General features: G+C 63.4%; 55 protein-coding genes, 1 tRNA gene and 2 pseudogenes (2 of these 58 only partly in view). 30 read left to right on the forward strand and 28 right to left on the reverse strand.

All coding sequences use genetic code 11. From position 1 onward, the window contains the following. The 3 genes in view from HMUK_RS06695 to HMUK_RS06705 are tightly spaced (each overlapping or abutting the next) and all read right to left on the reverse strand, a layout consistent with a single transcriptional unit that may run on beyond the window. Positions 1–142 carry the start of an ABC transporter ATP-binding protein gene (locus HMUK_RS06695; RefSeq protein WP_015762371.1) on the reverse strand. 929 nt of this gene lie to the left of the window's left edge, so the window shows 142 of its 1,071 coding nt (coding positions 1–142); it begins with the start codon at positions 140–142; its stop codon lies off the left edge, out of view. Continuing rightward, positions 139–945: an ABC transporter permease gene (locus tag HMUK_RS06700; protein ID WP_015762372.1), complete on the reverse strand. Its 807-nt coding sequence runs from the start codon at positions 943–945 to the stop codon at positions 139–141. Before HMUK_RS06700 ends, HMUK_RS06695 begins: the two co-directional genes overlap by 4 nt. Next, complete coding sequence (locus HMUK_RS06705) at positions 942–1,886, reverse strand: extracellular solute-binding protein (protein ID WP_015762373.1); 945 nt, start codon at positions 1,884–1,886, stop codon at positions 942–944. Before HMUK_RS06705 ends, HMUK_RS06700 begins: the two co-directional genes overlap by 4 nt. Before the next feature lie 79 nt (positions 1,887–1,965). Between HMUK_RS06705 and HMUK_RS06710 the strand changes: the two genes are divergently transcribed. The 3 genes from HMUK_RS06710 to HMUK_RS06720 all read left to right on the forward strand — a co-directional run bounded on the left by HMUK_RS06710 (position 1,966) and on the right by HMUK_RS06720 (position 3,465). Then, entirely contained in the window at positions 1,966–2,679 is a 714-nt protein-coding gene (locus tag HMUK_RS06710; protein ID WP_015762374.1) for a molybdenum-dependent transcriptional regulator, read from the forward strand. Positions 2,680–2,771: 92 nt separating this feature from the next. Continuing rightward, positions 2,772–3,002, forward strand: a complete 231-nt coding sequence (locus tag HMUK_RS06715) for an Lrp/AsnC family transcriptional regulator (protein ID WP_015762375.1) — start codon at positions 2,772–2,774, stop codon at positions 3,000–3,002. 139 nt (positions 3,003–3,141) lie between these two features. Then, positions 3,142–3,465 (forward strand): hypothetical protein, encoded by a 324-nt coding sequence (locus tag HMUK_RS06720; protein WP_015762376.1) that lies wholly within the window; start codon positions 3,142–3,144, stop codon positions 3,463–3,465. 74 nt (positions 3,466–3,539) lie between these two features. On the opposite strand, the gene HMUK_RS06725 is transcribed toward HMUK_RS06720, so the two are convergent. Further along, positions 3,540–4,460, reverse strand: coding sequence for a complex I NDUFA9 subunit family protein (locus HMUK_RS06725; RefSeq protein ID WP_015762377.1), 921 nt, complete (start codon positions 4,458–4,460; stop codon positions 3,540–3,542). Between the two features lie 155 nt (positions 4,461–4,615). Between HMUK_RS06725 and tmk the strand changes: the two genes are divergently transcribed. From tmk to cofG, 5 genes are all read left to right on the forward strand, one after another. Continuing rightward, entirely contained in the window at positions 4,616–5,212 is a 597-nt protein-coding gene (gene tmk, locus HMUK_RS06730; RefSeq protein ID WP_015762378.1) for a dTMP kinase, read from the forward strand. Between the two features lie 144 nt (positions 5,213–5,356). After that, on the forward strand, positions 5,357–6,541 hold the full coding sequence (locus HMUK_RS06735; protein WP_015762379.1) for a tubulin/FtsZ family protein: 1,185 nt from the start codon (positions 5,357–5,359) through the stop codon (positions 6,539–6,541). Continuing rightward, on the forward strand, positions 6,519–7,298 hold the full coding sequence (locus HMUK_RS06740; RefSeq protein WP_049940876.1) for a hypothetical protein: 780 nt from the start codon (positions 6,519–6,521) through the stop codon (positions 7,296–7,298). Before HMUK_RS06735 ends, HMUK_RS06740 begins: the two co-directional genes overlap by 23 nt. Continuing rightward, complete coding sequence (gene cofC / locus HMUK_RS06745; RefSeq protein WP_015762381.1) at positions 7,299–7,910, forward strand: 2-phospho-L-lactate guanylyltransferase; 612 nt, start codon at positions 7,299–7,301, stop codon at positions 7,908–7,910. Positions 7,911–7,954: 44 nt separating this feature from the next. After that, on the forward strand, positions 7,955–9,073 hold the full coding sequence (gene cofG, locus HMUK_RS06750) for a 7,8-didemethyl-8-hydroxy-5-deazariboflavin synthase subunit CofG (protein WP_015762382.1): 1,119 nt from the start codon (positions 7,955–7,957) through the stop codon (positions 9,071–9,073). Positions 9,074–9,088: 15 nt separating this feature from the next. On the opposite strand, the gene HMUK_RS06755 is transcribed toward cofG, so the two are convergent. Beyond that, positions 9,089–9,751, reverse strand: a complete 663-nt coding sequence (locus tag HMUK_RS06755) for a helix-turn-helix domain-containing protein (RefSeq protein ID WP_015762383.1) — start codon at positions 9,749–9,751, stop codon at positions 9,089–9,091. A gap of 85 nt (positions 9,752–9,836) precedes the next feature. On the opposite strand from HMUK_RS06755, the gene HMUK_RS06760 reads away from it, so the two are divergent. Beyond that, on the forward strand, positions 9,837–11,156 hold the full coding sequence (locus HMUK_RS06760) for a cytochrome P450 (protein WP_015762384.1): 1,320 nt from the start codon (positions 9,837–9,839) through the stop codon (positions 11,154–11,156). Between the two features lie 19 nt (positions 11,157–11,175). On the opposite strand, the gene cofH is transcribed toward HMUK_RS06760, so the two are convergent. Further along, on the reverse strand, positions 11,176–12,531 hold the full coding sequence (cofH, locus tag HMUK_RS06765; RefSeq protein WP_015762385.1) for a 7,8-didemethyl-8-hydroxy-5-deazariboflavin synthase subunit CofH: 1,356 nt from the start codon (positions 12,529–12,531) through the stop codon (positions 11,176–11,178). Positions 12,532–12,744: 213 nt separating this feature from the next. Next, on the reverse strand, positions 12,745–13,764 hold the full coding sequence (locus HMUK_RS06770) for a sodium:calcium antiporter (protein WP_015762386.1): 1,020 nt from the start codon (positions 13,762–13,764) through the stop codon (positions 12,745–12,747). Between the two features lie 106 nt (positions 13,765–13,870). On the opposite strand from HMUK_RS06770, the gene HMUK_RS06775 reads away from it, so the two are divergent. Further along, positions 13,871–14,899 (forward strand): phosphoribosylaminoimidazolesuccinocarboxamide synthase, encoded by a 1,029-nt coding sequence (locus HMUK_RS06775; protein ID WP_015762387.1) that lies wholly within the window; start codon positions 13,871–13,873, stop codon positions 14,897–14,899. 171 nt (positions 14,900–15,070) lie between these two features. Here HMUK_RS06775 and HMUK_RS06780 read toward each other — a convergent pair whose 3' ends face one another. Then, positions 15,071–16,045: a formyltetrahydrofolate deformylase gene (locus tag HMUK_RS06780; protein ID WP_015762388.1), complete on the reverse strand. Its 975-nt coding sequence runs from the start codon at positions 16,043–16,045 to the stop codon at positions 15,071–15,073. A 183-nt stretch (positions 16,046–16,228) separates the two neighbouring features. Between HMUK_RS06780 and HMUK_RS17875 the strand changes: the two are divergent. The 6 genes and pseudogenes from HMUK_RS17875 to purQ all read left to right on the forward strand — a co-directional run. Continuing rightward, positions 16,229–16,516 (forward strand): annotated as a pseudogene (locus tag HMUK_RS17875) (PKD domain-containing protein); the annotation flags it as partial. A gap of 9 nt (positions 16,517–16,525) precedes the next feature. After that, positions 16,526–17,431: a PKD domain-containing protein gene (locus tag HMUK_RS06785; RefSeq protein WP_240532189.1), complete on the forward strand. Its 906-nt coding sequence runs from the start codon at positions 16,526–16,528 to the stop codon at positions 17,429–17,431. A gap of 62 nt (positions 17,432–17,493) precedes the next feature. Then, complete coding sequence (locus HMUK_RS17120; RefSeq protein WP_015762390.1) at positions 17,494–18,381, forward strand: hypothetical protein; 888 nt, start codon at positions 17,494–17,496, stop codon at positions 18,379–18,381. A gap of 220 nt (positions 18,382–18,601) precedes the next feature. Beyond that, positions 18,602–19,255: a DUF7504 family protein gene (locus HMUK_RS06790; protein ID WP_015762391.1), complete on the forward strand. Its 654-nt coding sequence runs from the start codon at positions 18,602–18,604 to the stop codon at positions 19,253–19,255. Between the two features lie 77 nt (positions 19,256–19,332). Next, complete coding sequence (gene purS / locus HMUK_RS06795; protein WP_015762392.1) at positions 19,333–19,590, forward strand: phosphoribosylformylglycinamidine synthase subunit PurS; 258 nt, start codon at positions 19,333–19,335, stop codon at positions 19,588–19,590. Next, positions 19,587–20,267, forward strand: a complete 681-nt coding sequence (gene purQ / locus HMUK_RS06800) for a phosphoribosylformylglycinamidine synthase I (protein WP_015762393.1) — start codon at positions 19,587–19,589, stop codon at positions 20,265–20,267. Before purS ends, purQ begins: the two co-directional genes overlap by 4 nt. 48 nt (positions 20,268–20,315) lie before the next feature. On the opposite strand, the gene HMUK_RS06805 is transcribed toward purQ, so the two are convergent. The 4 genes from HMUK_RS06805 to aglM form a co-directional block, all read right to left on the reverse strand. Beyond that, complete coding sequence (locus HMUK_RS06805) at positions 20,316–21,053, reverse strand: DUF4013 domain-containing protein (RefSeq protein ID WP_015762394.1); 738 nt, start codon at positions 21,051–21,053, stop codon at positions 20,316–20,318. Positions 21,054–21,683: 630 nt separating this feature from the next. Next, entirely contained in the window at positions 21,684–22,760 is a 1,077-nt protein-coding gene (locus HMUK_RS06810) for an archaeosine biosynthesis radical SAM protein RaSEA (RefSeq protein ID WP_015762395.1), read from the reverse strand. Positions 22,761–22,797: 37 nt separating this feature from the next. Next, positions 22,798–23,238 (reverse strand): VanZ family protein, encoded by a 441-nt coding sequence (locus tag HMUK_RS06815; protein WP_049940762.1) that lies wholly within the window; start codon positions 23,236–23,238, stop codon positions 22,798–22,800. 43 nt (positions 23,239–23,281) lie between these two features. Beyond that, positions 23,282–24,577: a UDP-glucose 6-dehydrogenase AglM gene (gene aglM, locus HMUK_RS06820; protein WP_015762397.1), complete on the reverse strand. Its 1,296-nt coding sequence runs from the start codon at positions 24,575–24,577 to the stop codon at positions 23,282–23,284. 82 nt (positions 24,578–24,659) lie between these two features. Between aglM and aglF the strand changes: the two genes are divergently transcribed. Continuing rightward, positions 24,660–25,421 (forward strand): UTP--glucose-1-phosphate uridylyltransferase AglF, encoded by a 762-nt coding sequence (gene aglF, locus HMUK_RS06825; RefSeq protein WP_015762398.1) that lies wholly within the window; start codon positions 24,660–24,662, stop codon positions 25,419–25,421. A 41-nt stretch (positions 25,422–25,462) separates the two neighbouring features. Further along, positions 25,463–26,449, forward strand: a complete 987-nt coding sequence (locus HMUK_RS06830) for an SDR family oxidoreductase (protein ID WP_015762399.1) — start codon at positions 25,463–25,465, stop codon at positions 26,447–26,449. Positions 26,450–26,463: 14 nt separating this feature from the next. Here HMUK_RS06830 and arcS read toward each other — a convergent pair whose 3' ends face one another. Both arcS and tgtA read right to left on the reverse strand, forming a co-directional pair. Then, positions 26,464–28,236 (reverse strand): archaeosine synthase subunit alpha, encoded by a 1,773-nt coding sequence (gene arcS, locus HMUK_RS06835; RefSeq protein WP_015762400.1) that lies wholly within the window; start codon positions 28,234–28,236, stop codon positions 26,464–26,466. A 92-nt stretch (positions 28,237–28,328) separates the two neighbouring features. Beyond that, entirely contained in the window at positions 28,329–29,798 is a 1,470-nt protein-coding gene (tgtA, locus tag HMUK_RS06840) for a tRNA guanosine(15) transglycosylase TgtA (protein WP_015762401.1), read from the reverse strand. Between the two features lie 147 nt (positions 29,799–29,945). Between tgtA and HMUK_RS06845 the strand changes: the two genes are divergently transcribed. Further along, positions 29,946–31,079 (forward strand): glycosyltransferase family 4 protein, encoded by a 1,134-nt coding sequence (locus HMUK_RS06845; protein WP_015762402.1) that lies wholly within the window; start codon positions 29,946–29,948, stop codon positions 31,077–31,079. A gap of 12 nt (positions 31,080–31,091) precedes the next feature. Here HMUK_RS06845 and HMUK_RS06850 read toward each other — a convergent pair whose 3' ends face one another. From HMUK_RS06850 to HMUK_RS06865, 4 genes are all read right to left on the reverse strand, one after another. Next, positions 31,092–32,537, reverse strand: coding sequence for a sulfatase (locus HMUK_RS06850; RefSeq protein ID WP_015762403.1), 1,446 nt, complete (start codon positions 32,535–32,537; stop codon positions 31,092–31,094). A 395-nt stretch (positions 32,538–32,932) separates the two neighbouring features. Further along, a complete protein-coding gene (locus HMUK_RS06855) occupies positions 32,933–33,487 on the reverse strand; it encodes a PAS domain-containing protein (protein ID WP_015762404.1) in 555 nt (184 codons plus the stop codon). Positions 33,488–33,530: 43 nt separating this feature from the next. Continuing rightward, complete coding sequence (locus HMUK_RS06860; protein WP_015762405.1) at positions 33,531–33,773, reverse strand: DUF7861 family protein; 243 nt, start codon at positions 33,771–33,773, stop codon at positions 33,531–33,533. Further along, positions 33,770–34,081 (reverse strand): hypothetical protein, encoded by a 312-nt coding sequence (locus tag HMUK_RS06865; protein WP_015762406.1) that lies wholly within the window; start codon positions 34,079–34,081, stop codon positions 33,770–33,772. Before HMUK_RS06865 ends, HMUK_RS06860 begins: the two co-directional genes overlap by 4 nt. Before the next feature lie 101 nt (positions 34,082–34,182). On the opposite strand from HMUK_RS06865, the gene HMUK_RS06870 reads away from it, so the two are divergent. After that, positions 34,183–35,979 (forward strand): L-aspartate oxidase, encoded by a 1,797-nt coding sequence (locus tag HMUK_RS06870; RefSeq protein WP_015762407.1) that lies wholly within the window; start codon positions 34,183–34,185, stop codon positions 35,977–35,979. Between the two features lie 49 nt (positions 35,980–36,028). Here HMUK_RS06870 and HMUK_RS06875 read toward each other — a convergent pair whose 3' ends face one another. The 7 genes from HMUK_RS06875 to trmY all read right to left on the reverse strand — a co-directional run bounded on the left by HMUK_RS06875 (position 36,029) and on the right by trmY (position 41,656). Continuing rightward, on the reverse strand, positions 36,029–36,292 hold the full coding sequence (locus tag HMUK_RS06875; protein ID WP_015762408.1) for a hypothetical protein: 264 nt from the start codon (positions 36,290–36,292) through the stop codon (positions 36,029–36,031). After that, on the reverse strand, positions 36,289–36,516 hold the full coding sequence (locus HMUK_RS06880) for a hypothetical protein (RefSeq protein WP_015762409.1): 228 nt from the start codon (positions 36,514–36,516) through the stop codon (positions 36,289–36,291). The genes HMUK_RS06875 and HMUK_RS06880 overlap by 4 nt, the downstream gene beginning before the upstream one ends. A 130-nt stretch (positions 36,517–36,646) precedes the next feature. Then, the gene (locus HMUK_RS06885; RefSeq protein WP_049940764.1) at positions 36,647–36,877 is read right to left on the reverse strand and encodes a hypothetical protein; all 231 of its coding nucleotides are present in this window, start codon (positions 36,875–36,877) and stop codon (positions 36,647–36,649) included. Positions 36,878–37,026: 149 nt separating this feature from the next. Next, entirely contained in the window at positions 37,027–37,572 is a 546-nt protein-coding gene (locus tag HMUK_RS06890; RefSeq protein WP_015762411.1) for an NUDIX hydrolase, read from the reverse strand. A 57-nt stretch (positions 37,573–37,629) separates the two neighbouring features. Next, positions 37,630–39,684, reverse strand: a complete 2,055-nt coding sequence (locus tag HMUK_RS06895; RefSeq protein ID WP_015762412.1) for a hypothetical protein — start codon at positions 39,682–39,684, stop codon at positions 37,630–37,632. Positions 39,685–39,754: 70 nt separating this feature from the next. Further along, positions 39,755–40,993 carry an outer membrane protein assembly factor BamB family protein gene (locus tag HMUK_RS06900; protein WP_015762413.1) on the reverse strand — a complete coding sequence of 413 codons (1,239 nt, stop codon included), beginning with the start codon at positions 40,991–40,993 and terminating at the stop codon, positions 39,755–39,757. A gap of 63 nt (positions 40,994–41,056) precedes the next feature. Further along, positions 41,057–41,656 carry a tRNA (pseudouridine(54)-N(1))-methyltransferase TrmY gene (trmY, locus tag HMUK_RS06905; protein WP_015762414.1) on the reverse strand — a complete coding sequence of 200 codons (600 nt, stop codon included), beginning with the start codon at positions 41,654–41,656 and terminating at the stop codon, positions 41,057–41,059. A gap of 294 nt (positions 41,657–41,950) precedes the next feature. Between trmY and HMUK_RS06910 the strand changes: the two genes are divergently transcribed. After that, positions 41,951–42,883: a VOC family protein gene (locus HMUK_RS06910; protein WP_015762415.1), complete on the forward strand. Its 933-nt coding sequence runs from the start codon at positions 41,951–41,953 to the stop codon at positions 42,881–42,883. Then, the gene (locus tag HMUK_RS06915; protein WP_015762416.1) at positions 42,880–43,554 is read left to right on the forward strand and encodes an alpha/beta hydrolase; all 675 of its coding nucleotides are present in this window, start codon (positions 42,880–42,882) and stop codon (positions 43,552–43,554) included. The genes HMUK_RS06910 and HMUK_RS06915 overlap by 4 nt, the downstream gene beginning before the upstream one ends. 31 nt (positions 43,555–43,585) lie before the next feature. On the opposite strand, the gene HMUK_RS06920 is transcribed toward HMUK_RS06915, so the two are convergent. Beyond that, positions 43,586–43,658, reverse strand: a tRNA-Pro gene (locus HMUK_RS06920). A gap of 187 nt (positions 43,659–43,845) precedes the next feature. On the opposite strand from HMUK_RS06920, the gene HMUK_RS06925 reads away from it, so the two are divergent. Both HMUK_RS06925 and HMUK_RS16685 read left to right on the forward strand, forming a co-directional pair. Continuing rightward, positions 43,846–45,294 (forward strand): sugar transferase, encoded by a 1,449-nt coding sequence (locus HMUK_RS06925; RefSeq protein ID WP_015762417.1) that lies wholly within the window; start codon positions 43,846–43,848, stop codon positions 45,292–45,294. 1,048 nt (positions 45,295–46,342) lie between these two features. Then, a pseudogene (locus HMUK_RS16685) lies at positions 46,343–47,169 on the forward strand (IS5 family transposase). Between the two features lie 286 nt (positions 47,170–47,455). Here HMUK_RS16685 and HMUK_RS16690 read toward each other — a convergent pair. Continuing rightward, the gene (locus tag HMUK_RS16690; protein WP_015762418.1) at positions 47,456–48,808 is read right to left on the reverse strand and encodes a sulfatase; all 1,353 of its coding nucleotides are present in this window, start codon (positions 48,806–48,808) and stop codon (positions 47,456–47,458) included. Positions 48,809–49,093: 285 nt separating this feature from the next. On the opposite strand from HMUK_RS16690, the gene HMUK_RS06940 reads away from it, so the two are divergent. From HMUK_RS06940 to HMUK_RS06955, 4 genes are all read left to right on the forward strand, one after another. Then, complete coding sequence (locus tag HMUK_RS06940) at positions 49,094–50,896, forward strand: ABC transporter ATP-binding protein (protein ID WP_015762419.1); 1,803 nt, start codon at positions 49,094–49,096, stop codon at positions 50,894–50,896. A 128-nt stretch (positions 50,897–51,024) separates the two neighbouring features. Next, positions 51,025–51,873, forward strand: a complete 849-nt coding sequence (locus HMUK_RS16695) for a glycosyltransferase (RefSeq protein ID WP_015762420.1) — start codon at positions 51,025–51,027, stop codon at positions 51,871–51,873. Positions 51,874–52,490: 617 nt separating this feature from the next. Beyond that, complete coding sequence (gene neuB, locus HMUK_RS06950; RefSeq protein WP_015762421.1) at positions 52,491–53,555, forward strand: N-acetylneuraminate synthase; 1,065 nt, start codon at positions 52,491–52,493, stop codon at positions 53,553–53,555. Next, the gene (locus HMUK_RS06955) at positions 53,548–54,219 is read left to right on the forward strand and encodes a PIG-L deacetylase family protein (protein ID WP_015762422.1); all 672 of its coding nucleotides are present in this window, start codon (positions 53,548–53,550) and stop codon (positions 54,217–54,219) included. The genes neuB and HMUK_RS06955 overlap by 8 nt, the downstream gene beginning before the upstream one ends. 5 nt (positions 54,220–54,224) lie before the next feature. Here HMUK_RS06955 and HMUK_RS06960 read toward each other — a convergent pair whose 3' ends face one another. After that, positions 54,225–54,842, reverse strand: coding sequence for a NeuD/PglB/VioB family sugar acetyltransferase (locus HMUK_RS06960; protein WP_015762423.1), 618 nt, complete (start codon positions 54,840–54,842; stop codon positions 54,225–54,227). Positions 54,843–54,923: 81 nt separating this feature from the next. Between HMUK_RS06960 and HMUK_RS06965 the strand changes: the two genes are divergently transcribed. Both HMUK_RS06965 and HMUK_RS06970 read left to right on the forward strand, forming a co-directional pair. After that, positions 54,924–55,676: a class I SAM-dependent methyltransferase gene (locus tag HMUK_RS06965; protein ID WP_015762424.1), complete on the forward strand. Its 753-nt coding sequence runs from the start codon at positions 54,924–54,926 to the stop codon at positions 55,674–55,676. A 75-nt stretch (positions 55,677–55,751) separates the two neighbouring features. Continuing rightward, positions 55,752–56,205, forward strand: the 5' portion of a protein-coding gene (locus HMUK_RS06970) for an ISH3 family transposase (protein ID WP_015762425.1). The gene runs 716 nt beyond the window's last position; the window shows 454 of its 1,170 coding nt (coding positions 1–454); its start codon is at positions 55,752–55,754; the stop codon falls past the right edge of the window.

Genomic DNA, 56,205 nt, shown 5'->3' on the forward strand with positions numbered 1-56,205 from the left:
TCGCCTGGACGATCGTCGTCTTGCCACAGCCACTCGGCCCGAGCAGCCCGACGATCTCACCGTCTGCCAGCGAGAACGACACGTCCTCGACGGCCGTCTTCGACCCGTAGCGATGCGTGAGGCCGCTGACTTCGAGAGTCATCCGTCGACCACCGTCGGAACGTATCCGAGCCGCTGGACCGTGGTGACGACGACGACCGTGATGGCGAGCAACGCCAGCGCGAGCGGCACGATCGCGTCGATCCCCCCGGCGATGAACTCGACCCAGATCCGCGTCGGGATCGTCCGGGGGTTGTACGCGACCATCATCGTGGCACCGAACTCTCCGACCGCCCGCGCGAACGTGAGGACGACGCCCGCGACGATCGCGCCCCGTGCCAGCGGGAGCGAGACGTTCCAGAACGTCGCCAGCGGTCCGTACCCCAGCGAGCGCGACGCCTGTTCCAGTCGCTCGTCGACGGCACCGAAGCCGGCCCGCGCCGTGACGACGACGAAGGGGCCGGCGACGAACGTCTGGGCGAGGATCACGCCTGCGAGGCTGTCGGTCAGCGGGAGGCCCGCTGCCAGCGCCGCGCGGCCAAGCGGCGTGAAGCGCCCCACTGCCGTCAGGAGCATCGCGCCGCCGACCACCGGCGGCACGACCAGTGGCAGGACGACGACCCCCTCTATCAGGCGCTTCCCGCGGACGGACGTTCGGGCGAGCGCGTACGCCAGCGGGACGCCGAACAGCGTCGAAAACAGGGTCGCGACCGGGGCCGTCAGCAGCGAGTTCCGGATCGCGCTCCGCGCTGGCGGGGCCGACAGCCCGGCGACGACGTTCGACGTGCCAGTCTGTGAGAGGAAGGCCGCGAACGGCACGACGAAGTGGACGAGCAGGACACCGCCCAGTAGCGCCGGTACGAACCGTGTCGGCGTCCGAAGTCGTCGCGGGTCGAAGGCCCTCACACGTTCACCTCCGGGGGGACCGAGCCGTGCTCCCCCGGCAGTTGCTCGCCCACACGCAAGCCGGCGGCCGTCAGCACGGACGGATTCTCACAGAGGTACTGGACGAGTGCCCGCCCGCCGGCCGGATCGTCGGCGTCGTCACAGACGGTCGCACTGTAGAGGATCGGCCGACCCGTCGCGGTGTAGCCGTCGTCGGTCGTGTACGAGGCCGTCGCGTAGTGGTCGGCCAGCGCCGCGTTCGAAAAGTTGTAGCGGTCCGGAAACTCGACGAAGGGCAGCCCGCGGTCGGCGGCCATGTTCTGGTAGACGACTGCGCCCGCACGAGACCCCGTTTCGACGCCCGCGAGCAGCTGTGGCTCGTCGGGCTCGGTGTACAGCCGCGGGACCACCCGCTCGCGAAAGCCGTCGAGGTCGTGTGCCCGCTGTGCGAGTTCGAACGCCTGGAGCGCGCGATAGCCCAGCGGATCCAGCTCCGGATCGCCGATCGCGATGGCACCGTCGTCGGCGCCACCGACGACCTCGTACCACGGGGTGCCGGCCGCAAGCTGTTCGCCCGGCTCCGTCGCCTCGTCGTAGCACAGCCCCAGGCTGTTCGCCGCGAAGGTCACGTCCCAGTCCGTGGCCACCCCGTACAGTCGGTCCCGGAGGAGCGTCGCGTCGGCGCTGACGACGGCGTCGGGGCGCTCGACGCCCTCCTGAACCATCCGCATCACGGCGTTGGACCCGTGGTACTCGCCGTGGATCGCCCGCCCCGTCTGCTCTCTGAACGCCGGGCCGACGTGTCGCTCGACGGTGCGGGCGAGGCTGCCGGCACACAGCAGGCTGACTGGGCCGCTTTCCGTTCCCGTGACGCCGGTACACCCCGCGAGCGCCCCGACGCCGACGGTCCCGATCGCGGTCAGGAACCCCCGACGGGTGACTGCAGCCCTGGTGTGTCCCATCGTTATATCACTCCCAACATAACGGGGTTGTGCTGAGTACAACATAACGGTTTTGCTCGCTCCGTCCGTCGGCGTGCGTATGGACACGGACGTGGCCGTCTCGCTGACTGCCGATGGGGTGACCGTCGACGCGTCGGACGCGGCGCTGTTGCGGGCCGTCGACAGCGAGGGATCGCTGAACGCGGCCGCCACTGCGCTCGGCCGTTCGTACTCTCGGGCCCACAAGCGCCTGACAGTCCTGGAAGAGACGCTGGGCTCGCTCGTCGAGCGCGAACGCGGGGGAGAGGGCGGCGGTGGGAGCGTCCTCACCGACCGGGGCCGCGAACTGCTGACGCAGTTCGCCCGCGTCCACACCGTGGTTTCGGGAACGGCCGCCGCGGACGTGATCGCGCTCTCTGGCACCGTTCGCGAGCGATCGGGACGGCTGGTGACCGCCGAGAGTCCGGCGGGCGAGTTGCACGCGATCGTCGTCGGCGGGGACCGGGACCCGTCGGTCGACACCGGCGACGACGTGACGGTGACGCTGACCGCCGACGCCGTGACACTCCAGGAGCCAGACGCCACTCTCTCGGCCACCCGGACGAGTGCCCGCAACCGACTGCGCGGAACGGTGACGGCCGTCGACGAGCGCGACGGCGTCGCGACGATCACCGTCGACGTCGGAGCGGCGACGCCCATCCCGGTACTGGTCACGGCGGCGAGTCGAGCACGCCTCGATCTGGAACCGGGCGATCCCGTCGTGGCGACGTTCAAAGCGACGGCCGCCAGAGTGACGCGGCTCTCCGAGGAGTGAGCCTGCCGGCCGTCACCGTTCTCGCCGTCGGCGTCTCGCGAACCACGCGACCGACCTGAATCTTTTTCATGTCACAAGTTCACACAGTACACATGGTCAGTGCATTCATCATGATCAAGAGTTCGGCCGGCAAGTCCGAGGGGCTGCTCTCGGAGATTCGCGGTCACGACGGCGTCGGCGAGGCCCACATCGTCGCCGGCAACTACGACATCATCGCCGAAGCGGCCGGCGAGGAAGTGTACGACGTGATGCACACCGTCGCGACGCGGATCCGGGACCTCGACGGCGTCGTCGACACGCGGACCTACATCTGCATGGAGTGATACGGACAGTTGTAGGTCTTTACCAGATCGACCGCACGCCGTCGTGCGATCGACTGGGTAAACGCCTACAACCGTCCGTATGACGCCGCGTCTCGCGGCGTCCCGATACTGCAAAGCGTCTCGACTCCCTAGCCCGACCATGGTCGCCGTCATCGATCTCGTCGGACTGCTGGTGATCGTGCTGGTCAACAGCGCCGTCACGGCGTTGATGACCCGGTTCTTCCGCGTGCGACTCGACACGCGCTGGGGGAGTGTCATCTACTCGCTACTGTTGTGTCCGGTCGCGCTGTTCGTCCTCCTGCTGGTGCTGTCGGGCGTGTTCAAGCTCGGCGGGAATCTCGGCAGCCGCGCGCTCGTGGTGTTGGCGACGATCTTCTTCCCGCTGGGGCTGGGACTCACCTTCGATTACGTCTGGATGCCGGCCCCCGACGAGGTAGAGCTCCCGGAGACGATGCGACAGTAGTGTTCTGGGCGGTCGCGGCGTTCGCTCGTTCGTCGGGACCGATCACGCCGCCCGGTCGAGGAGATGCCGCCGGATCAGTTCGCGGCCTCGGCGGCGATGCCGAGGTACTCGCCAAGCGTCGTCAGCTCGCTCTCCTCGACGCCGAACCGCTCGACGTCGTTGTCGTCGGTCGTGTTGTCGAAGTTCAGTGATCGGTACTGATCGCCGCCCATGGGGAAGCCGGGGACGAAGCCGAGCGTCTTCAGCCCGATCCCGGCAAGCGCCATCGGGAGCCCGACGATGGTGACCGAGCCGTCCGCGGCTTCGTAGACCTGTTCGGTCACTTCTCGCAGCGTCAGGACCTCGGGGCCACCGAGTTCGTAGACCTCGCCGACGTATTCGGCCTCCGTGAGCGCGTCGGCCAGCATCGGCACGAGGTCGCCGACCCAGATTGGCTGGAACCGCGTCTGCTTGCCGCCGCCGGGCAGCGGGTAGATCGGGACGCCGGGCGCGAACATCCCCTTGAGCCGCTTGGTGAACTGGACGAACTCGCCGCCGTCACCGAACACGACGGAGGGACGGACGATCACCCAGTCGAGCGACGAGTCGCGGACGATCTCTTCGGCCCGGCCCTTCGAACGGATGTAGTGTGTCGCACCGTCGGCGTCGGCCCCGAGTGCGCTCATCTGGACGAACCGCTCGACGCCGTGTTCCTCGGCTGCGCGCACGCAGTGTTCCGTCCCACCGCGGTGGACGCGGTCGTGCATCTCGTTGCCCCCGGACGGCTTGAACAGCGGCGACAGCGCCACGAGGTTGATCGCGGCGTCCTGTCCCTCGAACGCGCCCTCGATGCTGTCGTAGTCGGTCACGTCGCCCGCGACGGTCGTCGCCTGTGTGGGTAGGTCGGCGGCGTCGGGTGAGCGTGCCAGCACCGTCACGTCGTGGCCGCGATCCACCAGCGCCGTACAGAGATTCGTCCCGATGAAGCCACTCCCGCCGACGAGCAGTACGTTCATACCAGGTATATGACCGGGGACTGATGTAAAGCTAGTGCGCACCCAGTTAGGACGCGCCGGCAGTGTCCTGACAGCCTGTCGAGTGGTCTCGGTGGCTCTGCCGAGGGCTCCGACCAGTCGGGGCGTTTACGTACGGGCGCGGCGACGGCCCGGGTATGCTGCTCACGCTCGAAGGACTGGACGGCAGCGGGAAGACGACCGCGTGGGAGACGCTCCAGCGCCACGCCGCCGTGCCCGACGACGCCGTCTTCACGCGCGAGCCGACGGAGTCGTGGTACGGCGAGGCCGTCCAGCGATCGATCGACGACGACGAGGCGGATTCGCTGGCGGAGCTGTTCCTCTATACGGCCGACCACGCCGACCACCTCGCGAACACGATCGAGCCGGCACTCGACGCCGGACGGCTCGTCGTCTCTGATCGGTACTCGGATTCGCGCTACGCCTACCAGGGGGCGACTCTGAGCGACCGCCTCGACGACGCGCTCGGGTACGTCCGGGACGTACACGCGCCCTGGACCCGACCGCCGGACGCGACGATCTACCTCGACGTGGACGCCGAGACCGCCGCCGAGCGCAGCGGCGCGACCAACAAGTTCGAGACCGCCGACTACCTCGCGGACGTACGCGAGAACTACGAGCGCCTGATCGCGGCCGAGCCCGAGCGGTTCGTCCGCATCGACGCCACCCGGCCCGAGCGGGCCGTCCGGGCGGCCATCGAGGAGGCCGTCGACGAACTCCTGTCCGGAGCGTGACGCCTCTCCAGTGGCTCGACCAGTCGCCGTCGCGTGGTGTCGCCACGAACTGTCGATAGAACAACTATATCGTATTCGATATCCTGGCAAAAGGCTTATGCCTGCTTTCCTACTTTCCCTCTTCAAGCGGAGTCTCACCAAGCAATGAAACTCGCGATGATCGGCTTCGGGCAGGCCGGCGGTAAAATCGTCGACAAGTTCCTCGAATACGACGAACGGACCAACTCCGGTATCGTCCGTTCGGCGGTCGCGGTGAACACGGCGAAAGCGGACCTGCTCGGCCTCGAGAACATATCACAGGAGAATCGAGTCCTGATCGGACAGGCGCGCGTCAAGGGACACGGCGTCGGTGCCGACAACGAACTCGGCGCGGAGATCGCCGAGGAGGACATCGACGAGATCCAGGGCGCGATCGACAGCATCCCGGTCCACGAGATCGACGGCTTCCTCGTCGTCTCCGGACTCGGCGGTGGCACCGGCTCGGGCGGCTCGCCGGTCATCGCGAAACACCTCAAGCGCATCTACACCGAACCCGTCTACGGGCTCGGCGTGTTGCCGGGCAGCGACGAGGGGGGTATCTACACCCTCAACGCCGCCCGATCGTTCCAGACGTTCGTCCGTGAGGTGGACAACCTGCTCGTCTTCGACAACGACGCCTGGCGCAAGACCGGCGAGTCCGTCGAGGGTGGCTACGACCACATCAACGAGGAGATCGTCAGACGCTTCGGCGTCCTCTTCGGTGCGGGCGAGATCGGCGACGGCGACAACGTCGCAGAGAGCGTCGTCGACTCCTCGGAGATCATCAACACGCTTTCGGGCGGTGGCGTCTCGACGGTCGGGTACGCCTCCGAGGACGTGGAGATGTCGTCAAGCAGCGGTGGCGGCCTGCTGTCGCGGTTCTCCAGTGGCAGCGACGATAGCAACGACATGGACACCGCCAACACGACCAACCGGATCACCTCCCTGGTCCGGAAGGCGGCGCTCGGTCGGCTGACACTGCCCTGCGAGATCGACGGTGCCGAGCGTGCGCTGCTCGTGATGGCCGGCCCCTCTGCCCACCTCAACCGGAAAGGCATCGAGCGCGGGCGCAAGTGGCTCGAGGAGCAGACCGGCAGCATGGAGGTCCGTGGCGGGGACTACCCGACCAACGAGCCCCGCGTCGCCGCCGCGGTGCTTCTGTCGGGCGTCCACAACGTGCCCCGCATCAAGGAGCTCCAGCAGGTGGCAATCGAGGCACAGGACAACATCGACGACATCCGCCAGGAGAGCGAAGATAACTTAGATCAGTTGGTCGAAGACGACGATGATGAACTTGACCCGCTGTTCTAAGACTGCGGCTGCGCTGCTTTGCGTCGCGCTGCTGGTGACCGCGACGGGGACAGCCGCCGCTCTCACTCTCTCTTCGGATGGAGTGCCAAGCGAGGCACAGGTCGGTGAAGAGGTGTCGATGACCTACACGATCGACGATCCCTTCACCGACACGGCCAACGACTGGACGCTCGTCGCCGACACCGAACTCCAGAACGTCCGCTGGACCGTCACCGTCCTCAGGGCCGGCACGCCGGTCGAGGACGGGGAGACGACCTACGGCGAACGGTCGTTCGAACAGGACCTGAGCGTCGACAACAACGGCGACGAGATCCAGATCGAACTGGTCGGTGAGGCACCGGCGGTCGAAAACTACAGCTACGACCCCGAACAGACGTTCACCGTCGCCGCGCTCGACCAGCGGACCGGCAGCAACACCGACGAGCTGGTCAACGACTCCGCCCACCACTACACGAGCGAGAGCCAAGCCGCTCGCGAGGCCATCGACGACGCCCAGAGCGCCATCGACGCCGCGGGTGGTCACCAGGAAGCCGAGGACCTGCTCGACAGTGCGATCTCGTCGTACGAGAACGAGAACTTCGAGAACGCACAGGAGCTTGCGACACAGTCTCAGAACGCCGCCGACTCCGCCCGGCAGTCCCAGCAGACGACCCAGATGATCCTGATGGGTGCCGGTGTGCTCGTCGTCTTGCTCCTGCTCGGCGGGGGCGTCTACTACTGGCAGTCCCAGCAGGGCGACGACTTCTCGAAGCTGTAGATGCGCGTCGTCGTCCCGTTTTCGGCGACCGAGCCCAAGACGCGACTTGCGCCCGTTCTCGACGCCGACGAGCGTCGCGCGTTCGCCCGCGTGATGCTCGCGGACGTGCTCGACGCGCTCGATACGGTCGGCGTCGACCCCACGGTCCTCGCGACTGAAGCGATCGATCTCGACCGGCCGGTGACCGTCGACGACCGGCCGCTCGATGCGGCGATCAACGGTCTGCTCGCCGCGAGTGACGAGCCCGTCGCGGTCGTGATGGCCGACCTCGCCCTGGCGACCCCCGACGCGCTCGACCGGCTCTTCGCGGCCGAGGGAGACGTCGTCCTCGCTCCGGGCCGTGGCGGCGGGACGAACGCGTTCGTCGCACGCCACCCCGACTTCCGTGTCGACTACCACGACGCGTCGATCCGCGACCACCGCCGGATCGCCCGCGACGCCGGTGGGACGGTGACCGAGATCGACTCCTATCGCCTGAGTACCGACGTAGACGAGCCGGCCGATCTCGCGGAGGTCCTGCTCCACGGCGAGGGGCGAGCGGCCGACTGGCTGCGAGGGGCGGGCGTCCAGCTGACCGTCGCCGACGGGCGGACCACTGTCGAGCGACCCTGACCCGTCCGGAAGGACTTTTGCCCTCGCAGTTCCGAGACGGTGACGTGATTCCCGGCGCGAGCGACTACGACCTGTCGCTGTCCATCGACGAGGAGGCGATCGAGCAGTTGTTGCAGACGACGCCGGCCGACGTGTCGGCCGCGCCGTCGCTGTCGTTCGCGCGCAACGTCTTCCTGCCGCTGACGACGGCCTGTCGGTACACCTGTACCTACTGTACCTACTACGATCCGCCGGGCCAGGCCGAGCTCATGACCACCGAGGAGATCAGAGAGACCTGCCGGCGCGGGGCCGACGCCGGCTGTACGGAGGCTCTGTTTACCTTCGGCGACGACCCGGACGACCGCTACACCGCGGTCCACGACCAGCTCGCCGAGTGGGGATACGAGTCGATCCACACGTACCTCCGGCGGGCCTGCGAAATCGCTCTGGAGGAGGGACTGCTCCCACACAGCAACCCCGGCGACCAGACGCGCGAGCAGATGGCGACGGTGGCCGACCGCAACGCATCGATGGGCGTGATGCTCGAAACCACCGCAGACGTGCAGGCCCACGGCGGCCCCAGGGCCAAGAACCCCGGCCAGCGGCTCAACACGCTGCGGGTGGCCGGCGAGCTCGGCGTTCCCTTCACGACCGGGATTCTGGTCGGCATCGGCGAGGACTGGACCGACCGGGCCGAGAGCATTCTGGCCATCGCCGCGATGCACGAGCGGTACGGCCACGTCCAGGAAGTGATCGTCCAGCCCGTCGTGGACAACGAGCGGTGGGACGGCGGGTCCCCGGACCTGGCGACGCTGCGTCGCGCGACGGCGATGGCCCGGGCCGGTCTGCCAGCAGACGTGTCCGTCCAGGTCCCACCGAATCTCGCGCCGGCCCGCGAACTCGTCGACTGTGGCATCGACGATCTCGGCGGGGTGTCGCCGGTGACCGTCGATCACGTCAACCCGGCCTACGAGTGGCCGGCGCTCCAGGAGCTGCGTGCCGTGGCAGACCACGCCGACGTACCGCTCCGGGAGCGGCTGCCGGTGTACGAGCGGTTCCTCGGGGACGAGGCGTGGCTCTCCGAGCGGGTCCGCGCCGCCATCGAGCGCGACGGCGTCCACGGCGAGCGGTTCCGTGCCGTGCGGGATCGGGGCGAGAATCCGGCCGGCGTCGGCGGCCGGTAGCCGCCCACCGCGTTCTCACGAGTCCGGATCGACGAACTGCGAGAACACCCGGTGCTCGATCTTCCGGAGGTGTTCGCCGACGGTTCCGGCGGTCGCGTCGACGGCGTCGGCGATCTCCGCCTGGGTGGCCTCTCGAGGATTCTCGTAGTACCCCAGCTCGATCGCCGTTTCGAGGATCGTCTGCTGGCGGTCGGTCAGACAGGCAAAGAGGTCCTCGCCGCGAGGCGGGCGCTGGCCGGTCTCCAGCAGTTCGATCTCGAACGCCTCCCCTTCCGACGGCACCGCCTCGCTGAAGGCTCCCTCGTCGCCGACGAAGGTGATCTCCATCGCGCCGGTGGGGTGGACCTCGATGGGCATCTCCATCATCACGGTCGACTCCTGGCGGTGCTGGAGCATCCGGTAGTTGGCCTCGTTGGGGTCGAACTGACAGTAGGCGTACCAGCGCCCCTCCGTCCCGGTGACGGCGTACTGACAGACGTAGTCGCTGTCGTCGAGGATCGCCTCGTAGTGGTCGCGGTTGCCCCGCGCCTCCGCGAGCATCACGCCGCTGCCGTCGTCGAGCAACTCGACGCGGTGGATCGCCTCGCGGGTGATGTCCTCGGCGTCGGACAGCGCCTGCCCGAGCGGGTGGAAGGCGGTGCCCTCACGCGGCTCGACGCGAACGGTGACGTACCGCATATCCGCAGTTTCTCCGGGCGCTACTTAAATCGACCTCGTCGGCGAGGCGACAGGCCGAGGCGGCTCCCGGCCGTCTCTGTACACGATGACGACCACAGACGCCCCCGGCCCGCGTGGACTGCCCGTGATCGGAAACTCCCATCAGTGGGCCCGCGATCCCTGTGCCTTCCGCGAGCGCTGTGCCGCGGAGTACGGCCCCGTCGTCAACTACGAGATGCTGGGATGGGACACCTACATGCTGACCGATCCCGCCGACGTCAAGCGCGTCCTCGAAGATCCCGACACCTTCCCGAAACACGAACCGAGCAACGCCCAGCTGGAGGCGTTCGTGGGGAACGGCCTGCTGACGAGCGGCGGCGATCTCTGGGAGCGCCAGCGGGAGGCGATTCAACCGGCCTTCTACATGGATCACATCCGCAACTACGCCGAGCGGATGGTCGCTCAGGCCGCCGCGACCGCCGACCGCTGGACGGCCGGCGAGTCTGTCGACGTTCGGCGCGCGATGACGCGCTGTACGCTGGACATCCTCGTCGACTGTCTGTTCGGCCAGGAGATCGATCCGGCAGAACGCGGACTGTACGAGGCCGTCGAGGCGTTTCAGGCCCCACTGGAGCCCAGCAAGCAGCCGATCACGTTCTTCGCGCCCGACTGGGCCCCGGTCCCGTTCCTGCGTCGGGCCGACCGGGCGCTCTCTCACATCGACGACCAGATCTACGACATCGTCGAAACCCGCCGCGCGGACGAGGCGGACCGCGACGACCTGGTGGCGATGTTGATCGCTGCCGACACCGCGATGGACGACGAGCAGATCCGCGACGAGCTGGTCACCTTCCTCTTTGCCGGCCACGAGACGACTGCGCTGTCGATGACGTACGTCTGGGACCTGCTCTCGCGCAATCCCACGGCCCAGCGGCGACTCCACGAGGAACTGGACGCGCTGCTCGACGGGCGACCGACCATCGAAGACGTGTTCGACTTCGAGTACACCGGAGCCGTCATCGAGGAGGCGATGCGGCTGTATCCCCCCGCCCACGACATCCGCCGCTCGCCCGCCACGACGGTCGAGATCGGCGGCTACACGATCCCCGAGGGGAGTCTCGTCACGCTCCCGACGTGGGTGTTGCACCGCGACGAGCGCTTCTGGGACGACCCCGAGCAGTTCCGCCCCGGGCGGTTCCTCGACGGCGGCCGATCGGACCGTCCGGAGTACGCCTACTTCCCTTTCGGCGGCGGCCCGCGGCGCTGTATCGGCCAGCAGTTCGCGATGACGGAGGCCCAACTGATCCTGGCGACGATCGCCAGCGAGTGGACGCTCGAACGCGAGTACGGCGACCTCGAACTGTCGGCCGCAGTCACGCTCCAGCCGAGTCACGACGTGGCGATGACGCCGCACAGGCGAGACTGATCGAGGGGCGAGGGAACCCCTACTCGAGCATCGGAGTGCCGTCCGCCTTCGGCCCGAGTTCGGGACCGAACGGCGGGTCGTCGGGGTCGATCCGGCGACGCTGGCGGTAGTCGGTCGACCGCTCGACGGGCACGCGGCCGACGGCGGTGATCATGTCGACGTACTCCCGGAACGTGCGCATCTCGCCGTAGTCGCCGCCGGCTCGCTTGGTGATCTCTTCCGAGAGGATCGTCCCCATGAAGTCGTCGGCCCCGCAGGTCAGCATCTTCAGGCCCTTGGCGTCGCCGTACTTGACCCACGAGGTCTGGATGTGTTCGACGTTGTCGAGGAACAGTCGCGAGACGGCGATCAGGAGCTCGTCCTCGTCGTCTGTCGCGCCGCCAGAGACCAGCCCTTCCTCGTACAGCGGCGTCTCCTCGTGGACGAAAGAGAGCGGAACGAACTCCGTGATCGCGCCCGTGCGGTCCTGCAGATCGCGGATCCGTTCGAGGTGGAGCGCCCGGTGGGCCTCGTTGTCGACGTGGCCGTACATCACCGTCGCAGTCACGTCCAGCCCGACGCTCGTGGCCGCCTCCATGGCCGCCATCCACTCGCCGCTGTCGATCTTGCCGGGACAGATCACGTCCCGGACCTCGTCGACGAGGATCTCGGCGGCCGTTCCGGGGACGCTGTCGAGGCCGGCATCGGCCAGTCGTCCGTAGACCTCCTCGTAGTCCCAGTCGGTGCCCCGCCGGGCGTGGTAGGCCTCTTCGGGCGTCATCGAGTGGAGGTGGACGCCGCCGACGCTCATCGCCTCGATCTGCTCGCAGTAGGTGCCCGGATCGGTGTCGTACTCGCCGGCCGGCCGATAGTTCAGGTCGCCGCGGTCGCTGGCCGCGAGGATCTCGCGGTGTTCCTCGTCGAGCGCGAAGGCGGGGTGCAGTCCCGAGACGGAGGTCACCTCGTAGATCCCCATCTCCAGGGCGTCGGCGACGATCTCGCGGGACTGTGCGGGCGTCTTGGTGAACCCGCCGTGATCGTCCTGATAGGACGTGCGGAACTGCTCGGATCGGTCCTTGAAGTTACAGAACTGACAGCCCGTGTTACAGGCCGTCGTCACGTTGTTGTTGAGGTTCGCGACGAAGGTGACTTCCTCGCCGACGACCTCGGCGCGGCGACGATCCGCGGCTTCCAGGACGAGTTCCTTGCGTCGCGGGTCGATCCCCGAGCGGTCGGTGCCCGTCGTCAGGAGCTCGATCGCGTCCTCGACGGACAGTCGCGTCCCGTTGCGGGCCTTCGCCAGCGCGTTCTCGAAGGCCTGGTCCGTCTCGGGGCGGTGGGAGAAGTCGAACTCTCCCCGCGGGACGTTCGCCGCTGTGTCGAAGGCGTCCGGCATCGTCTACCGATAGGCACAGGCAAGCAAAAACGTGGCGGGACCGGGGGATCTGGCCAGTTGTTACTCGTCCGGTCGACGAGACGAGGGGCTACCCCAACTACACGAGAGGTCGGCTCGCGCTGTCGACGGCATCATACGGAAAGTTGTAGTTGCTTACCGGTGAGCGTCGCAACGGGGTAGACGCTCACCGGTAAATTCCTACAACCGTCCGTATCAGTTCGGGATGATGCCGACGATCACACCCGCCGTCTCCAGGACGACCCACACGACGAACGCGGCGTAGGCGACGAGCAAGGCGTATGCTTCGGCGGTCGTCATCTCCATATCCGTCCGGAGGCTGGTAAAGAGCAACAGCGTCGCCAGCGTGAGAATGCCGAACATCGGGACGGCCATCTCGAAGTCGATCGTCGCCTCGCCGACGATGAGGACGCCGACGGGAATGGCGACGAGTAGATCGAACGTGTTCGATCCGAGCACGTTGCCGAGCGAGGCGACGGCCTTGTCGTCTCTCGCAGAGCGGACGCTGACGAGCGAGTCCGGCAGGCTCGTCGCTCCCGCGATGATCGTCACGCCCATGATGAAATCCGGAACCCCCAGTGCTGCGCCGATGACGCCGACGGAGTGGACGAGGTAGTGGACGGCGACGAGGATCACCAGCAGGCCGGCCAGCAGGAATCCCCACTGGCGACCCGCGTCGATCCCCGCTGCCTCGCTCGGGTCGGCCTCGTGGTCGTTCGTGTCTTGCACCTGGATGAAGACGTAGAGCCCGTACATTCCGATGGGAATCAGCGCCAGCGGTCGGGTGACGTTGCCAAGCAGCGTCTCGCCGTCGACCGGATAGTAGATCACGGCCATCGCGAAGGTGATCACGAGCACCGACACCGCGAGCATGTAAAACTGGGCCTCTTTGTACACCAGCGCCCGGTTGGACTCCATCTCGCCGTCTTTGGCGATGGCAGACACCGCGGGGATCACGAGGATGTTGAAGATCGCCGAACCGACGATCGCACCGACACCGAGCGACAGCGACCCCTGCAACGCCGCGGCGACGACGCTCGCCAGTTCCGGGAAGCTGGAGCCGATCGCGGCGATGACTGCACCCTGCACGACGAGGGGCAGGCCGTAGTAGGTCGCGAGTTCGTCGCTGGCCGCTTCGAGCCAGCCGCTGCCCTTCCAGATCGCGACCGTCGCCGCCAGAATGATACCGATGTCGATCAGCAAAACCCCAGTCATCGAGTGACGGTCCTGCCGGGCCGGAGTTAGGTGTTTGGTTGCCCGCCCGAGCCCCGACGGTACGAAGTGCAAACGCCTTTGTCCGGGCACGCCGACGCTGGCAGTAATGACGAGCGTCAAGGAGTTCCGTGTCGACGAACCGGCCACCGCCGATCAGCTGGGCCGTGGCTCGTTCGTGTTCACCGACGACTACTCCGTGTTCGACTGGGGCAAGATGCCCGACGAGATTCCCGACAAGGGGGCGTCGCTGTGTACGATGGGTGCGTTCAACTTCGAACTCCTAGAGGAGAACCACGTGCCAACCCACTACGAGGGCGTCGTCGTCGACGGCGAGGTCGTCGAACTCGGCGACGCGCTCGCGGCCGGTGTCGCTCCCGACGAGATGTCGATCTCGCTGACCCAGGTCCCCGACCTGCCCTTCGACGGAGGCAGCTACGACTACGACGCGTACCACGCCGAGGCCGGCCAGAACTACCTCGTTCCACTGGAGATCGTCTTCCGCAATCGCGTGCCGGTCGGCTCCTCGCTCCGGAGCCGGACCGATCCCAGCGATCACGGGCTCGACCTCGACAGTTGGCCCGACGAGGTGGTCGAACTCGACGAGCCGATCGTCGAGTACTCGACGAAATACGAGGAGCAGGACCGCTATCTCGATCCCGCCGACGCCGACGAGATCGCCGGCCGCGCCGACATCGACCGTCTCGACGAACTCGCCCGCGCGGTCAACCACGTCGTCACCGAACAGGCCGCAGACGCCGGGCTCGTCCACGAGGACGGCAAGATCGAGTGTCTCTACTACGAGGGCGAGATCCGGGTCGCAGACGTGGTCGGCACCTTCGACGAGAACCGCTTTTCCTACGACGACCAGCAGGTCTCCAAGGAGGTCGTCCGCCAGTACCACAAGCGAACCCAGTCCGAGTGGGTCGCGGCCGTCGGCGACGCCAAAGACCGCGCGGACGAGGAGGGCGTCGCCGACTGGAAGTCGCTGTGTGATCGCCAGCCCGAACCGCTCGACGAGGACGTCCTCGGCGTCGCTCGGGACCTCTACTGTGCCGGGACCAACGCCTACGTAGCGGCCGACGTGTTCGACGCCCCGTCGCTTGACGCTGCGGTCGCCGCCGCTCGCGACCTGTAACGCGCGCCGTCGTTTCACACTATCGGGGCCGTGTGTCCGGTCGACCGCAGGCAGTCGTTGGGTCGATCTACCGGTCGACGATAATCCGTATCATACTGCCGGCTGTAACTTCGTGAAGATCTTCGCCACCCCGGGGTGGCGAAATCGTTCGCAGATTTACAGCCGGTAGTATCAGTCGTCGGCCTCGATCTCGTCGTCTTCGCCGGCAACGAACTCGCCAAGTCCGTCGATGGGCCGATCCGGATTCTGTTCGTCGAGCTCTCGTGGTGCGCCCAGTTGGGCGTCGACCTCGTCGGCGTTCCGGAGTTTCGTCCGGCCGCGGTGGACCGTCACCTCGTCTTCGAGGTGGAGTCTGATGGCCTCCAGCAGCGCCTCGGCTTCGAGTGGCTGACCGATCTGCTGGAGTTGCTCTTCGGTCGCGTCGTCGGGGACGTTGAACGCCCGCTGGGTGATGATCGGTCCCTGGTCGAGATCCGTCGTCACGTAGTGGGCCGTGACGCCGGCAATCCGGACGCCCTCCTCGATCGCTTGCATGTACGCCGACGCGCCGGGGAACGCAGGCAGCAGCGACGGGTGGACGTTGATGATCCGACTCTCGTAGCGGAAGACCACGTCGGGGCTGAGAATGCGCATGTACCGTGCGAGAACGATCAGATCGGCGTTGTACTCCGAGAGGAGGTCCAGGAGCTCTCCCTCGTCGGGAGTCCCCTTCTCGTCGCCGATGTCGTGGAAGGGAACGTCGTACTTCTCGGCGAGGGGCCGGAGGTCCGGATGGTTCCCGATCACGACATCGATGTCGGCTCCGAGGTTGCCGCTGGCCCACGCCTCGAACAGCGCTTCGAGACAGTGGCTCTCCTTGGTGACCAGGACGGCGATCGACTGCGTCTCTCGGTCGGCCGGGAATCGGACCTGCACGTCGACGCCGAGTTCGTCTCCCAGATCGTGGAGGTCGTTTCGCAGCGTCGCCTCCGTACAGACCATCTCGCCGGTGTCGACGTGCATCGTCATGCGGAACACGCCTTCTCGGACCGCCTGGTCCAGGTCTTCGATGTTGATGCTGCGCTCGAACAGGAGACTGGTGACCTCGGCGATCAGGCCCGTGTCGTCGTCGCCGACGACCGTGATCTCCGTCAGATCGTGCGTCACGCCCACCACCTCGTGACGATCGTGCTCATCATTGCCCGTTCGTCGGGCGTGCCACTCCAAAAGCCTTCGTGTTGGCCGCCAACCCTGGCCAACGCCACCCAATCTTTCCACCAGATGGGACAAACATTCTTTACCCGGATAGACGAAATTATAAATGCGGAGACGAAACCATGCCCCACCTAGATGCGACGACTCCCCTCTCTCGTGGTACTCTTGGTACTCCTCGCGGCGCTCACGATTCCCGTATCAGCGGCCGGCAACGCTTCGCCGACCGCCGCTGCGGGACTCGATCAAACGGTCACGAGCGGGACGACGGTGTACCTCGACGGCGCCAACTCCCGCGATCCCGACGGGCGTATCCAGTCCGTCGAGTGGTCGATCCGGGACCCGAACGGCGCGACCGTCTCCCCGTCGTGTCGGAACTGCCTCCAGCCGACCTTCACGCCCACCGTAACCGGGCGCTGGTCGGTCACTCTGACGGTGACCGACGACGACGGCGCAACGGCCACCGACACGCTGTACGTCACCGTCGAGGAGGCACGTGGCCCGACGCTCACGCTCGATGCACCCAATAGAGTCGTTCCAGACGAATCGACGCCCTTCGTCGTCGAAGCGACCAGCGACGGTGCCCCCCTTCGCTCCGTGTCGCTCTATCACGACGACACTCGCGTCAACAGCACGACGGTCGACGGCACCACGACGCTGACGACGCTCACCCACACGTTCTCCGAAACCGGGTCGACAGAACTGCTCGCCGCCGTGACGGACGAGGCGGGCTACGTCAACACGACGACGATCACCGTCGATCCCACGACTGCCAGTGCCGCCAGGGTGGGCGACCGCTGTGACGAGGGCGAACGCCGGGTATACATGGGTGGAAGCATCGGAAGCATGTGCTCTTCGACGGCGCTGATCTACGAGACTCCCACTGACGTGACGATGGTCGTTCCGACGGGCGGCGCATCTCAGGACGGTATTCAACTCTACAACAGTGAACAGGGCGAGATCGTGACAGTAGCGACGGGCGAGCAGGTCCAAGAACTACGACGTGAAAACGAAGATGGAGTGATCACGCTGGAAGATACGCGTGCGACTTATGAAGAAAATAAGCGTGAGGGGCGCTACGATGATCCGACGAGTACTGTTCAAACTGATTCTGATGATACATCTACAGAACCGGAAGAGAGCTCCTCTGAAAGCCCAGATAGTGTCTCATCTAGGTCGCCGTATCGTACGGGAAATGGCTATCACGGATCTGGTACTCAAGAAGAGGAGTCGGACGAAAGTACTGGCTCGGACACGGAATCTCAGTCGAGTTCCGGTGGATGTCGCTCCGTGAATGGGCATGCTCCTACGTCAGCCAGACACAATCTGTTGAGTTGCTGATGTAAGAACACCGGATCTGCAGGAAAATATTTTTATTATATGCCAATGGAACAAAGACTGAGATGGACATGGTTTCGAATCCGGCTGTTCGGCTTCTTGCTCTCGCCGTTTTTCCAATCACAGTCCCTATTGCTGTATGGACGAACGCTGGAGGGTACGCCGACAAGTTCGCCTCGATGCCTGGTATACAAAAAGGGGGAGGTGCCATCAGCGGACTGATCGCTCTTTTTTACATCGCGTTCTTGCTTTCGCTTGTCGGGGGAGTTGGTGCTCTCACGTCTACGGTCGATATCGACAACACCCTCAATGCGTCTGGGGGGAGTGACGAGCAACAGGCTGAGACATCCACGCCACAGCCCGAACCCATAACTCCAAACCAGTCGGAAGCACCGACTCGGACTTCCACTCCAACAGCAACGAGAACTCCGACACAGACTCCGGAAGACACTCCTGTGAAGACCGAAACGACATCGACCGATGATCAGGAAGACTCTACGAACGAAACTGAACTTCGTCGCTTCCGATACGACCAATTCATGGATGCCTACGAAAACATTACGCATATTGATGGATTCACTGGCACCCGCTACACGGTCAACGCTAGCAACGAGTCAGCCACGTTCTACTGGGTAACAAACCCAAAAAATATGACTAGATGGATGTCAGAAAATAAAAATGCCATGGTTCACTATGCTGGACTTAGTGAATCCCTTCGTGAGTCAGACAGACATCCAGTCAGTCAAATCCCAAAACACCTGAAGTTCGTCGTACTCACACCGGAGGGTGAAGTCTACCAGACCAGTTATGTCGAGTACATGTCGGCGTGGAGATTTACCAAAGATGTTATGGGTGGCTTTAGCTACCACGCTATCTTCTACGAGCACGCAAAACCTGGCCCAGCACACCCGAATTACGAAGCGAACCAGACGGCGACTGCGACCGGAGGCTAGTGACTCGCCTCGGTATCAGTAATCGATTCGTGGCGATAAAGCCTAACACGGAGGGATGACGAGAAGAGTACGTGAGCGGTCGAACCACGTCGGCAGCCGGTCCCAGCAACCACCGAACAGTGCGGTGTGAGCCACTCGACAGCCCAGAGTGCGGTGCGGTCGAGTCGAGTCGCCGACGGGGAACGGACCAGGAGCGACGCGCGAGTCGCTGGAGATCGACATGAGTCAGGTGAAGGCGCGATACGGGTTCGAGGGAGTGCCACTGGAGCCGGTTCCAGCCGGGACGAACCTGCTGGTGACAGGGCCGTCGCTCGGTGGCCTGCGGCAGCTTTCGCTGAGTCTCCTGTCTGGGCCGGCCGACGAGGGAGTCTTGCTCGTGACTGCGGACGTGAGCGCCAGTGAGGTCGTCGCCGACTTCGAGGCGGTCGGTGGTGACGCGGACCCTGGGAAGATGTGTCTCGTCGACTGTACACACGAGAGCGACGGGACAGAGAGCGACCGCGTTCACGGTGTCGCGACGCCGGCCGACCTGACGGGGATCGGTATGTCGCTCTCCGCGCTGTACGAGCAACTGTACGACGACGGACTGCAGAGAGTCCGGGTGGGTGTGTACACGCTGGGTCCGTTGCTCGTGTACGCCGACGACGTACGTCCAGTGTATCGGTTTTTGCACACCGTCGCCGGGCGTGTCAGAGCGGCGGACGGACTGGGTGTCTGTGCCGTCGATCCCGCAGCACACGACGAACGGACGATTCGGAGCGTCGCGCAGGCGTTCGACGGGAGAGTCGAGCTCCGCGAGGGCGACGCCGGGCACCAGCTTCGTGTTCGGGGCCTGTCCGGCCAGCCCGGCGGCTGGCTGGACGTGACCCTGTAGGGATCTGTCGAAGTCTGGCTGCGCCGGCACGGGCGAGAACACAAGCGTTTTGCCCGGTCCCCACCGTCGGTTCACCAATGACTGACTACACCGCGACCGTGACGGTCAGGCTCAAGCGGGGCGTCCTCGACCCCGAAGCCGAGACGACCAAGCGAGCGCTCGAACGGCTGGGGTTCGAACTCGACGCGCTCCGATCGACGGACCGCTACGAGCTCGATCTGGTCGCCGAGAGCGAGGACGAGGCTGCCGAACGGGCCGGTGAGATGGCAGAGCGGCTGCTGGCGAACCCGACCATCCACGACTACGAGGTGGCGGTCGAGCGGGCCGAGGCATGACCGTCGCCGTCGTCCGCTTTGGCGGTTCGAACTGCGACCGCGACTCCGTGCAGGCGCTGTCTCATCTGGGGATCGACGCCGAACTCGTGTGGCACGAGGACGGACTCCCGGAGGATGTCGAGGGCGTCATGCTCCCCGGTGGGTTCTCATACGGCGATTACCTGCGAGCGGGTGCGATGGCGGCACGGTCGCCGATCATGCAAGAGGTCCGCGAGGTCGCGGCCGAGGGGGTCCCGGTACTGGGCGTCTGCAACGGTGCGCAGATCGGCTGTGAGTCGTCGCTCACGCCCGGTGCGTTCACGACGAATCGGAGCGCACGCTTCCAGTGTGAGCACGTCCACCTCCGCGTCGAGAACGCCGACACGCCGTGGACGGCCGCCTACGACGAAGGTCAGGTCGTCGAGTTCCCGATCGCTCACGGCGAAGGCCGTTTCGAGATCGACGACGACCGACTCGAAGCACTCGAAGCCAACGACCGAATTCTGTTCAAATACTGCGACGAGAGCGGCGCGGTCCACGACGGTGCGAACCCGAACGGGTCGAAGCACAACGTCGCCGGCATCACGGGCGAGGACGACACGGTCGCCGTCATGATGCCCCACCCCGAGCGCGTCTCGCTGCCCGACATCGGTGCCGTCGAGGGCCAAGGCGTCCTTCGCGGATTCGCGGAGGCGTAGGCCGGCGAACCGCCGTGGGGACGGTTGCTATCGAGCAGGCGACCGCGCTCAGAACGTCCCTTCTGCGGGTGCGCTGGGGTCTCCGGAACTCACGTCGGTGCCGCGATCGAGGGGCGGTTCGCCGTACTCCTCTTCGTACGCGTCGGCAAAGCCGCTGCCCCAGACGTAGAAGATCGCCGACTGGAAGACGAACTGCACCCACGGGACCGCCAGCAAGCCGATGATCGTGAAGCCGAGGGCACTCCCGACGGCCGAGGCGATGATGTTGACGGCAAAGGCGAGCAACACGGCAACCAGCATCGTCCGGTTGGTCACGAGCGTCCTGAGGACGTCGAGATCGAAGGCCGCTGAGACGCTGTCCTTACGGACGAAGTTCGCCGTCGCGACCGGCACGGCGACGGCAACTGCAATCAGGCCCAGGAAGTAGCACAGCACGGCGATCAACACTGCGAGGAAGAACAGTCCCTCGTTTCCGGAGGCCACACCCAGGACGGCGACGATCGCAGCGGGAATCATCGCGACGAGCAGCGCACCGATCGTGTACGGGAGCACGACGAGGAGGTATCGGAGGCCGTCGACCGTCGCCTCGACCAGATCGAGTTCGTCCCACTCGGGAGGCGTCGCCGTGTCGCCGCCGAGTACTCGGCGCATGACTTCGAGCATGTACCCCTGGAAGGTAAACAGCGGTACGACGAAGATACCGAGAATCACGACCAGCCCACCGATCCCGACACGCTTGAGCCAATCGTCTCCCTGCAACTGATACTTGATCGAATCTTCCAACATAGATGATTGGGGGTCCTATGGAGGCGGTATATAAGTTGTGCATGTACGCACGGTAGTGTTCAGATAAGCCGCTGCATCTTCTGAGTTGTAGACACCGAAAGCCCTCGGCACGCTCCGGGGTTCTGTGGCGGATATCCTCACTGCGTTCGGATAGTGCCGCCGCAGAACCGCCCACCGCGCCTCGCCCTTTCATCCCCCAGGATTCGGCTGTTTACCGGTCTAAACCCTGGCGGATGAAAGGGCGAGTGCAGTTGCGGGAACCCCGACGACGCAAGCACGCGAAGCGCGCGCAGCGAGTCGCGGGACCGCAACTGCACGAGGGCTTTCGGTGCTTCAGACTGCCTGCACCGATCTCTTATCTGAACACCGCCGTACGCACCCGAACGCTCGCTCCTCACGAGCCGATCGCCACACTCTCGGCTGGACGCGTATCGTCTCGGAGGATGGGAACGAGGGGCCATGGAGCGTGTGACAAGATCCTGACCCCTAACCGTCGATACGAGATCCAGGAATAAAAAGACGGGGTTACCGGAGTGAAAGTGAAAACGGGTGTAAGGAGATATCTACTGGGACTCTCTACAGCCCAGCGAGCCAGCGACTCTCACAGTTTCTGGCAGGGACCGGGTACGGCTATCGGGCCAGGGGGAGCGAGTAACTCGCTTCGCGCTCGACGACGGCGTCCCAGGTCGCCTCGCAGTCACAGGTGACTTGCTCGAAGACGCTCGGGTCCTGGCGGAGGTCGAAGTCTTTGATGGCGCGCTGGGCGCGGTCGTCGCACTCTCCGCAGTTGTGCGGGCCGCGGTCGCTCCCGTGGCCGACGGGGTCCGAGACGACGATCACGTCCTCGTCGGCGGTCGACTCCAGCACCTCGCACACCGACCAGAGCCACGGCGGCCGGTATCCTTGGTCGTGAAACAGCTCTTCGACCATCGTGTAGCGCTGGACGTTACAGGGGTTCATCGAGACGGTGTGACACCCCTCGACGTCGGCGCACTTGCGCACGGAGCGCTGCATGTCTTCGATCGCCTCCGACTCCGTGAGGAAGGGCGGTTTCATCAGGAGATACGCCTTGACGCCGCCACCGGCGGCCTGTGCCTGTGCGGCCGCGTCCTCGAAATCCGAAAAGTCGAAGTACTTGTTCACGCAGTCCCGGCGGACGCGGTCTGTCGCCGTTTCGAGGCCGACCGCGATGTCGGTCTCCAGTCCTGCGTCGACGAACTCGGCGACCTTCTCGCGGTCGACGAAGTCGGGCAGGGACTCGACGACGATTCGGTCGCGGTCGGCGAACGTCTCGGCGATCGCTCGGCGCGTCTCGGCTCCGACCTCCCGCTCGTCGAGAAATGAGCCGGAGGTGTAGATCTTGATCAGCCCGGCCTTCTCGTCGGCCTCTTCGTCCTCGTGATCGAGACAGTACTGGATCTGGGCCATCAGGTCCTCGTGGGCGACGCTGCCGCCGTCGACGCTCTCGGCGACGTAGCCACACATCGTACAGCCGCCGGCGCGGGCCCACCGGCAGCCGCCGGTGTTGAGGATGATCGTCAGGCTCTGGTAGACGCCGTCGGGCGTGTTGTCCTCGTCGAGCCAGACGCGGGTCGGTTCGCGGGGGTCGTAGGACGCGTCGTTGCGCGAGCGGACCTCGCGCATCACCTTGTTGTGGGCGTCCATGCCCTTCCCCTGTTCGTAGACTTCGGGCGTGGGCGTGCTCATTGTCGGGCAAAACGGGGCTGTGCGTAAAGCGGCTTCGCTACGGGTCGCCGTCTGACGGGAATCCAGTCGCCTCGGCCGTGATCCGTTCGAAGCGCAGTCGGGCCGCGACGACGCCCCAGCTCGCGGCGATCACGGACGCACCGACGGCGTTTGCGAGCAGGTCGAGACGACTGAACTGCCGGTACGCCAGTGGCAACTGGACGAGTTCGACCACGAAGCCAAAGGCCACCGCGAGGACGAACACTGCAACACCGGCCCTCCGTGGCTCCCACTCTGCCAGCGCGTAGGCAAGCACCGTCGCGAGGCCGCCGTATGCCAGGACATGGAGGTACTTGTCGATCCCGAACACGCCGAGGGGACCCGTTATCCGGCTGGCTGAGCCTGGACGAAGCACCGAGACGATCAGGATCACGGCTGCGACGCACCCGACGATCAGCCAGCGCACCCAGTTGGGGACGAGTGGGAGGCGACGTGACACACCGACGACTGGCCGGCGACGCGCAAAAGGTCTTGCTGTGCTCTCACCACGTCAGTCCTTCGTAGGTGATGCCGTCGCGGCGCTCGACGACGTGGCGGCCGTCGACGACGACCGGTGTCGCCATCTCGTCGAACTCGTCGTCGAGCGCGGCGAACTCGTCCCAGTCCGTGACGACCACGGCACCGTGAGCGCCCGTCAGAGCGTCCGCCGCGGAATCGGCGGCGACGAAATCGACATCGGGCGCGTACTCGCGGAAGCTCTCGACGGCGACGGGATCGTAGGCGACCACGTCGGCACCTCGCTCGTGGAGTCCCTCGATGACCGGGATCGCACGCGTCCCGCGAACGTCGTCCGTGCCGGGTTTGAAGGACAGTCCCAGCACGGCTACCTGTTTGCCCGCCACGTCGACGTGGTCGTCGAGCAGGGAGAGCAAGCGTTCTGGCTGGCGGTCGTTGACGTTGACGCCGGCCTTCAGCAACTCGGGGTCGTAGTCGGCGTCCTCGGCGGCGGCGATGAGCGCGGCCACGTCTTTCGGAAAGCAGCTTCCTCCCCATCCCAGTCCCGACCGGAGGAATCGCTCGCCGATGCGGTCGTCGAGTCCGATCGCGTCGGCGACCTCGTAGGCGTCGACGCCGTACTCCTTGCAGATGTTCCCGAGTTCGTTGATGAGGCTCACCTTCGTCGCGAGGAAGGAGTTGTTGGCGTACTTGATCATCTCGGCCTCACGGAGGCCGGTGCGGACGACCGGGGCTCCGGTCTCCTCGACCAGTGGCTCGTAGAGCCGATCGAGCGTCTCGTAGGCCCGCTCGTCGGTCGCGCCGAAGACGATCTTGTCCGGGTCCATGAAGTCCGCGACGGCGGTCCCCATCCGGAGGAACTCGGGGTTCATCGCGATCCGGAAGTCTTCGCCGACCGCGAGGTCGCCGGCTTCCTCGATGGCCGGTGTGACGACCGCTTCGGTGCTGCCCGGGATCACCGTGCTCTTGACGATCACGAGGTGGTCGCCGTCGGACGGCAGCACCTCGCCCAGCGAGCGCGCGCCCGCCTCCATGATCGAGAGGTCGTTGCTCCCGTCGTCGTTGGCGGGCGTCGGCAGCGCCAGGAACGTCGCGTCGGTCTCGCGGACGGCCGCGTAGTCGGTCGTCGCCCGCAGGCGGTCGCCCGCGTGGCGCTCGATGCGCTCTGCAAGACCGGGTTCGTGGATCGGCGCGTCGCCGTCGTTGATCGCGGCGACGGTCGATTCGTCGATGTCGACGTTGACCACGTCGTGTCCGAGGTCGGCCAGGCAGGCCGCGAGCGTCGTCCCAACGTACCCGCTGCCGACGATGCTGACGTTCATTGGCCGCCAGTTGTCCGGGACTGGACTTGAGGATTCTGTTCGACCGATAGCCTTTAGCTGACTGACTGGTGAATGGGAACGTATGAAAGCTGTCGTCCTCGCCGCCGGGGAAGGCACCCGGCTCCGCCCGCTGACCGAAGACAAGCCCAAAGGAATGGTCGAAGTCGCCGGCAAGCCGATTCTCACTCACTGCTTCGAGCAACTGATCGAGCTCGGTGCCGACGAACTGCTCGTCGTCGTCGGCTACAAGAAACAGGTCATCATCAACCACTTCGAGGACGAGTTCGAGGGCGTCCCGATCACGTACGCCCACCAGCGCGACCAGAAGGGGCTGGCCCACGCCCTGCTGACCGTCGAGGAGCACATCGACGACGACTTCATGCTGATGCTCGGCGACAACATCTTCCAGGCGAACCTCCGGGACGTGATCAACCGCCAGCGAGAGGAGCGGGCAGACGCCGCCTTCCTCGTCGAGGAAGTGCCGTGGGAGGAGGCCTCTCGCTACGGGGTCTGTGACACCAACAAGTACGGCGAGATCGAGGAGGTCGTCGAGAAGCCCGACGATCCGCCGTCGAACCTCGTGATGACCGGGTTCTACACGTTCACACCGGCGATCTTCCACGCGTGTCACCTCGTCCAGCCCTCCAACCGCGACGAGTACGAGATCAGCGACGCGATCGACCTCCTGTTGCACTCCGGGCGGACCATCGACGCCATCCGGATGGACGGCTGGCGCACCGACATCGGCTATCCGGAGGACAGAGACGCCGCCGAGAAACGACTCACGGGCGGTGCCGAAGTCGACGACGATGAGGCCGTGCAGGCAGTCGACGGCGCGGAGTAGTCCCGACGGATTTTTACTGACAGCCCGTCCCGACTCTGACAATGAAGATTCTCGTCACCGGCGGTGCGGGATTCATCGGCGGTCACATCGCCGAGCGGTTCGTCGTCGACGGGCACGATGTGGTCGCGCTGGACAACCTCGATCCGTTCTACGACGTGGACATCAAACGGCACACGATCGAGCGGTGTCGCGAGCACGCGTCGTCGGGCGACGGTCGCTACGAACTGGTCGAGGGCGACGTGCGCGACGCCGACCTCGTCTCGGAGCTGGTCGCTGACGCCGACTACGTCTACCACCAGGCAGCACAGGCCGGTGTCCGTCAGAGCGTCGAGAACCCGCGCAAGTACGACGAGGTCAACGTCGACGGGACGCTGAACTTACTGGACGCCGCCCGCGAGACCGGTATCGAGCGGTTCGTGATGGCGTCCTCGTCGTCGGTGTACGGCAAACCGCGGTACCTGCCCTACGACGAGGAGCATCCGACGACGCCGGTCAGTCCCTACGGGGCGTCCAAGCTCGCGGCCGAGCGGTACGTCTGTGCCTACAGCGAGGTGTACGACCTGTCGGCGGTCGCGCTGCGCTATTTCACCGTCTACGGGCCGCGGATGCGCCCGAACATGGCGATCTCGAACTTCGTTTCGCGCTGTCTCGACGGCCGATCCCCCGTCGTCTACGGCGACGGGAGCCAGACGAGAGACTTCACCTTCGTCGAGGACGTGGTCGAGGCGAACGTCGCACTGCTGGACACCGACGCGGCCGACGGCGAGGCGATCAACGTCGGCTCGACGGACAACATCGAGATCGAGACGCTGGCCGAGGAGATCCGCGACCAGCTCGCGCCCGATCTCGATCTGGTCTACGAGGACCGCCACGACGCCGACGCCGAGCACACCCACGCCAGCACCGAGCGGGCCGCGGAGCTGCTGGGCTACGAGCCCGAGTACACGATCCGTGAGGGCGTCTCTGCCTTCATCGACTGGTACCGCGAGAACCGCGAGTGGTACGAGCCGCTGGTCCGCAACTCCTGACGGTCACGGCACTGCTACTGTTCTTCGACGTGGCGCACCTGGCAGGCGATCCCGCGGGTGGCCTCGTCCATCGCCGGGCCGGGCATCGTCGCGCGACCGACGCCGAAGGCCGACGGCCCCTCGATCACGACCTCGTCGCCGACGCGGATCTCGTCGGCCGCGTCCACGACGCCCGGCGCGAGCACGGAGCCGTGTGGCACGAAGTCGTCGATCGCGACGCGCTTTACCGACACGTCCGAGTCGACCCACCGTCGGGCTCCCGCGATCGTGAGCCCGAGGACGCCGTACTGCTGGGTCAGCGCCGCCAGCTGTTCGCCCTGGCCGCCGTCGGTCCGTTCGCCGTGGGCCCGTAGCTGGGGGTACGTCCCCTCCGCGGTGAGCGTGTCGCCGAAGATCTCGTCGCCCGCACCGGCCCCGAACTGGTAGTCCGCCACTGCCCGAAGCGTGTTGTGCTGGCGCTCGCGCTTGCGGTACTTCGGGTACCCCTCCAGCGCCCCGGCGAGGTTCGCCAGCGAGTCCGCCGTCGTCGGGTGGTCTTCGACGGTGTAGGTGAAAGACTGGTCGAGGCGCTCCTCGACGCGCTCGCAGATCTCGCGGTACCCCTCGCCGGGGACGTGGACGATCACTTCGGGGTAGTCGGTGCCGTCGAGGTAGCCTTCGAGCACGTCGGCCACGAACTCGATCTCGTTGGCGCTCCACCGCCCGGTCACGACGGAGTCGTAGTGCTGGGCCGGATAGGTGAGCTCCAGTTCCTGTGGGACGACGCCGATCGGCGACGTCATCGACGCCATGTGGCCACGGAACTGGATCGCCCGGTGGTACTGCTCGTGGCTCTGTGAGTCGCTGTAGGGCTTGCGCGCCGAGCAGGGGACGATGACGAGGGGCTGCTCGTCGAAGCGGGGCCGGTACCGCTCGGTGACCCGCTGTGCGAACCGCTGGATCTCGACCCGGCGCATCGTGTCTTCGGTCGCGGCGGTGATCTCCTCGCGTCGGTAGATCGGCGTGTGTCGTTCGAGGTAGGCGTACTGCTGGTCGAGCCGCCGCACCGTCGCCGTCAGCCACTGGTCCTGGCGGGCCTGGCCCTCGACGTAGTCACGCAGCCGGCCGTCTCGAATCCGTCGGCGGACCCGGGCCAGCTCCGCTTCCAGCGCGTTGACGTTGTGGTCGACACAGTCCTGTCGGTCGAACTCCTCGCGGGGCTTGCGGCAGGCCGGACACGAGCAGGGCAGTTCGTCGAGGTCTTCCAGGAAGTAGGCGTCGTCGGTCGTCAGGTATCGCCCCTGTGTCCCCCGGACGACGGCCCGGTCCCGATCGACGAGGTCGACGCCAGCGTAGACCAGCGTGGCGACGTTGCGCGGCGTCGCGACGCCCGACAGCATCAGAGCGGTGTCGTCCGGCATCGCTTCGCGTGTCTCGATAACGGCCTCGACGAACGCTTCGGCGTGGCCGACGAGCCCGGCGGCCTCCGAGAGGACGTACGCGTCCGCGCCGTGGTCCTCGGCCGTCGCCGTCGAGACGACGGCGGCGCTCGGATAGTCCACGTCCGGATAGTCGACGGCGAACGCCTCGGCGACCTCCTCGGGCGTGCCGCCGGGGAGGCCGCGGTGCGGGAGGACGGTGAGGACGCTCTCGTCGCCCGCTGGCACGTCTCGCTCCGTCGGCCAGAGGCTTCCGGCGTCCGCGAGGTGGTCGTCCACGACCGCGGGCGTCGTGACCGGATCGGCCAGCCGCAACTCGGCCAGCCGCGCCGCGCCGTCGCGCTCGTGAACCTCGAAGTAGTCGGTCATGGCCCTGTATCGGCTACGGGGACCCAACTATCTTGCGAGTCTCATCGGCCGTCGAGTCGCCACACGACGGGACTGCAGACACGGCATACCGGTTAGTCCTCGCCGAGGTGGCGAACCGTCACCGAGTCGGGCACGCGAGCCAGCGCGCTCTCCGGCCACTCGAACTGCGCGAGCGTGACCGTCGCGTCGGGGTTGCACTCTGCCAGGCGGGCGACGCCGTCGGCGGCGGTCTCGTAGGCCTGTGGGGAGAGTCGCTCGGGGACTTCGGCGGTGAAGGGATAGGCGTCGCTCATCTCTCTGGGATAGGGGCCAAACGGGGGCGTCACCTGCCAGCTCTCGTCGTACTCTTCGTCGCGCTCGCCCTCGGTGAGCAGGATCGAGCCCGACAGGTCGAAGCGGTCGAGCCGCTGGTGGTGGCGCACGACCTCGGGGCGGCGCGCGCTCTCCGTCGACGTGTGGAAGACGGTGTCCTTGGCGATCCGATCGGTCGTTTCCAGCTGCTCGGCGTGGTCCAGTAGCGTCCGGTAGCCGTCGAGCATCGTCGGATGTGCACGGGCCCGCGAGTCGACCAGTTCCATGAGATCCCCGTCTCTGATCGCCTGCTTGATCGTCCGGATCTCGCCGTAGGTGACGTGGAGGTTGTGGCGGGCCAGCAGGTCCTCGCCGCGCTGGTCGTCCATCGCCCTGAGGTCGGCGGGCTCGTACTCGACACAGACGGGACACGAGCAGGGGAAGTAGTCCATGTCGTCGAGGTGCTCGGTGCCCCGAACGGTGAGATACCGGCCGTCGCGAGCGTACAGCGCGTACGCCGCCGAGTCGAACAGGTCACAGCCAAGCGCGACGGCCATCGCGAACATCATGGGGTGGCCGGCCCCGAACAGGTGGACCGGTGCGTCCTCGCCGAGCCCGCGCTTGCAGGCCGCGACCACGTCCGCCAGGTCGTCGTAGCGGTACTCGTTCATCAGCGGCACGACCGCGCCGACCGGGAACACGTCGAGGTCGGTCCCGTGTGCGTGCTCGGCCGCCCGCTCGCGCAGGTCGGGATAGGTCGAGCCCTGGATCGGCGCGGTCGTGAGCATCTCGCCGGTGTCGACGCCGTCGGCGATCTCCAGGCGCTCCTGGGTCGTCGCCAGCTCCGATTCGGCCCGCTCGCGCGCCACGTCCGGCGGCGTCGGGATGTCGACGGGCGTCCCGATGTCGCTCCCGATCTCTCGCTGGAAGGCCAGGATCTCCTCGGTCGTCACGTCGATCTCGCCGTACTCGGCCAGCTGGAAGGAGCCGGAGTCGGTCATGATCGCGCCGGGGAAATCGAGCAGCTCGTGGAGGCCCTGCCGTTCGGCCGGCTCGCGGAGGTCGTCGCTCTGGTGGAGGATGTAGCTGTTCGTGATGAGGATCTCCGCGCCGAACTCAGACGCCAGCGTGGACGGCTCGATCGTCTGGACGTGGGGGTTGACGACGGGCAGGAGTGCGGGCGTCTCGACGGTGACGCCGGCCCGGGGCACCGTCAGCTCGCCCAGACGGCCGGCCGCGTCGTACCGGCCGACTTCGAAGTGGTCTCGCATTACCCGCAGTGGGACGAGCGCGTGCCTAAGGGTTGCGTTCCGTGATAGTCAGTCAGCAGTCGCCGGTCCGCTGCTTGCCCGAGCCAGCGTGTCACCGAGCCGTCGGGCCGTCGGAACGTACAAAAATGCACCGCCGGTAGTGGGGCTATGGATATCGCTGTCGCCTACGACAAATTCGGAAAGCGATCCGCTTCGGGAGCACGCGTCTCGCTCCACACGTTGCTCGACGGGCTGCCTGACGCCTACTCTTTCAGTATCTACGATACGGTCCATCAGGACGAAGCGGTCCCCGACTTCGTCGACAGTAGACAGACGGTGTCCCCCAGACAGATACCGACGTTCGTTTGGACGAACCAGGTCCTCTATCGATGGCAGTGGCGAAACGGGGTGCGGGAGCGATTCGAAGCGAACGAGCACGACGTGGTGATCACACAGGGAGAAATCGCGCCAGCGACGGTACAGATCGCTGCCGAGACGGACACGCCTTCGATATTCTTTCTGAGGAGTTTGCAGGTCACCGGCACGGAGAAGTTCGATCCGCGCGACGACGCCGTCGAGAACTTTGCCCGCACCGATTTGGGCGGGCGCGTCCAGTTTCCGTTCCTCGCTCGAAACGTTCGAGCGTATCGGCGGGCCCTCGAGACGGCGGATGTCGTCGTAACCAACAGCGATTTCACCGCAGAGAGAGTACGAGAGCGGTTTGGGGTCGACAGCACGGTTATCTATCCCCCGATCACGCTATCCGACTACCGGGTCACGTCCGATCCCGACGGGAAGATCACGATGGTGAATCCGAGATCGGCCGACAAAGGCGTCGATATCTTCCTCGACATCGCCGAACGGCTGCCCGACGAGGAGTTCCTGCTGGTCGGCACTGTCTCCCCCGACGCGGAGAAGCGCCGTGCCCAACGGCTCGACAACGTGACTCTGCACGGGTGGACTGACGACGTACGAGAGGCCTACGGGCAGTCGAAGCTCGTGGTGGTGCCGTCGAGGTACGAGGAACCGTTCGGCCGAGTGGCCGCCGAAGCGATGGTCAGCGCCATCCCCTGCGTGGTGAGCAACCGTGGCGGCCTCCCCGAAGTCGTCGGTGAGACCGGCGAGATCGTCGACGCGGTCGAGTCCGAGCGCGCCTGGATCAACGCCATCGAGCGGGCCCTGGCAACCGATCGTGGGGCGGCCCAGCGAGAGCGAGTCGAGCGGTTCGCCGCTGACAAGCAGGTCGAGAAGCTGCGCAAACTCGTCGAGCGCGCACAGTCCGGTCGTGGGACCGGAAACTGAGACGACTGGCCGTTACTCTACGTAGCCGAGCTCTCGGAGCTGTTTCTCGACATCGCTGGACAGGTCGACATCTCGTGCGGTGTCGGAGACGCCCTCCAGTCGATCGTTCAGAACCGTGCTCAGTTCTGCGACGATATCGCCGTGGTCGGCGGCGATGTTGTGCTGCTCGTCGGGATCCGTCCGGAGATCGTACAGGTGCTCTGTGTCGAGCTGGCGATTCCGGATGTATTTCCAGCGCTTCGACCGAACAGCGGCGACCAGCGTCTCTAGCGTCACGTCTCCTCCGAGCCCCTGCGTGTGACACAGTTCGGCAATTGCGTAGTCGCGGTCTATCTGTCCCGTCTCATCACGAAGGGGTTCGAGCAGCGAAACGCCCCGCCATTCCGCCGGGGGGTCGACGCCGTACCAGTCGGCGATCGTTGGCGCGATGTCGACGTGACTCCTCACTGCGTCGATGGAAGTCTCACCGGCGTACCGGCCGGAGTTGTCGTAGAGCAAAAGCGGCACTCGTATCAGCTCGTCGTACATTTTCGTCCGGTGGCCGAGCGTCCCCCGGTCGAACAGCTCTTCGCCGTGGTCCGCAGTGAACAGTACAACGCTGTCTTCGAGCAGTCCTCTGGCGTCGAGCTCGTCGACCAACCGTTTGGCCTCGCGGTCGACGTACCGTGTTGCCGCCGCGTAGAAATCCCGGAGGGCCTCGATTTCGGTCTCGGAGACAGCCTCAATCATCGAACCGTCGATAATGTCGGGCCGCGCGCGCCTGGCCTTGCGGACGACCCGTCGAATGCGTCCGACATCGTAGCGGCCGTCGTGGAACCGCTCGATATCTTCTCTGGGCGGATAGTACGGCGCGTGGGGCTCCATGTAGTGGGTCCAGACGAAGGCGTCCGCCGTCGTATCGACGTGCTGATCAACTAACGAGATGGTCGTATCGGTCACGTCTTCGGCACGGGGGTACGGACACGCTGGCGTGTCGTACACGTCTTTGAGCCCGTCGTACTGCAATTTGAGTTCCGAGGCGATCGGGGAGAGAACCGGTGTGTTCTCTATCCCATCGACCAGCGTCGATTTCAGGCGGCGCGGAAAACTCTCGCCGGTCTGTTGGTCGTCGTCGACCCAGTCCTCGAACACCTCGAACCCACGGTCATAGTCATAAATACTGGAACAGGAAGTCTGGGCAGTGACACCAACCGTCTGGATCGATGCATCGGAGAGAACCTCGGCGAGGGTGACGTGGTTCTCGTTCAGTCCGGCGTATCCGTGATCTAACGGGAGACTGCTCGCGTGAATACCGGGAAACGACGTTGATGTCCCGGAACCCGTCGAGATGTGCTGTGTGAACTCGATCGCATCTTCCTTGATAGAGTCGAGGAACGGGGTCGTCTGTGTCCCGTTTCTCGTGGCCGAAACGTGATCGTATCGCAACGCATCAAAAGAAATTACGAATACATTCGACATCTTGGACGAAGCTAGCCAAGACTCGGTAAAAAAGCACTGTGTAGTGCCGTGGGTCTCAGACGGTGGGGTTGCCTCGCGTCCCCGCCGACTTCACGAGCGCTCGAACAGCGCGTAGTAGAGCACGCCGGTCACGGTGCGCCCGTCACGCAGTTCGTCTTTGCGGGCCGAATCGAGGAGTTCGTCGAGCGTCGTCGTCGCGACGCGGATCGACAGTGACGCCGGCCCGGGGCACCGTCAGCTCGCCCAGACGGCCGGCCGCGTCGTACCGGCCGACTTCGAAGTGGTCTCGCATTACCCGCAGTGGGACGAGCGCGTGCCTAAGGGTTGCGTTCCGCGACCGAGCGGTATCGATCTCTCGACGGTGGGTCCTCGCTGCCCCGCGCTGGGCAGTCCCGTCACTCCCTTTCGTCGCCGACCTGTCGCTGGATCCCCAGCCAGTGTGTCACCGACCCGTCGGGGCCGGTGATCGGTGCGAGGGACACCCGGTTGCGAAATGGGGTCCCGTCTCGCCGGTAGTTCCGCAGTTCGACCGTGACACGCTCCCAGATCGCCGTCGCCTCGCGGAGGTCGGCGACAGGTCCAGGCTCCGTGTCGGGACCCTGGAGAAAGCGGGGATTCTCGTCCAGTGCCTCTTCGAGCGAGTACCCCGTCAGGTCCCTGAAGCGCCGGTTCACGTACTGGATCGGGTTGTCCTGATACGCCGGCCCGGAGAGGGTGAGTCCGACGATCGCGTCGTCCAGCAGCCAGAGCCGCCAGACGAGTTCCCGAGTCCATCCCTCGACCCGCTCGCCAGCCGGCAGGACGGTCGGCGCGTCGAACGCCTCGATCCCGTCGTCAAAGGCGTCCGTTCGGGCGGCGAGGTCGTAGCGCTCGACGACCGTCGGGAACCGTCTCCGGAACGTCTCCGGGCCAGCGACGAGACAATCGGCGAGGTCGTCTCTGCGTCCCATCTCGTAGACTCGTCTTGCGGTTTCGGTGCAAAACGTCTGTCGTTCACTCGCCCCGAACCCGGTACCAGACCGTTTCGCCGACCGGCGACCTGCCGTCGAGGTCGAGTCGTCCCACGAACAGGTCCCGGACGGCGAACGTGACGGTCAGTTCGACGGACTCCCCGTCGTCGGCGCGGACCGTGACGACGCAGTGGCCGTCGCGTTCTTCGAGTGCCTCGATCTGCCCACGCTCCCACTGGTCGACGTGGTGGTCGGGCTCTCTGGCGTGGATGCGATCGTGGTTCACGACGGGCTCCCGTCACAGCAGACGGTGTAACGAACGTCCGCGTCGACCAGGGCGGCGATCCGTTCGAGGACGGCAGTCGTCGTCTCCAGCGGGCCGAACTTGCTCACCGTCTCTCCGTCGGCTCGCAGGACGAGCGTCCACGCTGGGGCCTTCGCGGGCTCGTGACGCCGTTCGACGACGAGTGTCCGGTCGGGAAAGGCGAGTCGACAGTGGCCCTCGTCCGACACGGTCAGCGACACGCCCTCTCGGTCGCCGAACTGCTCTCGGAGCCCCACTTCGAGGTTAGCAGCGTGTTCTGGCTCGGTCACACCGGCCGTAGCGCCTCTCGACCGATACGTGTTTCGCGGTTCGACTCGCGAGCGCGCACGCGCGCGAAAGCCGTAAGCGTCCAGAGCCCCTTCGTCTCGGTGTGAGCAACCCAGACACTGCCGACAGCGAGGAAACGTCTGTGCCCGGATACGAGCGAGTCGACGTCTCGGTACTCGTCGTTGGAGCGGGCGCTGCCGGCGCTCGTACGGCGATCGAACTCGCCGAGCGCGGCGTCGACGACGTGCTGGTGCTGGGCAAACGGAGCCACGGCGACGCGCACACGACGTGGGCACGCGGCGGTATCAACGGCGCGCTGGGGACCCACGATCCGGATGACTCGTGGGCGATCCACGCCGCCGACACCCTCAACGAGGGCCACTTCGTCAACGACCCACAGAAGGTCGAGACGGTGACCAGACAGATGCCCGACCGCCTCAGGGAACTCGACGACTGGGGAATGGACTTCTCCCGGACGGAAGGCGGCGAGATCGACCAGCGATTCTTCGGTGCCCAGTCGTTCCGTCGAACGGCGTTCGCGGGCGATCACACCGGCGAGTCGATGCTGGAGACGCTCGTCGACCGGGCACAGGAGCTGTCGGTGCCGTACCGCGAGAACGTGATGATCACCAAGCTGCTGTCGGACGGTGACCAGTGCTACGGCGCGGTTGGGTTCGACATGGACTCCGGCGAGTTCGTGCTCGTCAACGCGGGGACGGTCGTGCTAGCGGCCGGTGGCTACGCCGCGGCCTACAACCGCCATACGTCTCGCGACGACGAGAACAACGGCGACGGTCCGGCACTGGCCTACCACGCGGGTGCCGAACTCGTGGACATGGAGTTCGTTCAGTTCCACCCGACGGGAATGGCGGTCGACGAAGACGATCCCGAGTGGGAGCCCTGGAGTGGGCGGCTCGTCACCGAGGCAGTTCGCGGCGAGGGAGGACACCTCTACAACACCGACGGCGAGCGGTTCATGGAGCGGTACTCGCCGGATCAGATGGAGCTGGACGCCCGCGACGTCGTCGCCCGAGCGATCGCACAGGAGATCGCGGAGGGGCGTGGCACCGACAACGGCGGCGTCTTCCTCGACCTCTCTCACAGAGACCGTACATTCATTCGAGAGCGTCTCCCGCGGATGTACGAGCGGTTCCAGGAACTGGGCGTCGACATGGCGACCGAACCCGTCGAAGTCGCGCCGACAGCCCACTACGGCATGGGTGGCGTCGCCGTCGACGAGCACGGGGAGACGGCCGTCGACGGACTGTTCGCGATCGGCGAGACGATGGCCGGCGTCCACGGTGCCAACCGACTCGGTGGCAACTCGCTGGCAGAGACCGTCGCGTTCGGCGTCGTTGCGGGCGAACGGATCGCCGAGCGCGTCGACGGAGCGGGGTACCTGCCCGAGGCGGTCGTCTCTGATATCGCCGACCCGCAGTTCCGTGGTCTGGCGACACTGGCCGGTCGAGACGGCGCTCACGACGTGACGGACGTGTTCACCGAACTACAGGACCTGCTGTGGGAACACGCGGGTCTCCTGCGAACGGACACGTCGTTGCGGGCGGGCCTCGACGCACTCGACGAGGTCCGTCAGAAGGCCGCCGACATGGACGTGGGTTCGGCGACGAGTTCGTCCTTCGAGTTCGCGATCGACATCGGGTTCATGCTGACCGCCGCCGAGGCGGTCCTGCGTGGCGCACTCGAACGGACCGAGTCCCGGGGCGCACACTACCGGACCGACGAGACAGAGACGGATCCGGACTGGCAGTGCAACATCTACTTCGAACGCTCCGATGTCGGTGGCATGCGGACCGAGACGCGACCGGTCGGCACGCCGAGCGACGCCGTCCAGGCGGCTCTCGACGAAGGACACGAACTGGATTACCACCAGCTCGAATGACGCCGCTCGGGCGTCCCGAGGGGCGATCCGATCGTGTGACCGGTTGGAACTACTTGCTGTCCGGCACGTCGAAGTAGCCCAGCGCGTCCAGAATTGCGCCCATTAGGAAGCTGATCACGGCGAGCACGACGACGAGGCTGGTCAGCACCGTCGAGATCGGCTCCGGGAGCGTAAACTGGAAGGCCGCGATGAACACGCACGTGACGATCCCGACGACGAGGAGAAACGACCCCGCGCTCGGGTCCTCGCCGGTCAGGAACTCGATTCCAGAGAGCGAACGATCCGGCTGTTCGTCTGCGAGGTCGTTGCTCATGTCTCGGCCTCGGGTGCGGCTCGCTGGACGATCTGGACGAGATGGGAGATCCAGAGCCCGCCAGTGAAGCCGAACAGCACGGAGACGACGACGACTTTCGTCATCAGCTCCAGTGGGGCGACTGCGGCCAGCAGGCAGAGCGTGCCAAACAGGAGCATCAATCCGTACTGGATGCGCGTCTCGGTGTCGATCCGTGTGAGTGGTCTGGTGATTGTCGAACGCATTGTATCTGTCTCGCCGCGGCTGCAGTGTCTGGTCGTCCCGTACACCGGCTCGTACTGTCAGCGGCCCATCTGTGAACGAGTTCGCCACCCCGCGGTGGTGAAGACCGTCACAGATGGGCTGCCGAGCGTTTCAGTCTCGGTACCGTTCGAGCTCCGTTTCGATCTCGCCCAGCCTGCGGTAGATGGCGAGACCGAGAATCGTCGCGGGCCACAGGCCAACGAACTGCCCGCGCTGTTTGTCTCCCCGAACGTAGTAGTAGTACAGTGCCAGCGCGACGGAGGCGATCGAGGCCAGTGCCGCCGGGCCGAGCGTCCGTTCGGCGTCACCGCCCGTCTCGACTGTTAGTTCTTCTGTGGGCACACTGTTAACTAGCACCACGAACATATATCGCTTTGGTAAGAATTTCACTGAAGCGTGTTTTTTCAGCATCTCTTTGACCGCTCTGAACACTCTGAGACCGACGCCTCCGGGTGGCGCGTGGGCCGCAGACGAACGGCCGAGAGACGTCGCTACCGCTCGAACAGCGCGTAGTAGAGCACGCCGGTCACGGTGCGCCCGTCCCGAAGCTCGTCTTCGCGGGCCGCATCGAGGAGTTCGTCGAGCGTCGTCGTCGCGACGCGGATCGACTCGTTGCCGTCGAGGTCCTGCTGGGCCGTCTGCTCGCAGTCGCGGGCGACGAAGTAGTGGAAGACGGCGTCCGCGAAGCCGTTGGCCGGCTCGACCGTCGTCAGGTGTTCGAGCGACCCGGCCTCGTAGCCGGTCTCCTCGGCGAGTTCGCGACGGGCGGCGACCTCCGGATCGGCGTCGTCGGACTCCATCGAGCCGGCGGGGAGGCCGCGGTTCACGCGGCCGACCGCCTGTCGCCACTCCTCGATGACGACCACGTCGCCGTCGGGCGTCAGCGGGAGGACGACGACGCTCTCGCCCTCCGCGAGGTAGTCGAATTCGGCGTCGGTCCCGTCCGGGAAGCGAACGCGCTCGTTGCGTACGTCGAATCCCGCACAGCTGTAGGCGACGTTGCGCTCCAGGGTCTCCCAGGCGAGTTCGTCAGTCATGTCTCGGGGTGTGGGGACGACCGCCAAAAGATGCTCGGAAGCGTCGACGCCCAGGCGCTACAGCTTCTCCGCGTCGAGGGCCTGCTCGACGCGCTTGCGGGCCTGTGACAGCCGTCTGTCGACCGCTCGCTCGATGGGGTCGGGGAGGCCGTCTGCGGCCCGTTCGAGGTTGTCCGCGACCTGCTCGAACCCGCTCTGGACGGCCACGAGCCGACGGTCCGCTCCCTCTCGGTCGCCGTCTGCGGCCCGCCGGGCCGCTCGCTGTGCGGCGCTGCCGGTCGCTTCCAGTGCTCTGACGAGCCCCTGGACGGCGTTTGCCCTCCCATCGAGATCCAGTCCCTCGATCTCGGCGCGCGTCTCCTCGGTGATCGTCGCCAGAAAGCTCGCCAGCGATTCTTTCCCGGTGGTCGGCCGCTCGACCGCGATGCGGTCCTCGTCGGTCGGGTTCACGCGGACGGCCCCGAGTTCGTCGTCGCTGTCGCGGATCTCGCCCGTGTAGGCACCGCCGCGGTGGACGTAGACTGCGTCCGGCCCCTCGACCGGAGCGTCGTAGAGTCGTCCACCGAAGTCGTCTTCGAGCGCGAAGTCGGTCACCTCCGTCTCGCTCTCGGTCGGATCGACGGTCACCTTCGTCGCGTCCTCGCGAGTCACGAGCGGGATCTCGCCGTCGACGCCGGCCGCCGTCACGCCCCGGTCCTCGACCGTGATCGACTCGCTGTGTGGCTCGACACCCGCTCCGTTGACGGTGAGACGGTGCTGGCCGGCATCGACGCCCTGTGCCACCGCGACCCCCCGGAACGTCGGGACGGCGCTCGGATCGCTCTCCAGCAGCGCGACGGACTCGACCGCGCTGTCCTCGGTGGTCACGCCTTCCCCGTCCGGAGCCTCGCCGTCTTCGACGAGCGAGGAGACGGCGGTGACGACGGCGTTGACCGGTGCCGGCTCGCCGATCGCTGCGTACCGTTCGGCCAGTTCTCGGCGGTGGTTCGGGTCCGAGATGTCCGCTGCGGGGTTCTGGTAGCGAGGCTGGTTCCAGGGCTCGCCGGTCGTCGTGATGTGGCCGGCGACGGCGTCCTCGACGGCTTCCGGGACCGAGAACTCGAAGCTCAACTGCGGGCCGGTGAACCCGGAGATGTGTTCGATGTCGGCCGTCGATCGGAGCTCGTAGGCTACGTCCGCGTCGGTCCCGGGGTCGTTGCGGCCCTCGAACTCGAAGACGAGCCCGGTCTCGCGCTCCGGGAGGTCCGTCGGCGGCGCGGAGAGCGAGTCGAACGACCTGACCGTCAGTTCGTCTGGCACGAGGTCTTCGGGCTCGACCGACGGGAGCCGGTCGTGCTCGTAGAGGGGTGCGCCGTCGAGTTCCGGGACGACGTAGGGGAGCCGACTCCCCTCGTCGCGGGGCAGCCCGTAGGCGACGGGAATCGAGGCGAGGGACTCGACGTCGTCGACGACGCGGTTGGTGATGTCCGCGATGTCGCCGCCCGTCGGCAGTCGCTGGAAGCGGTCGCGTTCCTCGTTGACCGACAGCGCGCTCGAATGGGAGCCCAGTTCCTGGAGGATCCGCGGCACGGTCCGATCGGGATCGAGAAACTCGTTGTTGGGCACGCTCCGGGAGTGGGAACTGGCGACGAACAGCGCGGGCTCGTCGCTGTCGGTGTCGACGAAGACGTGGAGCACCTCCCAGTCGTGCCAGTGGAAGTTCGTCGTGAACTGGTCGAAGGCGCTGTAGGCCCAGTACTGGACGACCGCGAGCGGGGAGTCGTCGTAGGTGACGACGTTGTGGAAGACGGTCGGATCCGGCGGCGTCTCGGCGGCTCGAAATCGTTCGGTGTAACCGTCGAGTGCGTCGAAGCCGTCCACGACGGTTTCGCCCTCGCGGTCGCTCTCGTAGGGGCGTGGGTCGGTCGGGAACCACTGCTCGGCGCTGTCGAAGTACAGCGTCGGTGCGAACCGCTCGGCCAGCTCGCGTGCGCGGCCCTCGTCGACCGGCGTCGTCGTCGCGTCCTCGCCGGCCTCCAGCGCGCTACAGCCGGCCACTGCGCTCGTCCCGACGGCGGCAGTAGCGGCGAGGAAGGCACGCCGATCGAGGAGATCGGAGGCGTACTCTGTCACGTGTGCTCCTCGCCGGGCACGTCAAAAGGTCTTCTGGCACGTTCGGGACCGCACCAGCCGTGACCGTCGCTCACTCGTCGGCGACGATGCGGTACAGCCCGCCCGTGGACCCCTCGCCCTCCAGCGACGCCTCGGAGGTCCGTTCGGCGACGTAGACCGCGTCGTCGGTGACCAGCGGGGTACTGGTGACCTCGCCCTCGGCCGGGACGGCCCAGAGCTCCTCGCCGGTCGACTTCGTCAGCGCGGTCAGCTTCGGCTCGTAGGACCCGACGAGGACGTGCTCGCTGGTCACGGTCGGGCAGCCGATGACCGGGCCACCGACGTCTGTCTCCCACTGCTCGTCGCCGTCGGCGGCGTCGAGAGCGTACAGCGATTCGTGCTGGTCGCCGACGTAGACGGTGCCCGTCGACCCCTCGACGGAGGGGCCGGCCATCACCGACGCGCCCAGATCGGTCGCCCACTCCTCGGAACCGTCCGACAGCGCGACGCGGTAGATCCTGTCGCTCCACGAGCCGAAGAACGCGCTCCCGTCCCAGGTCGCGATCGGCCCCTTGATCTCCTCGCCGGTGTCGTCGGTCCACAGGAACTCGTGGTCGGGGTACGACCAGCAGTAGAGGCGGCCGTCGTTCGACCCGACGACCAGACGGCCGGCCTCGCGGTCGATCGCACACGTCGAGTGTGGGTGGTCCGTGATTCGGCGATCTTCCCAGCTGACCTCGCCCGTGACGGCGTCGAGCGCGAAGATGGCACCGCTCGGTTCGTAGTACTCGACGGCGACGTAGAGCCGCCCGTCGTGGTAGCCGGGGCTGGATCCGATGGCGTCGCCCAGCTGCGTGCGCCAGTACTGTTCGCCCGTCTCCAGATCGAACGCGTACAGCGCCCCGTCGTACGCGCCGACGTAGACGGTCCCGTTCGCGATCGCCGGGGTGCCGTGGAACCCCCGCGGCGTGTCCGTGGCGTCGGCCCGCCACCGCCGCCTCCCGTCGGGCCGAACCGCCCACACCTCGCCGGTGTCGCCGGTGACGACGATATCGCCGGTCGGTGCCAGCACGGGACTGCCCTTCGCCGCGGTGTGCCCGCCCGTGTTGAGGCCGTCGAGCCGCCAGTCGACAGTCACCGACGAGGGGACCGTCTGCTCGGGGAACACGCCCAGTCTGGTGGTTTCGCCGCGGAACTGCGTGTCGGCCGTCTCGGCTGGCGGTCTGTCCGGTCCGCCCCCGAGCGTCCGCAACCGACCGAGACAGCCGGCCGTCCCGATCGCCGCAGCCGTTCCCACGCCTTCGAGGAACCGCCGTCTGCGCTCGTTCATACCACTCTCCAACGTGGGGACCGAATCAAGTGGTTTTCGCACGCTTCCGAGGTCGCTCCTGGCTCACTCGTCGGACCGGTAGCCGTCGGTGTCGAGGAAGTTGTGGGCGACGGTGATCGCGTGGTTGGCGTGTAACGGCTGTGGCCCCAGTGAGAGCCGCTGGTCGGCAGCGTCGTCGAGCAAGTCCTGCTCCTCGTCGGTGAAATCTCGGTGGTCCGAGAGGACGAACACCGGACCGGTCGGCGGCGTCGCGTCGACGGCGGGGTCGCCGTCGGCGTGCAACTGGACGACCGTCCCCGCCGTCGCCACGTCTTCGAGCGTGCCCTCGAACCCTCGGCGAGTCAGCGAGATGCCGGGAGACGTTTCGACCGGAATGTGACCGATCGCCTCCTCGCGCTCTTCGAGGGCCGTGCGAATCAGGGCCGCAGTCGAGCGCTCGTCCGGGTTGAGCCGCCGGACCGTTTCGCTGTCGACGGTGACCGTGTACTCGTCGCCCAGCACGAGGTGGACGCGAACGTCCTCGCGGATGTCGTGACTCAGGAAGACGGCCGCCGAGACACACCGACAGAGCACGTCGAGTCGCCCCGCCGCCCCAGCGAGATCGTCCAGCGAGAAGTCGGGCGTCGTGGGCGCGTCGTGGCCGATGATGACGAACTGGCGCATACCTGTCGGTGTGCAAGCGGCCATATCAGGGCTCCTGTTTCGGGTCGACTCGCTCGTTGAGAGAACAGTGCCCCACTTCCCAGTGACATCATCAGCGAGGAACCGAAAGCCGTCGGACCGCGCCTCGCCCTTTCATCCGCCAGGGTGTAGTTGGGGACACAGCCGAACCCCGGTGGCTGAAAAGGCGAGCACTGTGAGGGATTTCGATGTCTCGTCGTCGCCGATCCCATTCCCTCTGATCGCACTTTCCGACCACGGACCTAAGCCGATCGGACGCGAACAGACGCCTACCAGATGCTCACAGACACGCCGGGGATCCACCACGTCACGTCGATGGTCGGGGACCCACAGGAGAACCTCGACTTCTACGCCGACGTGCTGGGACTGCGCCTCGTCAAGCGCACCGTCAACCACGAGGACGTGCTGCGCTACCACCTCTACTACGGCAACGGCACCGGCGACCTCGGGACGATCTACACCTGCTTTCCCTACCCCAACGAGCCGCCGGGACGACGCGGCCGACCGGGAATCGACGCCGCCGCCTTCGCCGTCCCGCCGGGCTCGCTCGACTTCTGGGCGGACCGGCTCGCCGAGCACGGCGTCGATCCCGAGCGCCGGGAGCGCCTTGGCGAGTCCCTGCTCCGGTTCGAGGATCCCGCCGGCACGCGCCTCGAACTCGTGGCCGCCGACGCGCCGGTCGATTCCTGGCAGGCGAGCCCCGTCCCAGCCGAGCACGGGATCAGGGGCCTCCACGGCGTCACGACACACCCCGTCGATCCCTACCAGACCGCGAGCGTCCTCGAAACGCTCGGCCTCGAACAGGTCGCCGAGAGCGACGATCGCGTCCGCTACCGCGCACCCGGCGACCACGCGACCGTCGTCGACCTGCTCGACCGCGAGGGTGGCTTCGGCCGCGAGGGCGTCGGGACGATCCACCACGTCGCGCTTCGCGTCGACGACGAGGATCTGCGCGAGTGGCACGACCTCTTCCGGGAGCGGGATCTTCGCGTCTCGCGCATTCGCGATCGCCACTACTACCGGGCGATCTACGTCCGGGAACCCGGTGGGGTCCTGATCGAGCTCGCGACGGAGTCGCCCGGCCTCACGGTCGACGAGGGTGCGGCCGATCTCGGCTCCTCGCTCGTCGTACCGCCCTGGGCCGAGGAGGACCGCGAGATGATCGAGGGACAGTTGCCCCCAATCGAGGTGCCCTACCGCGACGGATGAGCGCGGACAGCCCGACTGACGACGTTCCCGGCCCCCACGGCAGCCAGGCGATCGTCACCGCGGGCGCGCCCCGAGGGGCCACGGAAACCGTCGTCCTCGCGCTCCACGGCCGGGGCGCAACCGCACAAGGGATCGTCAATCTGCTCGATCCGATCTCCCGCCACGGCGTCACGTTCGTCGCCCCCGACGCCCACCGAAGCAGGTGGTATCCCTACGCGAGTTCCCAGCCGATCGAGCGCAACGAACCACACTTCTCGTCGGCGCTGGGCGTCGTTGAGGTCCTCCTCGAACACGTCGTCGAGACGTTCGGCGTGGACCGTGACCACGTCGTCCTCACCGGATTCTCGCAGGGGGCCTGCGTCGCCGCCGAGTTCGCCGCCCGCAACCCCGGTCGGTACGGCGCCGTGGCCGTCCTCAGTGGCACGCTGCTCGGCCCGGCGATCGATTCTGGGGGCTACGCGGGGACACTCGACGAGACGCCGGTGCTCGTGGCGTCCGGCGACGAAGACCCACACGTCTCTGCTGACCGGGCCCGAGAGACCGCCGACACCTTCCGGTCGCTCGACGCCACCGTGACCGAGCGCCGCTACGAGGGCGTCGGTCACGAGGTCACCGACGACGAGTTCGACTGTCTGGGGTCGCTACTGGACGAGATGGCCGACGATCAATAGCCGGTGCTCGCCGACATCGTACGGCGGAGAATGGGCCGGCGCGAATTCGAATCGCGGTTACGGCCACCCGAAGGCCGAAGGATACCAAGCTACCCCACCGGCCCGTGACGTAGCAGGTAGACGAATGGGTGGCGACGGTTTAATCGTTGCGAAACAGTACCTCCGCTGTGGGGTAGGTCACACACCACAGCGTCAAACGCCGTGTTTGGGACTACACCGGGATGTCCCCTCTTCACAGTAGAGTGATCAGTAACCGATTTATGTATATATACCGAGGGGGACCGTAAGGCAATGGCGAGTGGCTGGCGGTATCGGATTGTTTCCGTCGTTGGAGTCTTTGCGTTGATCGTGGCCGCAGTCTCGGTTGCCAATCATCCACTCGTCCACTCTGGCTTTCGGTTGCTACCCGTCGTCGGACATCTTCCCTTCGATCCCGCCGAGGGAAGGGAGTTCTTCATCGAAGCTGGGACAACTGCTGTCGTCGTCTTGCTGGCACTCGCTCCGCTGTACAAACCCCGTCCTCACCGGATCCTCGACATCTCGATGTTCGCCCTGAAACGGACCCTCGTTGGGCTGTTTGCCCTCGCAACGATCGGCTACTTCGATTACACGTACCGCTTACCGCGAGCGACACTCCTGATCGTCGGATCGTTGCTCGTCGTGGCGATCCCGACGTGGTTCGTGACCATCCGGAGCCGACCGGCACGTGGCGAGAGCGGTCGGGCGATCATCGTCGGCGACGACCCGAGTGAGATCGATCGTATCTTGGCTGCGATCGACATCCCGGTCTTCGGCTACGTCTCTCCTCCGTCGCCCTACATCGTCGACACGGAGGGATCGGGGCAACCACAGCTCGCTGACGGTGCTGGCAGTACGGCCGACTCGCTGACGTACACGACGGATCTGGAGTGTCTGGGTGGACTCTCACGCCTCGACGACATTCTCGTCGAACACGACATCGATGTCGCCGTGTTCGCCTTCGACGAGACGGATCGAGAGGAGTTCTTTGGCGTGTTGGCTACCTGCCACGAGCACGGCGTCGACGCGAAGATCCACCGGGACAAGGCCGACAGCGTCCTCGTCGACGACGACCAGGTCGAGGAGATCGTGGACATCGACGTCGAGCCGTGGGACTGGCAGGAGCGGGTAGTGAAGCGAGTTTTCGACGTGGTGTTTGCGGCTGTCGGCCTGTTGTTCGGACTCCCACTGATGGCAGCCGCTGCCGTGGCGATCAAACTCGAGGACGGTGGCACCATATTTTACAAACAGGAACGGACCGCGGAGTTCGGAGATACCTTTCAGGTGTACAAATTCCGGAGTATGATACCGAACGCAGAAGAGCGAACCGGGGCAAAACTTAGCGAGGAAGACCGAGGTGGACGAGACCCACGGGTAACGCGAGTTGGTCGAACGCTTCGGAAGACACATCTCGACGAGATACCACAGCTGTGGTCGATCCTCGTCGGCGACATGAGTGTCGTCGGTCCACGACCGGAGCGTCCGGAACTCGATCGCGATATCGAAGAAGGGGTGTCAGACTGGCGTCGCCGATGGTTCGTTCGTCCGGGTCTTACGGGTCTCGCGCAGGTCAATGACGTAACCGGTCACGAACCAGAACAAAAACTCCGACTTGACGTAGAGTACATTCGGCGCCAGTCGTTTTGGTTCGACCTGAAAATCGCAATTCGCCAGATCTGGAAGGTCGTTAGTGATATTGCTGAAACTTTGGCTCATCGTTGACAAGCCCTGCGTACCTCGAATAGTGAACTGTATCCCTCATTTTTGTCGAATTCTTCTATCATCTCGGTGTCCTCTTCAAGAGAGGTATCGAACTTATCGCTGCATTGATGATATCCGACGACGTCCGTGGTTCGCATATGTCCCATTTTGCAATACTCCATCCAGACGTTCATGAGATACTCCTCCTAGTTTATTTTACTGCACAGCTTAATGAATGGTTTATGCCGCCACTCGTCGGTAATCGTCCTGAATCCGCAATTTTCCGTAATCAGTTGGCTTCTGTATCCACATCTGTGATGAAAATGGATGAGGGAGACCGGTTCGAGTCTCAGGGATTCAATCTCGGAACCATCAGGATATTGCATTTTATTCAAATCCTTTTTGTCGACACCGTTTTTCAGCTGGAGATCGAAATAGACCGATTTCGAATAGTATTTTGATTTGGCTAATCGAGCTAAACAAATCTTCCTGATCATGGTCTTACTGAAAGTCACCGTACTCCTGGCTGGTGTTCTCGCCGTACACAATCAGCGGGACATCGGGGTCAATGCCTATGTGGATCGGGACCCAGTAGATGGGCCGGTCAACAGGTCACGTCGGACTTCCAAATTCCTCGAATGCAGTCCGGCCCATCTTTTTCAAAAGCGTCTCCAACAGCCATCAAAAGGGATTCATATTGAGAACTTCCTTCACACGTGTGTCTGATAGGCGCTATCTTTTCCACCATCTACAGGAACTAGACAGTCGTATGACCCATTGTTTCGTCTGTGCTCGTCACAGATTTATTCGAGATGTTCAGATCGTTTTTCGTAGTCAATTGTACTCCGTACCTCTTGCTGAGCAAATCCCTAGCAATTCATATATCGTCCAGTTCGACACCAAACTTCGTCGTTGGTATAAAACAGTTAACACGCTGATCCCATATCTGCACAGTTTCAGCTACGATCTCAAACGTTAGTCTCTTTGTTCTACTCTGTTGAATCCGATGACTGCGAGCGGATAGCGTTGCTGTGAAGGTGGAAGCGAAGCGGAGAGAGTGAATGTACCAATGCCACTCTTCCGCTTCGTTACACAAGCCGCATCACTGGCTCAAAAACGCTGTGCCGCCAGCCCCACGGCGGTGGTGAGTGACCCGGCTGGCAACGGATTTGCGGATTGGAAGCATCTGACGCTGCATTTCTTGCGGAACCACATGGACGCGAGCTACCGCGAAATCGTCGATTGGGCGAGTGAGATGGATCGCGTTCGTGGCCTGTTGCAGTTGGCTCGGACCGACTTCCCGGCCCCCTCGACGCTGTGGCGGTCCTTCGAACGGGTGCCGACCCGTATCTGGCGGCAACTGCTCCGTCGGTCGGCGACCCGCTGCGATCCCGGCAATCATGGGGCGCTGGATGCCACATTTTTCGACCGTGAAGCGGCATCCAGCCACTACGTCGACCGGTCGGATCGCCACATACGCACGCTGAAAACGACGGCCCTCGTAGACACGGCGTCGTGTGCCGTCCTCGACCTCCACTGTTCGGCACACTGGCCCCACGATACACAGGTCGGCCGTCGGGTGGCGCTGCGCAATACCGCTGAAATCGAGATCTCGCCGGTGACAAAGGCTACGACGATCAGTCACTGCGGGACGCACTCCGTTCCGAAGGTGTCCGGCCGGTCATCAGACACCGGCTGTTTGCGCACTACGATCACGCCCACAACGCACGGTTGGACAGCGATCTCTACGGGCAGCGATGGATGGCCGAGACCGCATTCTCGGCCATCAACCGCCTATTCGGCTCCGCTGTCGGGCCGAGCGCGTGGTACCGCGAATTCAGAGAACTGGTGCTGACCGTGGCCGTCTACAACCTCGAACAAGCCATCAAGGAGTGATCACTACGCCATCCCTGGATTCAACAAGGCACAGTATGCTTATAAACCTGCTATTAATTCAAATGAGTTCGTTACCAGTCTTCCTAAACTACGATAGAGTCTCTTCCAGAGAGTCCATACCAATCAAACCCAACCAATGCCGCTGGGTAGGACGTCAGTTTTCCGCGAACGTAATTGGACTTTTCCTCAACAGCCAGTATCCGGACCCGCCGTAATCAGTTTCGTATGGGACGGAAACCATCCTTCCATATCCCCGACCAGATCGACGATTGTGTAATAAAACTAGTTAATCTATATACCCTAGATCCCGTAACTTATTTTTCATTTCATCGTCTATATCAGGTTGAATTGCAGAGTCATCGCTGCTTTTTATACTGGATATGTGCGTTTCGATTTCGTCAACTAGATCCTTCACATGGTCCGCCCGATAGTTGATCCGTTCTTTTTCTTGTCCGTCACATAAGTCATACAAGGTATCTGTATTCTCACCTCGATCGTGAATGAGCTTTCTCCTTCCATCACAGATCATAGCCTGTCCATCTGACGGCGCGTTGGCGTGTGCGAATACATATTGTTTCTCGTCCTTTTCCTGTCGTTCATTTTCATCTACTGCGAGTAACGACTTCCCTCGACATTTACTCGGTGCAGACTCACCCCTGATATCTGTAATTGTCGGATAAATATCAACGCACGACACGGGTGACTCTACTTTGCTAGGCTCTATGTTCGGTCCGCGGATAATAAGCGGGACCCGGGTGACTTCGTCACCGAGTGCATCGCCCCCGTGACCGTAATTATCATTTTCCCCAAATGCTTCACCGTGATCGGACACCAAGATAAGGACCGTATTGTCGAAGCCGAGCTCAGACTGCACCTTGGAAAGGAGCGAATTGAGGCATCGATCAAAGTATTCCACTTCTCCCCGATACAATTGACGCAGGATTTCAATCTCGCTATTCACCAAGTCATCTGGAGAATGGATGAATTTTTGCCGAAGTCGAATCGCTTCTTTTTCTCCAATATCGTGACTAACCGTATTTTTGTGGGGCAGATACGGATGGTGTACGTCCATATAGTGAACCCACCCAAATACTGGAGCTGAAGCGGATTCTAACCAGTCGAATACGTACTCATTGAGTTCGGTTCCATCCACGTAAGGAGTCCCGACACCAGTTCCAGTAGCTTTTTCTAGATTCTTCCAAGCTTTCCGCAAAACATCATAGAGAATGCTATCTTTCGGTATGTTATTCCCAGCCTTCTTACGTAATTTCGAGACTGTAGACGGTGAATCAGAACCCTCGGAGAAAATGTCGAAACCACGGTCATATCCGAATGAGGCACTTAGATGGGGGTTTGAGTGGAACGCTGCTGTTCCATAATTCGTGTTTTTGAACTCTTCAATGAGATGTGGACGATCGGGGGAATAATAAGACCCATAGTAGTCCCAGGGATACATCCCTGAAAAAATAGATGGAAAAGACATTCCCGTTGAGGTACCGTTCGCATACGCTCGCTTGAACGTTAGCCCTTCTTCAATTAATTGTTCAATTGTCGGAGCTGATACCGCTTCGTCCGAAAATATAGTATCATACCGCAGTGAATCCACGGTTATGAGTATGATGTTAGAATTGCCGGTCATATTGAGAAGGACGCAGATTGGTCAATAAAGGCTTCGAAAGAAGAACACCGACTGTAGCCGGACAAATGCCCAACCAAAGAATGTGGATCGCTTTGGAAGGGAAAATCCAGTATCGCAAACTCGTTGCTTCCGCTTGATGGTTCCTCTATCGATAATGTTCTCATGTGGAGCAGCAGAATCTAGCTAGGGTATCGCAATCATTTAGTATGGGTGAAATGATTGATCTTCAGGCCGCAAAACAACGGATTTTTATCTGCGCTGAACCACTCCTCAGTTGGATTATTAATGGCGGATGAACCGGATAATGTCTCTCGGCGGGACAAAATAGAAGCCGTGATAGCAGTCGCCCGATTTCGGCCACGCTTCACCGTCGGTGTTTTCGCCTTTGGGATAACCGCTGCGCTGTTTGAGGGAATCGGTCTCAGTTTCATACTCCCTATTGTGGAACTCGTGCAGACCCAGGATTCAGCATCTGAGGCTGACGGACTCTTAGCGATATTTGTGACGTTGTATCGGACCGCCGGGGTCCCATTTACGCTCGGTACTGTGATACTAGGGGTGTCGGGAGTGATGGTTGCACGGTATACCTCAAACTTTGTCGTTGCTTGGTTGCGGGAAGCGTTGCGAACCTATTATATCCGAGATCTACAGGATCGCGCGTTTAGAAACGCACTGAACGCCCGCGTCGATTATTACGATGAGGAGGGTTCCGACGATATACTGAACGCAATTGTAACCCAAACGTACTATGCCGGACGAGTCATTAAGCGCGGTATCCAGTTCCTTGAACAGACCTTCATGGCGTCTGTATACCTGTTTATCGCCTTTGTAGTCGCCCCGTGGTTGACGCTCTTCGCCGTGTTCGTGCTTGGAGGATTTACCCTGGTATTTCGGCAAGTGCTGGAGACGGGCTACGATGTCGGAGAACAGGTCGCCGACGCCAACAAAGAGCGGCAAGAAGCTGCGCAAGCGGGAACCCAGGGGATTAGGGACGTTCGAGTTTTCGGAGTCGCAGACGAACTATACCAGGATTTCCAAGACGCGATTGACAAGTACACTCAGGCACGGATACTTCTGCGGCGGAATGAGGCCGCTATCGACAAGTTTTACAATCTCATCGTCGCCGTATCTGTCTTTGTACTTATATACTTCGCGTTGGAGTTTGCCGATCTGACACTGGGCGCGCTTGGGTTGTTCCTGTACGCGATGTTCAGATTAGGACCGAAGGCGAGCCGAGTGAATACACTTTTTTACCAAGTGGAGAATGATTTGCCCCATCTGGTCCGAACGCAGGAGTTTATCCACGTACTCGAACAGAATAAAGAAGACAACAGTGGATCGAAAGAGGCGCCCGAGGAGATCAATGGGGTTGAATTTGAGGATGTATGGTTCTCATACAACGATAGCGAGACCGTTCTCCAGGGGATGAACTTTCAAGTGGAAAAAGGCCAGTTCGTCGGATTCGTTGGACAGTCAGGAGCAGGCAAGTCGACTCTCGTCTCCTTGCTAGCACGGATGTACGAGATTGACCGGGGCACGATCAAGGCTAACGGGGTATCAATCGATGAGATTGACATCGACGACTGGCGTGAATGTCTGTCGGTCGTCCGTCAGAACCCGTTCATTTTCAACGATACACTCCGATACAACTTGACAATCGGGAACCGTGACGTGAGTGAGTCAGAATTAGACCAAGTCTGTTCGATCGCACGAGTTGACGAGTTTCTCGAAGATCTCCCGGACGGGTACGACACAATGCTCGGCGACGAAGGTGTCCGGTTGTCGGGCGGTCAAAAGCAGCGCGTCGCACTTGCACGGGCGCTGATCAAGGACGCCGACCTGTTAATCATGGACGAGGCAACGAGCGACTTGGACTCGGATCTTGAGAAGCAAGTGCAGCGCGCAATCGAGGAAATGGACAGGAATTATGCGATAATTACGATCGCACACCGGCTATCAACCGTGAAGAACGCTGATCGGATTTACACTGTTGAGGATGGACGGATCACCGAACGCGGAACCCACAACGAATTGGTAGAGACCGATGGGAAGTACGCGGAATTGTACGGAATCCAATCAGGAAGATAATAACTAATTTGAGACAATGGTTGTGGATTTGTGAAGTCTCCCGTCAAGGTTTCGGAAATGGGTTTGGGATCCCCGTTCCGTCCGTTCGCCGACCACTCGTGTCGAAACCGTTTAATGGTCTACTATCAATGAAATCGGCAGAGGTGAACTCGTTATCCAAGCGACCGTTTTCGGTGTTAATTAGTGTCTACAAGGAAGATAATCCGGATCACTTCAAGACGGCGCTTGAGAGTATCGTCAATCAAACGATCGTTCCAGACGAGGTGCTCGTCGTGAAAGACGGCCCACTCCCCGACGATCTGGATTCGGTGATCGCAGAATTTCAGACATCATATCCGGAAACGTTCGTACAAGTCGCCCTTAACGAGAACCAAGGCCTCGGAAAGGCGCTACAAACGGGGGTTCGGCTGTGTTCACACGATCTGATCGCAAGAATGGATGCCGATGATGTTTCCGTATCTGAACGGTTTGAAGAACAACTCCGATACCTCGAACAACATCCTGAAGTTGACGTGCTCGGGGGATATGTCTCCGAGTTCGATCAGGATCCCGGAGCAGCTGACCGGATCCGAGCAGTTCCACAGGACGCCGATGAAATCCGAAAGTTCGCGAGGTCACGATGCCCAACTAATCATCCAACTGTAATATTCCGCCGAGAATCAGTTCTAGAAGCAGGGAACTACAGGCCATGGCGACTGATGCAAGATTACGAGTTATGGATGAGAATGTTGAATCACGGACACATTATTGAGAATCTACCAAAAGTGCTGGTCAAATCGCGGGCTGGCAGCGCCCTTTACGGTCGCCGTGGAGGGAAAAAGTACGCTCGTCTTGAGCTCAAGTTACAACGAGAATTCAGACGAATGGGTGTTATCTCTCAAACACGGTTCGTCAAGAACGTCCTCTCCCGGGTGCCAATACGTCTCGTCCCAAACCGGATCCGTGAACTGATCTACCGATTCTGCTTCCGCTCCTGAGTGCCACTCCCACGCCGGACTCTGTATCCACTGCTCTATTGAATCCGCAGACGGCACTGGGATTGAGGCCGAAGACACAGTTATCAGACTCCATTGGTGACGAATTCTTACAACCGACCTTCGATTGATGGGTCGGCTTTGGAGAGCGAAAGCAGATTCTGACTCGCTATCTGTTGCTGACTCCATCTGACACACTCGACGCTAGCCCGTCGACTTGGCCGCCGTCACCGGATTCAACAGAGCAGTATCCACTTAATCAAGGGGGCTCCCTGTCATTACAAGTATCGCCTTCCAGTCTCGTCACTAGCACCAAATACAAAAGCTCAGAGAATGAATAATACGAAGGAAAAATGCCACCACGAAACTGTGACTGAGAAATTTAGACACTGAATTCGAAATTTAACATCCAACCGACACTCTATTGCTAATATTATGGCCATCTCTGATGAGTGATAAAATGGCAAATGATTTCTTTGAGTGCTTCTTGCTTGGGTTTACGGAAGAGCTCAGTCGATACCGTAGTTCGGAAATATCGAAACATCCAGACCGATTCGCACAGACCGCTCGAAGCAGTCGCTGTAAACACACTTACAACGACCGGGGAGAGACAGGAAAGTATGCAAATTGAACACCGAGTAATCAGCCCTGACGAGCCCTACTTTATTGCCGAAGCTGGTGTCAACCACAACGGCGATCTGGAGATGGCCGAAAAGCTGATCGACGCCGCGGCAGACGCCGGGGCGGACGCAGTGAAATTCCAGACGTTCAGTGCGGATAGACTCGTTACCGAGGACACAGAGAAAGCGGACTACCAGGAGGAGACGAGCGGAGAGGGGAGCCAGTACGAGATGCTGCGGAACTACGAACTGGACCGGGCGGCACACGAACGCTTGCAGAACCACTGCCAGACGCGTGACATCACCTTCCTCTCGACCCCGTTCGACGTCCAGAGTGCCGATCTCCTCGCAGATCTCGGCGTGCCAGCTGTCAAGCTCGGCTCCGGCGAATTCGACAACCATCCGCTGCTGGAACACGTCGCCGAGCTGGGACTGCCGATGATCGTCAGCACGGGGATGGGAACGATGGACGAGGTCCGCGAGGCGCGGGACGTGATCCGCAGTGTCGACCCTAAGATCGACCTGGCATTTCTCCACTGCACGTCGGAGTATCCCTGCGACATCGAGGACATGAACCTCCGGGCAATGGAGCAGATGGACGAGGCATTCACGGAGCCAGTCGGCTACTCTGATCATACAACGTACCCAGAAACACCGTCTTTCGCGGTCTCGGGAGGGGCACAGATCCTTGAGAAACACTTCACGCTGGACAGAACTCTCCCGGGACCGGACCACAAGGCGTCCTTGGAACCGGACAAACTGGAACGGGCGGTCACGCTGTCGCGACTGGCCGCGCGGGCTAGAGGCAACGCTGAGAAACAGCCCACAGCGGGTGAACGACGAAACAAGTCCACGACAAGGAAGAGCCTGCACGCCGCTGTCGACCTCTCGGCGGGCGAGGTGCTATCCTCGAACGATATAAATATCCTGCGACCGACAGACGGACTGTCGCCAAAACACTACGACACCGTCATTGGGGCAGTCCTGGAGACGGACCTCGGTGCTGGCGACCCAATCACGACTGCCAACGTCGACGTGACTCTGGAGAGTGAGAGGGATGTTTGACGGGACCGATACGGTGCTGGTGATCGGGGCTCACCCGGACGACGAGGTACTCGGAGCTGGCGGTGCGATGGCGAAACATGCAGCGGCGGGCGATGAGGTACACGTGCTCATTGTCACGGAAGGGACAACACAGCAGTACGGGGACGATGAGGACCTGATCGAGGAGAAACAGACCGACGCTCGCACCTGTGCAGAGACGCTCGGCGTTTCCGCTATCCATTTCGGTGGCCTGCCAGACATGCGCCTCGACGAGGTCGCTCACGTCGACGTCAACGCCGCCATCGAGGACGCGTGTGCGGAGATCGGGCCCGATATCGTCTACACCCATTCGCGGCGTGAGGTCAACCGGGACCACGTCGAAATACACGACTCGACCCTGGTCGCCACGCGGCCAGGAACAGACGTTTCAACGGTTCTGGCGTACGAGACCCCCTCGTCTACTGATTTCGCCCCTGGGACGGACGGATTTGATCCGGACCTGTTCGTCGACATCGAGGAACACCTAGAGACGAAGATCGAGGCATTCGGTTCCTACGAGATCGAGAAGCGGCCGTTCCCCCATCCCCGTTCACCGGAGGCACTCGAAGCGATTGCCCGGTCACGGGGTGCGGCAAGTGGGGTCCCCGCGGCAGAGGCATTCGACGTGCTGCGGGCGTACCGATAACCTGATTACAGTGGTTCAGCGGGTACGCCAACGACGGTCGATCCTGCTTCAATCGATTCCGTGACAACCGATCCAGCGCCGATGACAGCACCGTGTCCGATGGTCACATCTTCAACGACAGTTGCACCCGGACCGATGTACGCGTCCTGACCGACCTCAACCCCCCCAGCGAGCGTAGCACCCGGTGTGATTGTCGCGCCGCACCTGAGGTGTGAGTCGTGAGATATGTTTACACAACTGTCGATGAGAACGTGATCTTCTATCGAGACATCGGGTCCGACGTAACTGCGGGCGTTGACAGTCACACCGTCACCAAGTGTTGCGGTATCGGATATAGTTGAATCTGGATGAGCGGCTGAAAAGAAGCCATAGCCATGGTCCGAGATCTTCTCGGCAATCGATAGCCGAACACCTTGATCGTCGCCGTACGCCACGAGACACTGTACCGGTTCATCGAACGTGGACAGTGCCGTCACATCACCGACAACCGGTATCTCTTCGATAACGTCGCTGTGCAATGCGGTATTGTCGTCAAGGAAGACAACCCCTTCTGTGTTGTCGCTACTGCAGAGGATATCGAGCACGACCCGGCCTTGTTCGCCGGCACCGTAGATTGCACGCATACCTGTCCTATTGTGGCTAGTTCGGTAAAGGCTTCTACCGAATGGACACAAGTATATGTATGCTACTGAACAACAGCAGGTATGGACGACGATTGGGACGACATCACGACGCAAAAATCGGGTGGGCAGTGGTACCCGGCAGAGCCGATGGTTCGGCTAACCGCCCGATTTATTCAGCGACGAACTGGAATCGATAGCTACGACGTAAAGCGACCGACCGACCGCGTGCTGGATGTCGGCTGTGGCAATGGAAGTCACGTCCTCTTTTTTGCCGAGCAGGGACTGTCAGCTGCCGGCGTCGATATCTCCAAGCCCGCCATCGAGCTTGGACGACAACGGGCAGCAGAAACGGGCCTCGATGTCGACTTCAAAACCGGTGATGCGGCGGACCTCTCTTGGGGGAGCGAGACGTTCGACCTCGTCGTCTCGGACGGCGTACTCGACCACGTCAGTTTCTCGGAAGCAAAGTCAATTCTGGCCGAGATACAGCGCGTGTCGACACCGGACGCGTACATTTTTCTTTCCCTCCGATCGACTGCGGACTCAGAATGTGGACGCGGTGAGGAGGTCGAAGAGAACACATATATTTTGAAGGAGGGCTACGAAAAAGGGATGTTGCAGCACTTCTTCGATCGTCGTAGCATTGAGGAACTGCTCGAGGGCTACGAGATATTCGATATTGAGCACCTGAAACGCGAGTATCCAGCCGACTTCAGCGTCGACAAGTCGCATCTACAGAGCTCTGAGGGGCTTAAAAAGCAAATAGATCTGCGGGATACTGATTTCTCGCGACAGCACGCCAGATGGTGGATAGCAGCAAGGCGGACGAAGTGAGTGCCGTTTCAGCCAGACAGACTACTGTCAGTACATCACAAAGCCGGTTAGTTGAGACGCCTGCTTGCTGAGGATGTGTCCAAGCACCAGCAGCAAGCAGACGGTGAGATTCACGAGGACCAGCTCCTTAACTTCCTCGTCAACACGCTTGACGAGGAAGTTTCACTCAGTCTCGGCGCTAATGCTGAAATCGATGCTGAGGACATTTACGAGGTCTTCGTCGGCGCTTGCGCCGACGGGACCTCGGTATCTGAACTCTGTGAGACCAGTGAAGACTCTCCGCACGAAAACACGGTTCTGTACCACCTCCGCGAGAAATTCGAACTAACGTCAGTTGAACAGATCGGGAACGCACTCCTGCAAAAGGACGTTCTAGAGGTTCTTCCTGAGCAGGTGGAGGTCGTCGCAGACCTCCACCTGCGGCCCTACTACGGTGACGGGGACGAAACGGATGGTCTCTATCACTCAGAAGCCAAGCGTGGAACCACCGCGTTCCATGCTTACGCGACACTGTACGCGCGTGTGAAGA

It is taken from the genome of Halomicrobium mukohataei DSM 12286 (assembly GCF_000023965.1).
GTDB classification, from domain to species: domain Archaea; phylum Halobacteriota; class Halobacteria; order Halobacteriales; family Haloarculaceae; genus Halomicrobium; species Halomicrobium mukohataei.

Excerpts from the sequence above, each read along its gene's own strand:
- HMUK_RS06705 (WP_015762373.1), bottom strand. The coding sequence starts at position 1,886 with ATGGGACACACCAGGGCTGCAGTCACCCGTCGGGGGTTCCTGACCGCG.
- HMUK_RS06710 (WP_015762374.1), top strand. The coding sequence starts at position 1,966 with ATGGACACGGACGTGGCCGTCTCGCTGACTGCCGATGGGGTGACCGTC.
- HMUK_RS06715 (WP_015762375.1), top strand. The coding sequence starts at position 2,772 with ATGGTCAGTGCATTCATCATGATCAAGAGTTCGGCCGGCAAGTCCGAG.
- HMUK_RS06720 (WP_015762376.1), top strand. The coding sequence starts at position 3,142 with ATGGTCGCCGTCATCGATCTCGTCGGACTGCTGGTGATCGTGCTGGTC.
- HMUK_RS06725 (WP_015762377.1), bottom strand. The coding sequence starts at position 4,460 with ATGAACGTACTGCTCGTCGGCGGGAGTGGCTTCATCGGGACGAATCTC.
- tmk (WP_015762378.1), top strand. The coding sequence starts at position 4,616 with ATGCTGCTCACGCTCGAAGGACTGGACGGCAGCGGGAAGACGACCGCG.
- HMUK_RS06735 (WP_015762379.1), top strand. The coding sequence starts at position 5,357 with ATGAAACTCGCGATGATCGGCTTCGGGCAGGCCGGCGGTAAAATCGTC.
- HMUK_RS06740 (WP_049940876.1), top strand. The coding sequence starts at position 6,519 with ATGAACTTGACCCGCTGTTCTAAGACTGCGGCTGCGCTGCTTTGCGTC.
- cofC (WP_015762381.1), top strand. The coding sequence starts at position 7,299 with ATGCGCGTCGTCGTCCCGTTTTCGGCGACCGAGCCCAAGACGCGACTT.
- HMUK_RS06755 (WP_015762383.1), bottom strand. The coding sequence starts at position 9,751 with ATGCGGTACGTCACCGTTCGCGTCGAGCCGCGTGAGGGCACCGCCTTC.
- HMUK_RS06760 (WP_015762384.1), top strand. The coding sequence starts at position 9,837 with ATGACGACCACAGACGCCCCCGGCCCGCGTGGACTGCCCGTGATCGGA.
- cofH (WP_015762385.1), bottom strand. The coding sequence starts at position 12,531 with ATGCCGGACGCCTTCGACACAGCGGCGAACGTCCCGCGGGGAGAGTTC.
- HMUK_RS06770 (WP_015762386.1), bottom strand. The coding sequence starts at position 13,764 with ATGACTGGGGTTTTGCTGATCGACATCGGTATCATTCTGGCGGCGACG.
- HMUK_RS06775 (WP_015762387.1), top strand. The coding sequence starts at position 13,871 with ATGACGAGCGTCAAGGAGTTCCGTGTCGACGAACCGGCCACCGCCGAT.
- HMUK_RS17120 (WP_015762390.1), top strand. The coding sequence starts at position 17,494 with ATGGACATGGTTTCGAATCCGGCTGTTCGGCTTCTTGCTCTCGCCGTT.
- HMUK_RS06790 (WP_015762391.1), top strand. The coding sequence starts at position 18,602 with ATGAGTCAGGTGAAGGCGCGATACGGGTTCGAGGGAGTGCCACTGGAG.
- purS (WP_015762392.1), top strand. The coding sequence starts at position 19,333 with ATGACTGACTACACCGCGACCGTGACGGTCAGGCTCAAGCGGGGCGTC.
- purQ (WP_015762393.1), top strand. The coding sequence starts at position 19,587 with ATGACCGTCGCCGTCGTCCGCTTTGGCGGTTCGAACTGCGACCGCGAC.
- HMUK_RS06805 (WP_015762394.1), bottom strand. The coding sequence starts at position 21,053 with ATGTTGGAAGATTCGATCAAGTATCAGTTGCAGGGAGACGATTGGCTC.
- HMUK_RS06810 (WP_015762395.1), bottom strand. The coding sequence starts at position 22,760 with ATGAGCACGCCCACGCCCGAAGTCTACGAACAGGGGAAGGGCATGGAC.
- aglM (WP_015762397.1), bottom strand. The coding sequence starts at position 24,577 with ATGAACGTCAGCATCGTCGGCAGCGGGTACGTTGGGACGACGCTCGCG.
- aglF (WP_015762398.1), top strand. The coding sequence starts at position 24,660 with ATGAAAGCTGTCGTCCTCGCCGCCGGGGAAGGCACCCGGCTCCGCCCG.
- HMUK_RS06830 (WP_015762399.1), top strand. The coding sequence starts at position 25,463 with ATGAAGATTCTCGTCACCGGCGGTGCGGGATTCATCGGCGGTCACATC.
- arcS (WP_015762400.1), bottom strand. The coding sequence starts at position 28,236 with ATGACCGACTACTTCGAGGTTCACGAGCGCGACGGCGCGGCGCGGCTG.
- tgtA (WP_015762401.1), bottom strand. The coding sequence starts at position 29,798 with ATGCGAGACCACTTCGAAGTCGGCCGGTACGACGCGGCCGGCCGTCTG.
- HMUK_RS06845 (WP_015762402.1), top strand. The coding sequence starts at position 29,946 with ATGGATATCGCTGTCGCCTACGACAAATTCGGAAAGCGATCCGCTTCG.
- HMUK_RS06850 (WP_015762403.1), bottom strand. The coding sequence starts at position 32,537 with ATGTCGAATGTATTCGTAATTTCTTTTGATGCGTTGCGATACGATCAC.
- HMUK_RS06855 (WP_015762404.1), bottom strand. The coding sequence starts at position 33,487 with ATGGGACGCAGAGACGACCTCGCCGATTGTCTCGTCGCTGGCCCGGAG.
- HMUK_RS06875 (WP_015762408.1), bottom strand. The coding sequence starts at position 36,292 with ATGAGCAACGACCTCGCAGACGAACAGCCGGATCGTTCGCTCTCTGGA.
- HMUK_RS06880 (WP_015762409.1), bottom strand. The coding sequence starts at position 36,516 with ATGCGTTCGACAATCACCAGACCACTCACACGGATCGACACCGAGACG.
- HMUK_RS06890 (WP_015762411.1), bottom strand. The coding sequence starts at position 37,572 with ATGACTGACGAACTCGCCTGGGAGACCCTGGAGCGCAACGTCGCCTAC.
- HMUK_RS06900 (WP_015762413.1), bottom strand. The coding sequence starts at position 40,993 with ATGAACGAGCGCAGACGGCGGTTCCTCGAAGGCGTGGGAACGGCTGCG.
- trmY (WP_015762414.1), bottom strand. The coding sequence starts at position 41,656 with ATGCGCCAGTTCGTCATCATCGGCCACGACGCGCCCACGACGCCCGAC.
- HMUK_RS06910 (WP_015762415.1), top strand. The coding sequence starts at position 41,951 with ATGCTCACAGACACGCCGGGGATCCACCACGTCACGTCGATGGTCGGG.
- HMUK_RS06915 (WP_015762416.1), top strand. The coding sequence starts at position 42,880 with ATGAGCGCGGACAGCCCGACTGACGACGTTCCCGGCCCCCACGGCAGC.
- HMUK_RS06925 (WP_015762417.1), top strand. The coding sequence starts at position 43,846 with ATGGCGAGTGGCTGGCGGTATCGGATTGTTTCCGTCGTTGGAGTCTTT.
- HMUK_RS16690 (WP_015762418.1), bottom strand. The coding sequence starts at position 48,808 with ATGACCGGCAATTCTAACATCATACTCATAACCGTGGATTCACTGCGG.
- HMUK_RS06940 (WP_015762419.1), top strand. The coding sequence starts at position 49,094 with ATGGCGGATGAACCGGATAATGTCTCTCGGCGGGACAAAATAGAAGCC.
- HMUK_RS16695 (WP_015762420.1), top strand. The coding sequence starts at position 51,025 with ATGAAATCGGCAGAGGTGAACTCGTTATCCAAGCGACCGTTTTCGGTG.
- neuB (WP_015762421.1), top strand. The coding sequence starts at position 52,491 with ATGCAAATTGAACACCGAGTAATCAGCCCTGACGAGCCCTACTTTATT.
- HMUK_RS06955 (WP_015762422.1), top strand. The coding sequence starts at position 53,548 with ATGTTTGACGGGACCGATACGGTGCTGGTGATCGGGGCTCACCCGGAC.
- HMUK_RS06960 (WP_015762423.1), bottom strand. The coding sequence starts at position 54,842 with ATGCGTGCAATCTACGGTGCCGGCGAACAAGGCCGGGTCGTGCTCGAT.
- HMUK_RS06965 (WP_015762424.1), top strand. The coding sequence starts at position 54,924 with ATGGACGACGATTGGGACGACATCACGACGCAAAAATCGGGTGGGCAG.